The sequence below is a fragment of the Bradyrhizobium sp. Ses1 genome (assembly GCF_059512365.1).
This window is the reverse complement of record NZ_JCAMOQ010000063.1, coordinates 1-45,894: the sequence shown is the minus strand read 5'-3', so window position 1 is coordinate 45,894 and position 45,894 is coordinate 1. Positions and strand designations below refer to the sequence as shown.

At 58.8% G+C, this 45,894-nt stretch carries 43 protein-coding genes; 9 read left to right on the top strand and 34 right to left on the bottom strand.

Annotated elements, in window-relative coordinates:
• Positions 1 to 9 precede the first annotated feature (9 nt).
• The 16 genes from AC5ZG5_RS40390 to AC5ZG5_RS40315 all read right to left on the bottom strand — a co-directional run bounded on the left by AC5ZG5_RS40390 (position 10) and on the right by AC5ZG5_RS40315 (position 19,421).
• Positions 10 to 1,797, bottom strand: coding sequence for a hypothetical protein (locus AC5ZG5_RS40390; protein ID WP_456646260.1), 1,788 nt, complete (start codon positions 1,795 to 1,797; stop codon positions 10 to 12).
• A gap of 80 nt (positions 1,798 to 1,877) precedes the next feature.
• Positions 1,878 to 2,366, bottom strand: coding sequence for a hypothetical protein (locus AC5ZG5_RS40385; protein ID WP_456646259.1), 489 nt, complete (start codon positions 2,364 to 2,366; stop codon positions 1,878 to 1,880).
• Entirely contained in the window at positions 2,356 to 3,273 is a 918-nt protein-coding gene (locus AC5ZG5_RS40380; protein ID WP_456646258.1) for a hypothetical protein, read from the bottom strand. The genes AC5ZG5_RS40385 and AC5ZG5_RS40380 overlap by 11 nt, the downstream gene beginning before the upstream one ends.
• Before the next feature lie 376 nt (positions 3,274 to 3,649).
• Positions 3,650 to 6,331: an Ig-like domain repeat protein gene (locus tag AC5ZG5_RS40375; RefSeq protein WP_456646257.1), complete on the bottom strand. Its 2,682-nt coding sequence runs from the start codon at positions 6,329 to 6,331 to the stop codon at positions 3,650 to 3,652.
• Between the two features lie 262 nt (positions 6,332 to 6,593).
• Positions 6,594 to 8,084, bottom strand: coding sequence for a tripartite tricarboxylate transporter permease (locus tag AC5ZG5_RS40370; RefSeq protein WP_456646262.1), 1,491 nt, complete (start codon positions 8,082 to 8,084; stop codon positions 6,594 to 6,596).
• A gap of 20 nt (positions 8,085 to 8,104) precedes the next feature.
• Complete coding sequence (locus AC5ZG5_RS40365) at positions 8,105 to 8,623, bottom strand: tripartite tricarboxylate transporter TctB family protein (protein ID WP_456646256.1); 519 nt, start codon at positions 8,621 to 8,623, stop codon at positions 8,105 to 8,107.
• Between the two features lie 7 nt (positions 8,624 to 8,630).
• Positions 8,631 to 9,641 carry a Bug family tripartite tricarboxylate transporter substrate binding protein gene (locus AC5ZG5_RS40360; protein ID WP_456646255.1) on the bottom strand — a complete coding sequence of 337 codons (1,011 nt, stop codon included), beginning with the start codon at positions 9,639 to 9,641 and terminating at the stop codon, positions 8,631 to 8,633.
• Positions 9,642 to 9,906: 265 nt separating this feature from the next.
• Positions 9,907 to 11,256, bottom strand: coding sequence for an MFS transporter (locus AC5ZG5_RS40355; protein WP_130223006.1), 1,350 nt, complete (start codon positions 11,254 to 11,256; stop codon positions 9,907 to 9,909).
• 170 nt (positions 11,257 to 11,426) lie between these two features.
• Positions 11,427 to 12,479: a 2,5-dihydroxypyridine 5,6-dioxygenase NicX family protein gene (locus tag AC5ZG5_RS40350; protein ID WP_028161655.1), complete on the bottom strand. Its 1,053-nt coding sequence runs from the start codon at positions 12,477 to 12,479 to the stop codon at positions 11,427 to 11,429.
• Positions 12,460 to 13,350, bottom strand: a complete 891-nt coding sequence (locus tag AC5ZG5_RS40345) for an alpha/beta fold hydrolase (protein WP_456646254.1) — start codon at positions 13,348 to 13,350, stop codon at positions 12,460 to 12,462. The genes AC5ZG5_RS40350 and AC5ZG5_RS40345 overlap by 20 nt, the downstream gene beginning before the upstream one ends.
• On the bottom strand, positions 13,347 to 14,063 hold the full coding sequence (locus AC5ZG5_RS40340; protein WP_456646253.1) for an isochorismatase family protein: 717 nt from the start codon (positions 14,061 to 14,063) through the stop codon (positions 13,347 to 13,349). Before AC5ZG5_RS40340 ends, AC5ZG5_RS40345 begins: the two co-directional genes overlap by 4 nt.
• Positions 14,064 to 14,096: 33 nt before the next feature.
• Complete coding sequence (locus tag AC5ZG5_RS40335; protein WP_456646252.1) at positions 14,097 to 15,308, bottom strand: FAD-dependent monooxygenase; 1,212 nt, start codon at positions 15,306 to 15,308, stop codon at positions 14,097 to 14,099.
• Between the two features lie 38 nt (positions 15,309 to 15,346).
• Positions 15,347 to 15,835, bottom strand: a complete 489-nt coding sequence (locus AC5ZG5_RS40330) for a (2Fe-2S)-binding protein (RefSeq protein ID WP_028161651.1) — start codon at positions 15,833 to 15,835, stop codon at positions 15,347 to 15,349.
• A gap of 1 nt (position 15,836) precedes the next feature.
• On the bottom strand, positions 15,837 to 16,706 hold the full coding sequence (locus tag AC5ZG5_RS40325; protein WP_456646251.1) for an FAD binding domain-containing protein: 870 nt from the start codon (positions 16,704 to 16,706) through the stop codon (positions 15,837 to 15,839).
• A gap of 2 nt (positions 16,707 to 16,708) precedes the next feature.
• Entirely contained in the window at positions 16,709 to 17,146 is a 438-nt protein-coding gene (locus AC5ZG5_RS40320; protein WP_456646250.1) for an SRPBCC family protein, read from the bottom strand.
• A 16-nt stretch (positions 17,147 to 17,162) separates the two neighbouring features.
• Positions 17,163 to 19,421: a xanthine dehydrogenase family protein molybdopterin-binding subunit gene (locus AC5ZG5_RS40315; protein WP_456646249.1), complete on the bottom strand. Its 2,259-nt coding sequence runs from the start codon at positions 19,419 to 19,421 to the stop codon at positions 17,163 to 17,165.
• A gap of 448 nt (positions 19,422 to 19,869) precedes the next feature.
• Here AC5ZG5_RS40315 and AC5ZG5_RS40310 point away from each other — a divergent pair, with 448 nt between their 5' ends.
• Positions 19,870 to 20,337 (top strand): MarR family winged helix-turn-helix transcriptional regulator, encoded by a 468-nt coding sequence (locus AC5ZG5_RS40310; RefSeq protein WP_130223022.1) that lies wholly within the window; start codon positions 19,870 to 19,872, stop codon positions 20,335 to 20,337.
• A gap of 930 nt (positions 20,338 to 21,267) precedes the next feature.
• On the opposite strand, the gene AC5ZG5_RS40305 is transcribed toward AC5ZG5_RS40310, so the two are convergent.
• Together AC5ZG5_RS40305 and AC5ZG5_RS40300 are read right to left on the bottom strand one after the other, a co-directional pair.
• A complete protein-coding gene (locus AC5ZG5_RS40305; RefSeq protein ID WP_456646248.1) occupies positions 21,268 to 21,417 on the bottom strand; it encodes a hypothetical protein in 150 nt (49 codons plus the stop codon).
• Between the two features lie 19 nt (positions 21,418 to 21,436).
• Positions 21,437 to 21,568 (bottom strand): hypothetical protein, encoded by a 132-nt coding sequence (locus tag AC5ZG5_RS40300; RefSeq protein WP_456646247.1) that lies wholly within the window; start codon positions 21,566 to 21,568, stop codon positions 21,437 to 21,439.
• A 284-nt stretch (positions 21,569 to 21,852) separates the two neighbouring features.
• On the opposite strand from AC5ZG5_RS40300, the gene AC5ZG5_RS40295 reads away from it, so the two are divergent.
• Positions 21,853 to 22,923 (top strand): AraC family transcriptional regulator, encoded by a 1,071-nt coding sequence (locus AC5ZG5_RS40295; protein ID WP_245287145.1) that lies wholly within the window; start codon positions 21,853 to 21,855, stop codon positions 22,921 to 22,923.
• Positions 22,924 to 23,007: 84 nt separating this feature from the next.
• Here AC5ZG5_RS40295 and AC5ZG5_RS40290 read toward each other — a convergent pair whose 3' ends face one another.
• The 13 genes from AC5ZG5_RS40290 to AC5ZG5_RS40230 form a co-directional block, all read right to left on the bottom strand.
• Entirely contained in the window at positions 23,008 to 24,240 is a 1,233-nt protein-coding gene (locus AC5ZG5_RS40290; RefSeq protein WP_456646246.1) for an ABC transporter substrate-binding protein, read from the bottom strand.
• A gap of 142 nt (positions 24,241 to 24,382) precedes the next feature.
• Positions 24,383 to 26,254 (bottom strand): AMP-dependent synthetase/ligase, encoded by a 1,872-nt coding sequence (locus AC5ZG5_RS40285; RefSeq protein ID WP_456646245.1) that lies wholly within the window; start codon positions 26,252 to 26,254, stop codon positions 24,383 to 24,385.
• A gap of 1 nt (position 26,255) precedes the next feature.
• Positions 26,256 to 27,035, bottom strand: a complete 780-nt coding sequence (locus AC5ZG5_RS40280; RefSeq protein WP_456646244.1) for an enoyl-CoA hydratase/isomerase family protein — start codon at positions 27,033 to 27,035, stop codon at positions 26,256 to 26,258.
• Between the two features lie 29 nt (positions 27,036 to 27,064).
• A complete protein-coding gene (locus AC5ZG5_RS40275) occupies positions 27,065 to 28,195 on the bottom strand; it encodes an LLM class flavin-dependent oxidoreductase (RefSeq protein WP_456646243.1) in 1,131 nt (376 codons plus the stop codon).
• A 227-nt stretch (positions 28,196 to 28,422) separates the two neighbouring features.
• Positions 28,423 to 29,190 carry a creatininase family protein gene (locus tag AC5ZG5_RS40270; protein ID WP_456646242.1) on the bottom strand — a complete coding sequence of 256 codons (768 nt, stop codon included), beginning with the start codon at positions 29,188 to 29,190 and terminating at the stop codon, positions 28,423 to 28,425.
• Positions 29,191 to 29,958 carry an enoyl-CoA hydratase/isomerase family protein gene (locus tag AC5ZG5_RS40265; protein ID WP_456646241.1) on the bottom strand — a complete coding sequence of 256 codons (768 nt, stop codon included), beginning with the start codon at positions 29,956 to 29,958 and terminating at the stop codon, positions 29,191 to 29,193.
• A gap of 210 nt (positions 29,959 to 30,168) precedes the next feature.
• Positions 30,169 to 30,888 carry an ABC transporter ATP-binding protein gene (locus tag AC5ZG5_RS40260; RefSeq protein ID WP_130223033.1) on the bottom strand — a complete coding sequence of 240 codons (720 nt, stop codon included), beginning with the start codon at positions 30,886 to 30,888 and terminating at the stop codon, positions 30,169 to 30,171.
• Positions 30,881 to 31,606 (bottom strand): ABC transporter ATP-binding protein, encoded by a 726-nt coding sequence (locus tag AC5ZG5_RS40255; protein ID WP_456646240.1) that lies wholly within the window; start codon positions 31,604 to 31,606, stop codon positions 30,881 to 30,883. The genes AC5ZG5_RS40260 and AC5ZG5_RS40255 overlap by 8 nt, the downstream gene beginning before the upstream one ends.
• Positions 31,603 to 32,634, bottom strand: a complete 1,032-nt coding sequence (locus AC5ZG5_RS40250) for a branched-chain amino acid ABC transporter permease (protein WP_456646239.1) — start codon at positions 32,632 to 32,634, stop codon at positions 31,603 to 31,605. Before AC5ZG5_RS40250 ends, AC5ZG5_RS40255 begins: the two co-directional genes overlap by 4 nt.
• On the bottom strand, positions 32,618 to 33,487 hold the full coding sequence (locus tag AC5ZG5_RS40245; RefSeq protein ID WP_028161635.1) for a branched-chain amino acid ABC transporter permease: 870 nt from the start codon (positions 33,485 to 33,487) through the stop codon (positions 32,618 to 32,620). The genes AC5ZG5_RS40250 and AC5ZG5_RS40245 overlap by 17 nt, the downstream gene beginning before the upstream one ends.
• Positions 33,488 to 33,778: 291 nt before the next feature.
• Positions 33,779 to 34,264 (bottom strand): flavin reductase family protein, encoded by a 486-nt coding sequence (locus AC5ZG5_RS40240; RefSeq protein ID WP_130223075.1) that lies wholly within the window; start codon positions 34,262 to 34,264, stop codon positions 33,779 to 33,781.
• 75 nt (positions 34,265 to 34,339) lie between these two features.
• Positions 34,340 to 34,711, bottom strand: coding sequence for a VOC family protein (locus tag AC5ZG5_RS40235; RefSeq protein WP_456646238.1), 372 nt, complete (start codon positions 34,709 to 34,711; stop codon positions 34,340 to 34,342).
• A 445-nt stretch (positions 34,712 to 35,156) separates the two neighbouring features.
• Positions 35,157 to 36,116, bottom strand: a complete 960-nt coding sequence (locus AC5ZG5_RS40230; RefSeq protein WP_456646237.1) for a LysR family transcriptional regulator — start codon at positions 36,114 to 36,116, stop codon at positions 35,157 to 35,159.
• Positions 36,117 to 36,358: 242 nt separating this feature from the next.
• On the opposite strand from AC5ZG5_RS40230, the gene AC5ZG5_RS40225 reads away from it, so the two are divergent.
• Together AC5ZG5_RS40225 and AC5ZG5_RS40220 are read left to right on the top strand one after the other, a co-directional pair.
• Positions 36,359 to 37,162, top strand: coding sequence for an AraC family transcriptional regulator (locus AC5ZG5_RS40225; RefSeq protein WP_456646261.1), 804 nt, complete (start codon positions 36,359 to 36,361; stop codon positions 37,160 to 37,162).
• A gap of 307 nt (positions 37,163 to 37,469) precedes the next feature.
• The gene (locus AC5ZG5_RS40220) at positions 37,470 to 38,096 is read left to right on the top strand and encodes an Lrp/AsnC family transcriptional regulator (RefSeq protein ID WP_130223043.1); all 627 of its coding nucleotides are present in this window, start codon (positions 37,470 to 37,472) and stop codon (positions 38,094 to 38,096) included.
• A gap of 8 nt (positions 38,097 to 38,104) precedes the next feature.
• On the opposite strand, the gene AC5ZG5_RS40215 is transcribed toward AC5ZG5_RS40220, so the two are convergent.
• On the bottom strand, positions 38,105 to 38,368 hold the full coding sequence (locus tag AC5ZG5_RS40215) for a hypothetical protein (protein ID WP_456646236.1): 264 nt from the start codon (positions 38,366 to 38,368) through the stop codon (positions 38,105 to 38,107).
• A 32-nt stretch (positions 38,369 to 38,400) separates the two neighbouring features.
• Complete coding sequence (locus AC5ZG5_RS40210; RefSeq protein ID WP_456646235.1) at positions 38,401 to 39,219, bottom strand: AraC family transcriptional regulator; 819 nt, start codon at positions 39,217 to 39,219, stop codon at positions 38,401 to 38,403.
• Positions 39,220 to 39,313: 94 nt separating this feature from the next.
• Here AC5ZG5_RS40210 and AC5ZG5_RS40205 point away from each other — a divergent pair, with 94 nt between their 5' ends.
• The 5 genes from AC5ZG5_RS40205 (at position 39,314) to AC5ZG5_RS40185 (ending at position 44,034) form a co-directional block, all read left to right on the top strand.
• Complete coding sequence (locus AC5ZG5_RS40205; protein WP_456646234.1) at positions 39,314 to 41,398, top strand: FUSC family protein; 2,085 nt, start codon at positions 39,314 to 39,316, stop codon at positions 41,396 to 41,398.
• Positions 41,395 to 41,613, top strand: coding sequence for a DUF1656 domain-containing protein (locus tag AC5ZG5_RS40200; protein ID WP_456646233.1), 219 nt, complete (start codon positions 41,395 to 41,397; stop codon positions 41,611 to 41,613). Before AC5ZG5_RS40205 ends, AC5ZG5_RS40200 begins: the two co-directional genes overlap by 4 nt.
• Positions 41,610 to 42,584, top strand: a complete 975-nt coding sequence (locus AC5ZG5_RS40195) for an HlyD family secretion protein (protein ID WP_456646232.1) — start codon at positions 41,610 to 41,612, stop codon at positions 42,582 to 42,584. Before AC5ZG5_RS40200 ends, AC5ZG5_RS40195 begins: the two co-directional genes overlap by 4 nt.
• Positions 42,585 to 43,108: 524 nt before the next feature.
• Positions 43,109 to 43,771, top strand: a complete 663-nt coding sequence (locus AC5ZG5_RS40190) for a hypothetical protein (protein WP_456646231.1) — start codon at positions 43,109 to 43,111, stop codon at positions 43,769 to 43,771.
• The gene (locus AC5ZG5_RS40185) at positions 43,768 to 44,034 is read left to right on the top strand and encodes an HGGxSTG domain-containing protein (protein WP_456646230.1); all 267 of its coding nucleotides are present in this window, start codon (positions 43,768 to 43,770) and stop codon (positions 44,032 to 44,034) included. Before AC5ZG5_RS40190 ends, AC5ZG5_RS40185 begins: the two co-directional genes overlap by 4 nt.
• 110 nt (positions 44,035 to 44,144) lie before the next feature.
• Here AC5ZG5_RS40185 and AC5ZG5_RS40180 read toward each other — a convergent pair whose 3' ends face one another.
• On the bottom strand, positions 44,145 to 45,314 hold the full coding sequence (locus AC5ZG5_RS40180; protein ID WP_456646229.1) for a T6SS phospholipase effector Tle1-like catalytic domain-containing protein: 1,170 nt from the start codon (positions 45,312 to 45,314) through the stop codon (positions 44,145 to 44,147).
• Positions 45,315 to 45,894 lie beyond the last annotated feature (580 nt).

Sequence of the window (45,894 nt, the reverse complement as noted above, 5' to 3'; positions counted from 1 at the left end):
CACGGCTCCTCATCGCCTTCGCCAGATCATCCTATCCCCGTCGCAGAGCAATTGGTCGTGTGAGAAATACGGGTTAGTCTGCTTAACGTCTGCAACTTCGAGAAGGCTGAGTTGATAGGCCCACTTCAGTCGGATCGCATCACTTGCCGACGTCTCGAAGCCGATTTCAAATCCCTCTTTCTCGGGACGGTAGCTGTCTTCCGAGATGGAGAGTTCTCCTGGTGGGAAGGTGCTAAATCCGAATTCGGTCGCTTGATGCTGCAGAAGCTGCGTCAGGATGGCGAGCTTACCTTTGTCGTTCGCCGAGAGCTTATCGGCTGATATTCGTTCGCGCTCCTCAAGAAGACCCCTGTATGCATTCTGCAAGGACCGCAATCGGTCAACCGTTTCGTCAAACACCGATTGAAGTCCCTCTAACTCACGAACTTTCGCCTCGGTGCGAATGCGTTCCTCGATCACAGCGGCAGAGGGATTCGATCCGGGCGCAACCAGCTCGGCTCTCAGCAGACGAATCTGGGCGTAATACTCTGCAAGCTCTTTGCTTATCGCGGCGATATGACTGCTGCGGGCTGTATTCTCTCCTTTCTCACGGGCGAGGATATCCTCGAACATCCTCTTCTGCGATCTTATGTACTCTATGTTATCCGCTATCGGCATAACCGCAGACAGTGCCTCTTGCGACAGTAAGGTGTCAGCGAGGGCTTGCTCGCAGGTCGGGCACCTGTCAGGAGCTAAGGTTTCAACTATTCCAGAATAACGCTGGAGCTTCTGAACATCCAAGTTTTTGGCCAAATCATCTTCAAGCGTTTCGATGCGCCTTTGTAGGGACTGCACATCGGCCATTTTGAGCTGCTGAAGATTATGGAGACCGATCCTCTGAGCGTTTAGTTCATCCGCTCGTTGGCCGAGTTGTTGGAGTTTTTCCGAAACTTCGCCAGATTGGCCCTCGACGTCTGGTATCGCGGCAGATGCAAGCGCTGCGGCTGACGCGCGACATTTAGACAGCATGGCCGAAAGCGCCGTCCACTCACCGCCGTCTGCAATTTGAATATGCGCTCGGGCTAACGCGTCAGGGTCTGCGACCGGCTTTTCAAGCAAAGCAGCGGTTCTCCCGCCACTTCGTAGAACGAAGCGTTCCAGTTCCTCGCATGTCGCGGACCAATCCTTCGCATTAGAAGCGATTCGTTCCATTAAGCGTTCGCGCTGCATCTCGAGTTTATACACGTCTAGATCCAAGAGGAATTCGACAGCGCGCTTGTGAACTTCTCTAATCCTCATGTAGGTAGGAATGGCCGCGGGGATTGCGGACCACCCAAACTTTTGCTCCACCCAGAAAAGTGGAAAGACGGTCTCCATGTACAGTTTCGTTTCCGGCGCGTCATATCGCCGAACCTGCGGAAGCTGCCAGCCGAGGAAGCCTTCGAGAAAATGGTGAAAGCCGTCTTCGCGCTGCGCCGCGCCGGGATCGAGTACAAAGAAATTTTGTCTCCGTAAGGCCATTGACCCATCTGTCAGAGCGGGCCCGTAATCTACCGTCACGAGACGAGTGTCGGTGGTCGCTTTCACAGCACGGCTCACCGTGATGATCTGCCCTTCACGATTTTCCAGTTCGAGCGCGACGCTCGATTCTAAAATGTCGACCCGTTCGTTATCGTCAGTGTTAAGGTAGCTGGTCATCGCATGTGGCAATGGAATCTCTCTACGAGGGCTTAGCATCCTCTCCAAGCCGAGAGCGTAAAGCATCCCCTGCATGCACGTGGACTTGCCCTTGGTGTTATCTGCCCAGAGTACGGTCAAGCCAGCCTCGAACGGCACATCGGCTCCATACACACCGTTCGCCGCTATTGCACGGAGCCTTAGGCTTCGGAAACGTATTGTCAAAGCAAGTCCTCCAGGCGCCACACCCGTTTCATCAGGGCGTCCGTCATTCGAGGCGCAACTTCACTCAAGAAACGGCGCTCTTCGCTGAAGATGTCACCCTCGCTCAAGATTGCTTCCGCCACATTTTTTCCTCGATCGGTAAGCGAAATAGACGTTCCCCGTTCAACCTTCACGAATCTAAGCGCGTGCGCGAGAGCAACGGCCCGATTAAGTGAGGGCTCAACTCTCACAGAAACGTCTGCTGGCTTGTACTCTCCGGACAACAGGCCACGGACCTCTTCGCGGCCTTCGGGAATTCGTACCGCATGCGCCAGGAACTGAAGCTTTTGGAAATTTGATTTCCTTGCTCGACTATAAAAAAGCGCAAGGATCAGCATCGCCATGCCCCAGGACATCCGAAGGTCGCCCGGAATAGGATCGGGCCGCGCGGTGTAAGTGAAGGAACCGTTGAGGATCGCCTTGCGAAAGATCGACTCATTTGGCATCGGGAAAATCCAACGGACAAAGCATGATCCACTCAGAGATCGATCCATAGGCGATCTGCTCGGCATTCTCCTCAGAGAGATTGGGGGCGGCCGCCTTCATTGCCGAAATAAGCGCGTCTAGTTCCGTATGAAGGATTTCACCGGCCGTGGGGCCACCTTGCGGACCAGCAAACTGAAGGCGTCGGGCTCGGCTTTTGATTGCTAACATAACCTTCTCGTGAAGATCGGGGGATCCTGTCCGAAGCGCGTCGAGCATCGCGTTCCCTTGGAGAAAAGCTGCAACGGCTTCCGCTACTGCTGCTCCAACCTGATCAGCACCAACGCGCTTTTTCAGCTTATGCGTTGCGTTTGCCAGCAGATCAGAAGAACCTGCAGCCCATGCATCAAGTTCCTGCTGCGATGGACCGGGAATCGCTAGCTTTACAGTAGACAGCGAGGACATTCCGGCCACCACAGCTTCGGCAGGAAATGAGCTGGGGTCTTGGATTGCGACTTCAAATAAGACGTCGAGGACTGGACACGTCGCTTTTCGTAAATCGCCGGTCTTCTTGGCGCAGTGGAGATTGACGTCTTTGCTATCATGAAGGGGAGCGAGAAGTACCCAGTGTTTAATCGGGGTTCCTAAGAATAGCTTTCCGATTTCAGTGCGATTGGCCAACAGTTTGCCAAGGTCGGTTGTGATTTTCTTTTTTTGCCGTTCGGCTCGCGTGGTTATGTCGACCGGCTCTTCTACTGCATAACATTGATATGCGACCGCTTCTTTTGTGCAGTAGTAGTCAATCCCGTAATCACCTTTGTGGGCGGCGGGGATTTTCTGTACGTTTAACGGCCCGTGACGATTTTGTAGAAGGCTGAGCGAAAAGGACTCCCAGTCATCTGGATTCCAAATTTGAACTGCATTTATCATCGGTTGCGCGCCCCCCGGCGTGCCACCATCTTTGCATTTGCCGGCCCGTGCATCAACGGGGGCCGACCGGGCGATTTAATCTGAGCGGCTCTCAGAGATCACCTCGGCGGAGGTGAATTTTGGCCTTGGCCTCCTGCAATGTCGCGCGGTCTTCGGAATTCACACCAATGAGCCGCGGTTGAGCCGCCTTGGACAGCGCACTGGCTCGCCAACTGCAGTTGCCCGTCCGGGTACTAGCGCGAATTCAAAACGAAACTTTGGAAATGTCGCGAAAACGAAAGGAAGATCAAAGTAGTGAATGACAGGTTGGCACGCCACCAAGAACAAAACTGCGAACTCTTATGCAATTGAAATTAATATACAAATCTTCGTCGCCTCAAAACGGCACCGATGCTCGTCCACGGAACGTCCAGATTTGCACGTTGCTGCCGATGCCGCCGAGTTCGGCGCCAAGAGCGACGGTGGCCTCGTTGCCGAGGCGCGCCGCCAACCCTCCCGTTACACGCGCGGACCAGCCATCGAGCAGCGGGACGGAAGCGAGCGGCACGGCCCCGGCCAGCGCCAAGGCAGCGGCATCATCGCCGGTAAAGTAGTAATCCGCGTACAAACCGGCATAAGGTGCCAGCGTCACGGCGGCTCCGGTGAGCCAGGGATAACTGAGCTTGATGCCGGCCGAGGCGCGCCCGGTGAAGAAAGTGCGGTCCGCCTGCAGAGTGCCGAGCGAGTCCGTATAGGCGTTCTCCCGCTCCCACAGCGCATAGAGCTTCGCCGAAGGTTCGATATCGAAACCATGGGTCTGGTAGTTGCCGGTCAGCCCGCTCGATACCAGCCAGCGATGGCCGCTGAAGTTGCCCGTGGCGGTGCCTGCGGTGCCGTCATAGCCGATGGCGGAATACGCCGCGGCTGCGTCGAAGCGCAGTCCCGGCGCGAACCTCCAGCCGAGGTATGAACCGAGCGTCCAGCCATCGCCCTTGAGGTGCCCGCTCAAGGTATCGGACCGGTAGTCGAAGGTCTCGTAGCCGCCGAGCGCACCGACCAGAAGATTCGGTGTGACCCTGCGCGTAAGGCCCAGCAGCGCATTGATCTGGCTGCCGTAGAGAATCGGTGCCGATGTCGACGACCCCCAGCGATCGATGCCGCTGCCTCTGACATCCGCCCACAACAGCCAGTCCTTCGGCGCGACATAGCCAGACGCGGGCGCCTTGGCGGGCATCGCATTGCGATTGATTGCCGCAAAGGCGTTGTCGACCCGGGATGCGCCCTGCGGCAATTGCGACTGCGCATAGCCGTTGGCGCCGCCCGGCAGGCCGCCGCCGCTGCGCCCGTACGATCCATTCCATCGATCCGACACGTCGGCGCCTGCGGTTGCGGCCTGCGGCTGATCGGGATCGGCGGAGAAGTTGAAACGGATGCTGCCTCCCCCCGGCGAGACCAGGCTGCCACCATCGCTGAAGCCTTCGGAGATCGCGGTGTCGATCGCGCCGGCAATGGCTGCGCCGGAGTTTTGCGCCACGGTCTTGGTTGCGATGATCTGCAAGGCCCGCAGCTTCAGACTGTCCTGCGGCGTGTTCACCGCCTGCAGCAGCGCCGCCGACGTGCTGGCCTTGAACGTGCCATTGCCGGCATAGGTTGCGGTGATGGTATGGGTGCCGGCCGTCAGCGCCGAGGTCGTCAGGCTGGCGACCCCGCCGGCCAAGGTGGCGCTGCCGATCGCAGCGCCGCCATCGTCGAATCTCACCGTGCCGGTCGGCGTATCGCCCCCGCTTGTCACGGTTGCCGTGAACGTCACCGCCTGTCCCGGCGTGCTGGGATTGGCAGATGAGACGAGGACCGTCGACGTCGTCCCCTGGGTCACGGCCTGGCTCAGCACCGATGATGTGCTGGACGAGTTGTTGGCATCGCCGCCGTAGACTGCCGTGATCGCATGGGTTCCGGATGTCAGCGCCGATGTGGTCAACGTCGCCAGTCCGCCACTGAGGGGGCCGGTGCCCAGCGTCGTCGTACCGTCCATGAATGTGACCGTGCCGGTGGGCGTGCCGCTGGTGCCAGTCACGGTTGCGGTGAAGGTGACAGCCTGTCCCGGCGTACTTGGATTGACCGACGCAACGAGGACTGTCGCCGTCGCCGCCTGGTTGACAGCCTGGTTCAGCACCGATGACGTACTCGACATATTGTTGGTATCGCCGCCATAGACTGCCGTGATCGCATGCGTTCCGGGCGTCAGCGCCGATGTGGTGAACGTTGCCAGTCCGCCACTGAGGGTGCCGGTGCCCAGCGTCGTCGTGCCGTCCTGGAACGTCACCGTGCCCGTGGGCGATGAGCCCGACACTGTCGCGGTGAAGGTGACGGCCTGTCCCGGAAGACTCGGGCTGGGTGACGCAACCAACGTAACGCTGCTGATCGCCCTGGCGATGATGATGTCCTGGGTCACCTGGCTCGCGGCCGCGACGGTGGTTCCATTGCCGGCCTGATCGGCGGCCACCGTGCACGTGCCTGCGCTGATCATGGTCACGATACCGCCGAAAACCGTGCAGACGCCCGGGGTCAGCGAGGAATAGGTTACCGCCAAGCCGCTGCTTGCCGAGGCCAGCGGACTGACCACAAACGTGCCGCCGCTGACAAAGGTCCGTCCCGTCTGGGCGCCGAAGGTGATGGTCTGGCTGATCGGTCCGACGGTATAGTTATTTGAAACGGCGGTGCCGATGCCGGCTTCCAAGCCTAAGTTCACCACCCCGGACAGGTCCACAACGACCTGATTGGTTGCGGCCGGCGCACCCGAATTTGCAGTGAGGTCGACGGTGTAGGTGATGTTGTCCAAGGTTGTGAGATTGGACGCGGTCGCATTGGTGAGTGTCAAGGCATGGAGAGTAAAGCCGGTCACGGCTTCAGAGAACGAGATTGTCACCTTCGCCGGCTGACCATACGCCAGTTGATTCGGGGTAACGGTGACAGTCGCTGTCGGGGGCGCCGCATGGGCTGACGTCGAAACGGCAAAAAATGCGAAAACAATCAGTGCGGCCAGCTTGATGCTGCCGACAATGCGACCAAACCCAGACACCTAGCCCCCAGCACGTCTTCTTGCGATATTCCCAGTCAGTCGCAATTGATCGCATACATATCGGGACGCGTCGAGCGCAATAAATGCGCGCCGTCCCGCGGGCGCATGGCGGTGACGGCCGTTGCGGCGTTATGGCGCTCGATTTCTCACAGGACACTGTTCGAGGTCACAATCGAACGACCGCTCTGCGGTCCCTCCCGCGTCCCTCCATGCAGCACCGCTTGGCGGCTTGCGCCGCATTCGAGCGGTGCCGAATTATCCCTTACGATTGCTGCGAAAGGCGGTTCCCGCGCGTGATCCACACGGCAATGGTGGGACCGACGACCGCCACTACGCAAAGGGCCGAAAGCACGGCGCTGATCGGCCGCGTGACAAAGATCGTGAGATCCCCGCCGCTCAGGAACAGCGTTTCGCGCAACGCCTTCTCGAAGATCGGGCCGATCACCAAGCCGAGAATCATCGGCGCGAGATCAAAACCGATCTGGCGCAAAACCGACCCGACGGCTCCGAAGCCGACCAGAACGCAAAGGTCCCAGTAGCTGTTTCGCATCGTGTAGACGCCGATGAAGCTGACGGCGAAAATGAAGGCGATCAATGTGTATTGCGGAACGCGCAGCAGCCGGACCCACATCCCGACCAGCGGCAAATTCAGGGCGAGCAACGCCACATTTCCGATATACATGGACGCGAGGAGGCCCCACACGACGTTTGGATGTTGGGACAGCAGCAGCGGCCCGGGCTGTATGCCTTGAACGATAAGCGCCCCGAGCATCAACGCCACGTTCGGCGTGAAAGGAATCCCGAGACTCAGAACAGGCACCAGTGCCGAGGTTGCGACCGCGTTGTTCGCCGCTTCCGGCCCGGCAAAGCCCTCGATCGCTCCCTTGCCGAACTCGTCCCGGTGCTTTCGGGCGATGGCCTTTTCGACGCCGTAGGAGGCGAAGGTCGATGTGAGAGAGCCCGGGCCGGGCAACAGTCCGATAAGAAAGCCGATGCCCGACCCTCGCACGATGGCTGGCCACGCACGCGACCACTCGCGGCGCGTCGGGATCATTTGCCGCAAACGCACGGTGGTGGCACGCGGAAATCCTTCGTTCGAGGCGAGGACGTGGAACAGCTCGCTCAGTCCGTACAGGCCCAGCGCGACCGGCACGAGATCAAAGCCCAATGCCAACGTACTCGTGTTGAATGTAAAGCGCGTGTCGCCACTGACGGCATCGACGCCGATCGTCGCCAGAGCCATGCCGATCAAAAGCATGACCATGTTCTGGGCTGGATCGTTTCCAGTGATGCGCACCAGCGTCAAACCGCCCAAAAGCGCCAGAAGGCAGAACTCTGGAGACGAGAAGCGCAGCGCAACGTCGGCTAGCAGCGTGGTGAACAGGCTGAGCCCGACAATGCTGATCGTTCCGGCGATGAACGATCCCACGGCGCAAATCATCAAGGCAGCGCCGGCTCGTCCCTTTCTCGCGAATTCGTAACCGTCGATCGTCGTGACGATAGATCCGCTTTCGCCGGGGATTCTGAGGAGGATCGCCGTGGTCGATCCGCCGTACATGGCACCGTAGTAAATCCCGGCCAACATGATCAGACCGGTCACTGCGGAAAAATGGATCGTGATCGGCATCAGGATTGCCATCGCGCCCAGCACGCCGAGACCTGGCAGAACGCCGGTGGCGGTGCCCACAAGCGCCCCGAGCAGTGCGGCCGCAATGTTCACGGGCTGGAGAGCCACGGCGAACCCGCCAAGCATGTTACCGAGCAGATCCATGATCAGCCCCTGAAAATGACAGTGAGAAGGGAGCCGAACGGCAGCGATACCTTCAAGCCCAATGAGAAGACAATCCAGAACGCAACAGGTGTTGCCGCGCTGAGAACGACGGCACTCGTCCATGGTGCGCCGGCAAGACGTCCCATCAACAGGAGGAAGATCCCGGTCGTCAGGAAAATCCCAAAGAAGGGCAGCCCGACGATGAACATCACGCAAAGGAAAAAGGCGACCCCGACGCGCAGCGCCGCGCTGCCCCGGGGCCAGGGACCGAGATCAGCAGATACGCCGCGGTTACGAACCGTCACCAATGCGCCGAATAGCACCCAGCAGACCGCCACCAGGATGGGTACGGCGCCGACGCCCGTTCCCGGTGGGTCGCCCATCGGCAGTTCGATCGCCTGATAGAGATAGAACAGTCCCGCGACCGTCAGAATGAGCGATGTGAGCCTGATTCCGGTGGTCGATGCCGGAGCATTGGCCGCTGTCGAAGCCTCGGTCTTGATGACTATCGCCTGGTCCATCTGCGGCCTACTTTCCGCCCGGGGTCGATGGAGCCGTGGCGTTGAAGATCTCCGTGAACTGACGGGTCATCTTCTCGCCATCGGTGAATTGCACCTGAATGTTCTGAGCGGAGAGCACCCGCATAAAGTCGGGATCGGACACGGCCTGCTTCACGGCCTCGACGAGAACGCGACGTTTGGCCTCAGGAATTCCCTTCGGAGCATAGACCACGTAGTCGCTGGTGGTGATGACGTCGTAGCCCAGTTCCTTGAACGTCGGGACATCCGGGTTCGAGCTCATCCGCTCGGGACCGAACACCGCCAGCGGACGCGCTTTTCCGACTTCGACCTGGGCCTTCAGCCCCGGCCAGGTGAGCGCCGCAAGTTCGGTGTTCTTTCCGAGGAAGGAGGCAACGCCGTCCGCATCGCCGCTATAGGGGACGAACCTCACGTTGATGTTCGCCTTCTTGGCGAAAGCGTCCCAAGTGTACTGATTGATTCCGCCCGCAATGCTGGCGACCTTCAGCTTCCCGGGGTTCTCCTTCGCGTACGTCACCACGTCATCCAGCGTCTTCAACGGCGAGTCCGCCTGAATGCAGATGGTGTTGTAGACGATGCCAATGCCGCCCAGAATATCGTACGTGCTGGGGTTTCCCCAGGACAATCCCTTGACCGTATGCACGGCGATCGTCATCGGACTGTTCGTTGCGACACCGATCTGGTATCCGTCCGGCTCGGCCGTGACGACGGCGGTGACACCGCGCGTTCCGGCTCCCCCGGCAATGTTCTCAATCGCAACCGGTTGCTTGAGCGGCTTTTCAAGTGCTCGTCCGAGCGCGCGGGCAATCGCGTCCGATCCGCCGCCCGCGCCGTAATTGACAGTCAGGGTGACCGGCTTCGTAGGAAACGGGTCGTCGGCAGCTTGCGCGAGAGACCCGGCAGGGGAAAGATTAGCAGCGATGGTCATTACAACTAACATGCGCATCTTGAGTGATCCTCGAATTGTCCGACGAATGATCTGAGGCCGGCTATCGACCAAGCGCGCGCTCAACTCCGGACGCGCAAGTTCGCCCCTTATCCAGGAGCCGTTGACCCAAGATCAGCGAGCGTAACGATATTTTGATCATCACTTGTGTACAAGCACAAAACTTGTTCGCAAGCGCAAAACTTGCAAGCAGTGCCTGGCGATTTTGAAAGCGCTGTGCCGTCCCGTCAGCGGGTGTGTATGAGTTCCGCCGCATGCATCGACGAGACAAGCGGGTCGACAACGCCTATCTCGCCGGTCAAGCGTCCCTCCACCAGGGTCAAACACCCGACACCGAAGCGGCCTTCATTGTGGGTTCCGTTTCCATGTCGACCTTAAAGCCCTTCGCGGACAAATCGCGACCGAGGGTCTCTGGAAGCAGAAGAGAGGCGATAATGAACACAGTCGCAGCAGGAAGGGCCACCGCAACCATGCCGTTGAGCAAGCTTCCACCGAAGTGAGCGGCCGCAAGAGGCACAATCACAGGCGCTATGCTGCCGAGCCCGCGACCGCCCATATAGAACGTGGACACCGCCGTCGCGCGCAGGTTGACCGGATAGAGCTCGGATATCCAGACACCGGTCACGCCCAGCGCCACATTGCCCATGCCGAAGCCGATGTAGAGCCAGAACATCGGCCATTCAGTCTTCGATCCGGCGTAGAGCTGGCTGCCCCAGACGGCCATACCGACCAGAGACCCGACCCAAAACAGCGCGGGCACAAGCGCTCCGAAGCGGCGGCCAGCCCTGTCGTTGAAAAAGCCGTTCGCGAGATAGCAAATGCCGCTGACCACGGAGAGCAGAACTGCCGTCGTGCGAACAACATCACCCGGCGTATGCATATCCCGCAGCAGCAGCGTCGGAATAAAGGAGACGACGCTATAGTAGCAGAGCATGTAGCTCATCAGCCATACGAAGGCGATGACGGTCTGCCGTGCCAGCCCGTTGCGGAATAGATCCGCAAGAGGAAGTGTACGAGCTTCTGCAGTAGCCCGGCCGGCCTTGCGTTGCGCCTCATACTCCAGCCAGATCTTGGATTCAGGCATGAAGAAGCGAATGAAGATAATCAGCAGGATGGGTACGCCGCCACTCAGCAGGCCGATGCGCCAGCTCCACTCGTCGCTAAACGTCGCAATCAGCCAGATGCCAACGATTGAAGCTGTGGATGACGCGATCACAGCACAGCCTTGAAGGGCAGCCGCACCAAAACCGCGGCTGTTCTTCTTCCAGGCCTCGTTGAAGAGCACCATGCCGACGCCGTACTCGCCGCCAAGACCAATGCCGGTGATGAACCGTAGCACGGCAAGCGACCAGTAATTCCATGCGAACGCCGAAACGATCGCGGCAACCGAAAACAATGCGATTGTGAGTTGAAGCGAGGTCTTTCGGCCAAGTCGATCACCGATGACGCCGAATAGCGCTCCGCCGATGGCCGATCCGAACAATGTGAGAGCTTGCAGCGAGCCGACCTCGGTCAACGATAACGACATCGATCGCTGGATCGCAGGCAAGAGGAACGGAAATATCAGAACGTCGTAGAAATCGAGTATGTAGCCCAGCATCGCTGAGATCATAATCGAATACCGTTGCCCCGGCGTGTAGTCTTCCGAACTCGAGATGGTTGCCGACATGTGACGCGTTTCCTGTTGGAGGATTGAAGTCGATGGACGTGCCCGAGACGCTTGCCGCGTCTTTGAGAGTCGAAATGCGACTTCGGCATCGTTGGGAGTCGCGAACGCGGCTCCGGTATCATTCGGAGTCGCATTCGCGACTCCGGGGTTGCGTGCTTGATGTGCAGGGCCTAGCGGCCCGGCGCCCTCAGCTCCGGATAAGCAAACTCGCCCTTGTCGAGGATGTGGATATCGTCGAGCCACAGGCTGCAGCCGCGAAGCGGGATGTCCAAATGACACGGCGTGTCATTCGTACCGCCGAGCTCCGTGTTCGGACCCGTCGAGAACAGGACGTTTCCGTAGAAGGAGAGCGCATTCATGATGTGCTCCGACGACAGCTCCTGGGAAGCCGCGATGTGGTGCCAGGCGGCACGCTCGTTCGACCCCCAGCCGATATGCGAGATCGCCCAGCCGCGCGGATCGCCGAAGCTGTCGATATAATTCTTGATGAGCAGCGCGTCGGTGCCTTCGCCCTTGAGGTCGACGATATAGCCGTCCTTGATGGTCAGCGTGACCGGCGACTGGATGTAACGCTTGAACGCGCAGAGGATGTCGCCGGGCATCAGCACCACCGTGCCGTTGACTTCACCGTCGGTCGCCTGAGTGAAGGCAAAGCCTGACGGGAAGTGATCCCAGCGCCCAGGCTCATCCGTGTATCCGTATTCGGAAATGACCGGGTATTGCTTCAGTCCATAAGTTACGTCCGTTCCGCCCGGCGACGTGATCCGCATTTTGCGGGCCGACTGCAGGAGGGTTCGAGAGAGCTCCGTTCGCCGGCGCAGATCTTCAGTCGGAAACATCTTCTTGAGGATGTGGAATGGCTCCATCACGCGCAAGATGCGCGTGCCCGCTTCCTGAATTTCGAGCTGCTCACGAGAGAACAGCAACCCGAGGAGATCGATCACCATATCGACGCGCTTGAGCGTATCGATCGCCGGCTGGTTGCCCGTGAGCGCATGCCGGCCCTGCAAGCCCGCGACCTTGCCCTGGCCGTATTTGGGCACGTTGAGATGAAAGGTCGTTGCGCCCAGGCTCTGCGCGGCCAGCATGAAGGCCTGGGCGTATTCCTGCTGATCCTCGCCGCCGCTCAGGACCGCAACGACTTCGCCCTTCTTCACCTTGCAGAGTGCCAGCTCGGCCTTGAAGAGCTCGAGCATTTCAACATCAACGATTTGTCGGGACATCTTCACTGATCTCCTGTTTGCCGAACCTAGACAAGCGGCCGTCGAACCGATCGCGCGGTCGCGCTAGAAGCTCTTCAACGATCGAAAGGAAGCCCTCGGTATCGTCGATCTGCATTTGGTGACCGGCGCTTTGCAGCGTCCTGATCGCGATTGACGGCAGCAATCCGCGAATTTCTTCTTCGTCTTCGGGCAGAATGACCCCGCCCCGCCCCGCGACGATCAACGCGGTCGGAACGCTGAGATGGGCGAGGTCGCGATGAATGTCATCGTGATGAAAGCCCTTGTGGCTCTCGATGAGCGCACGCTCGTCGCAGGTATGCATCCACTCGGCCCGGGTGCGGATGTGCTGCTCGGGCCACCGCGGAGCAGAGGGGCTTCGCAGCGCCGCGTCGGCTTCTCCGCGCTTCGCGCTTTCAAGCAATTTGAGAAGCGGTTCGACCGGAATCGGATAGGCGCGACGTCCAGGACCTGAGACCGGCGGGTCGACCAGTATCAGTTGCTCCATGGACGATGGCCGCCAACGCCCGGCGCGGATTCCGATGCGGCCACCCATCGAGTGGCCCAGCAGCGCGTAAGGGCCCATTCCGAGCGCTTCAGCAAACCCGATGAGGTCGGATGCGCATGCGTCGAGCGAATAGTCGAGATGCGGGCCGCTTTCGGAAAGGCCGCGACCGCGGACATCGAGCACGAAAACGTCGTGTCCGGAGCACAGACGCTCTGCGATGAAGGCCCATTGCGCCGCAGTCGTCGAGATGCCGGGGACAATGATGACCGCCGGCCCGGACCCGCCGAACCGCAGATAATGCTGCCGAATGCCGTTGGCACGCACATGCGCGCCGTAAAGCAATCCGGATGCCGCGGCGCCGCTCACGTTCTCTGATCCTCTGTGGGGTCATCCGACAGCGCGTGAAGCCGCTCGATAGCGGCCTGCGTCGGCATGACGTCCGCGTATTTGCTGGCGATATCGAACAGGTTGACGGCGTGGGACGTGGGCGAGCGGTCGTAGACGGCGTCGCTCGGCACAATTGATTTGAAGTTCAGCGCGCACGCATCCACGACCGAGGCCCGCACGCAGCCGCTGGTCGTGCAGCCGGTCACCACCAGCGAGTCGACGCCGGCACCGATCAGATAGGTCGCAAGCGGAGTGCCGAAGAACGCGCTTGCCTGCGTCTTCGGCAGGAGCAACTCGCCGGGCTCCGGAGCCACCTCGCGGACAAAGTCATAGCCCTCAGGCGGGATCCGCATGATACCCGGAATCTTCGAGGAGAACGCGCCCTGGTCCTGGCCCACCTTCCGTGCGACATGCGGGAAAATCACCGGCCACTTCTTCTCGCGAAACAGCCGCACCAATTCGGCGATGTGTGCGATGGCGTGCCAACCGGCTTCGCCGCAGCTAGTCGGATATTGCTTGATCGCTTCGCGGATCGGCATCGGCCGGTTGCCGACCGAGCGATACTGCACGTCGATGACCAGCAATGCCGGTCGTTTGCCGAATCCCGCCGCGCCACCCAGCCCGGCGAGGGCATAGATCTCGCGCTCGTCCAGCGGTATCACATCGTCCCAGGGCTGCTTGGTGCCAATCACGGCTGCGCTCCAGCGGTCACACTCGCGGGCATGTCAGTGAAGCGGTACGGTGGTCGCATCGTACTGGTAGATCCAATCGTACCGCGCAGCCGTCGCTTCCGGCGCCCACTGGGTCTTGATGTAGTCACCTGCCGTTTCCGGCTTGCACAGCGCCTGGTTGTGGAAGATCGGCAGCATGCCGGCCGCGGACTTCGTGACCATGGTGGTGCGATCGAGCCGCAGGCCCTGATACGTCTTGAATGCCAACGCGATGTCATCGGGATTCTCCTCGAAGCAGCGGGCGAGGACGGATGCATCCTCCAGGGCCATGTTCACACCCTGCCCGAGGTACGGCAGCATCGAATGGCAGGCGTCGCCGAGCAGGGTGATGCGTCCCTTCGACCACGTACCCAGCGACGGCCGCACGAACAGGCCCCACTTGTTCAGGGTATCCACGTTCCTGACCAGCTCGACGATGTCCGGATGCCACCCCTCGAAGTCCTTCAGGCAGTCCTCGACCGAGCCCTTCTCCGACCAGGATTCGAGCAGCCAGGCGTTATGGTCGACCTGGCCCGAAAAGGTCATCATGACCGTGTTCTGCCAGCGCACCGGATAGGCCGTGACGTGAGCGGTGGGCCCGATCCAGGTTGCCACCTCGGGTTCGCGCTGATGCGGCGCAAGGCGGTCGACCGGCACGAGACCACGCCAGGCGATGGCCTTCGTGTACTGGCTCTCGATGTTGCCGATCAGGCCAAGACGGACCTTCGAATGAGCACCGTCAGCACCGATCAGGGCGCGCCCTTCGACTTCGGAGCCGTCAGCGAGCTTGGCCCGAACCCCTTCATCGTTTTGACTGAACCCGACAACGTTGGCGTTCAGATGAATGGCGCCCGGCTTCAACTGGCGCACGCCGTCAACGAGGATCTTCAGCAGGTGAGCACGCAGCAGCAAATAGGGCTGGTTGCGCGCCGCGTCGGAGCTGCGGTTGTAGAGGGGCCACCTATCACCGGTGTTCCAGAGCCGGATCGAGCGTCGCTCGGCCGCGATGCAGTTCTGCTCGACCTGTTCGGTGAGGCCGAGATCCCGAAGAACGCGCACGCCGTTCATGGAGATCCAAAGACCCGCTCCCACCTCGCGCAACTCGGACGCTTGCTCAAATACATCACAATCGATGCCGCGACGAAGCAGCGATAGCGCCATCGCCAAGCCGCCAATGCCGGCGCCGGCAATGAGGACGCTTGATTTATTGACCTGTTCAATGCTCATGACATCTCCAAACGATAATTGCGCTGTCTCGCAACGGGTTAGGCGGCATCTTCGGAGACTTGCTCGGCGGCAAGGCTCCTTACGGCCTCGAAAATCTTGGTGTAGCCGGTGCAACGGCAGAGGTTGCCGTGCAGGTAGTGACGGATTTGTTCGTCAGTCGGGTGCGGCGTCGCCTTTAGCAACGCCGTGACCGCCATGATGAAGCCTGGCGTGCAGAAGCCGCACTGAAGGCCGCCGTGAAGCACGAACGCCTTCTGAATCCGTGACAGGCCATCGGGCGGCGTCACGCCCTCGATGGTCGTGACCTCGCGCTGATCGACATCGACGGCGAGTGTGGTGCAACTCGAAATCGGCTCACCGTCGAGCAGAACGGTGCACGCGCCGCACACCTCCATGTCACAGGAACGCTTGGTTCCCTTCAAGCCAAGGCGATCCCGGATAAGGTCGATCAATAGCGTATGGGTTGGAACGTCGATCGCGATCGCCTGACCGTTCAACGAGAATGAGATTGGCAACACATCTGTCATTTCACACGCTCCCGGCTGCGGCGATCGCCTCTTCCGCGTTTCGCAGAAGCAAGACACCCGCAAGGTGGCGCTTATAGTCGGCGCCGCCATGCCGATCCTCGTTGACTTCCAGCTCACCCAGCGCCGTCGGGAGCACCGCCTCGATAGCCGGGCGGACTTCGGCGACGGATATGCCCTGGAGGACATCTTCGATGGCCTTCAAAGGCTGAGGTCGAGAACCGAGCGCTCCGACCCGCACGCGGGCGCTTCTGATCGTCCTTCCGCCGGCGCCCAGCGACCAAGCCATCGCGACATTTACCGAGGGCCTCTCACCATGCTTGAAGCGCCGATAGGTCACAGGTCCGGTCGGGCGCGGAAACACAATGACCGTCAGTAATTCATCCGGCTCTCGCACCGTTTCCAGCTCACTCCGGATGAAATCGTCAGCGTGAACGACACGCGTGCCGCGGGGGCCATTAAGCACCAGCCGTGCGTCCAGAGCCGCGAGCATCGTCGGCGGATCGGCGTGGGGCTCACCGAAGCACAGATTGCCTCCGATCGTTCCGACGCTGCGGACCCTGACGTTCGCGACGTTGGCACAGAGCGAGGACAGCGCCGGCACATGCTCGCGAATAACAGGATCACTGGCGATCTTATTGTGCGTACAGCGCGCACCGATTTCGATGTCATTCGCATCGCTGAGAACAATGCGATCAAGTCCAAGGATTCCCTTGATGTCGATAAGCCGGTCCGTATGGATGACGCGCATCTTCATCGCCAGCAGCAGTTCGGTTCCGCCGGAGTAGAACATGCCGTCGCCGGACTCTCCGACCGCACGCACGGCGTCGGCGATCGTCGAAGGCCTCTCGAATGCGAAGGGTGAAGGCAGCATGATCAGGCCGCGCCCAACATTTCTTTGAGCCGCTTCTCGAACTCCTCGAAGTTCTGATCGACGCGACGCTTGATGACGCCGAACCCCATAGTCGCGAGGCGACCTTGCACGTCGACCTTCGCGTCCACTGCGAATGTGGACCCCGCCCCTTCCGGCGTCACGGTCACGTCGAGAACAACCGCCAGCCTCGTCCCGGTGATCTTGTCGCGACCCGTGGCGCGCGTGCGGACGTGAGACGGCTCCGTTATCGATTCAACGATGATGTCGGCCGGGACCTCGAGCTTGAAGGGGCCGATCTTCTGTTTGACGGTCGCTTTGTAAGTTGCAAGCCGCTCGATTTCCTCGACGTTTTCGCAGCCGGGGATGCAACCCGATATGCGAGGGACGTCGAGCAGCGTGCTCCAAAGCTCCGCCGGTGTCGCTGGCACCACCATCGACATATTGAATTCCATGAATTCAGCTCCTCTTCTGCAGGGCGCGCCATACCTTTTCGGGCGTCATTGGTAGGTCGGTGATCCGAATGCCGTAGGTGGAGAACAGCGCGTTGGCGATCGCTGGCGCGACCGGAAGGATCGCCCCCTCGCCCATTCCCTTGGCGCCGCCTGGACCAGGACCGTCGCCGTTTTCGACAAGGATGGTGTCAAACACGGCAGGAACGTCGGAGATGCGCGGTATCGAATAATCGATCGGCGTCGCATTGATCGGCTGGCCATCCTCGAACTCCAGCACTTCATAAAGCGCGTGTCCGAGGCCCATGATGGCAGCCCCCTCGTCCTGCCCTTCCGCCGCGACGCGATTGATCACGCGGCCGACGTCAGCGGCGCTGGCATATCGGGGGACATGGATCTCGCCGGTGTCTTCATCGACAACGATTTCAGCGAGGCCCGCGGAAGTCTCCCAGAACAGAGGGGACTCGACCAGAGCGCCCTTCTTCGAGCGCGGCGTAATCGCACCGCGGCCGATGACCTCTCCCGAATCGACACCCAACGTGCGGTGAAAAATTTGATGGAAAGTGAGAACCTCTGATCCGGTCGAGACACCGCCCTCAACAAGCGACAGGTTCTCCCGGGGAAGCTCCCAGACGTCAGCAACCATTTCGAGGATCTGATCAGCCGCGTCGAGTGCGGCATTTTCGACGGAAAGGCCGACGACAACGGTCGATCGGCTTGCGCCTGTGCCCCAATCGTAAGGGGCCACGGAGGTATCGGTGCGCAAGACGGTTACCGCCGAGATCGGCTGCTTCAAGGTCTGCGCCGCGATCCGTCCCATGGTCGCGTGCGCCCCCTGCCCGACTTCGATGCTGGAAACCGAAACGAGGATCGACCCGTCGATCTTGAGACGTACGATCGCGTTACTGATCGGCGTATTGGCGGGATCGGTTGCTGCGACTGCCAGTCCGCGCGCCTGCCGGTTGGACGCCTTCACCTCCGATGCGAACGACTGGGTCACCCGGCCCATCAGATCGCTCATATCCATATCGAGCGCCCGCAAATCGGGTCGGATGCGTTCTCCGCGGGACGCGAGGTTCAGCAACCGAAACTCGGCCGGATCCATGCCGATTGCCGCCGCGACATTATCCATGTGCGATTCTTTGGCCCAAACAGCTTGCGGCCCCCCGATCGAGCGGAAGGCCGCACCTGGAACGGTGTTCGTGTAGACCGCACACGCCTCGAGGCGCAGATTGGGCACCACGTAAGGGCCGATGATGCGATTTGCCGATTTCGTGGCGACGGCTGAGCCCGTGTCGGAATATGCCCCGCCATCAAGCAGCAGCTTGGCGCTCTTGGCGAGGATCCGCCCCTTGGCGTCCACCGCCGTTCGAATCGTGATGTCGGCACCCAGCCTTCGGCAGGTGAGCATCGATTCGGCCATGGATTGGGCAACGCGAACCGGGCGCTGCACCTTCCACGAAGCGGCCGCAACCAACGGCTCGATCTTCACCGAGGCCTTGCCGCCAAACCCTCCGCCGACAAACGGAACGATCACCCGGACCTTGGCCAACGGCAGTCCGTAGAGCCGCGACAGCACTTTCTGAACAGCGGTCGGCGTCTGTGCACCTGCCCAGACCGTCAGGGAGTCCCGCTGGAAATCCGCAATGACCGCATGCGGCTCCATTGCAAAGTGCGAAATCGCCGGGAAGGTGAAACGGTCTTCGTGGATGTAGGCCGCGGCCGCCTCCGCGCCGTCAACGTCTCCGACGTTGTTCCGGTAAGTGTGGAATATATTGCTGTTCTGGGTCGGCCGGGCCCCGCCCTTGAAGTAAAAGTCTTCGAGATTTTCGTGGCGCTCATGAATGAGCGGCGCATCTTCCGCAATGGCTTCCTGGATGGTCGTTGCGCGCGGAAGCTCCTCGTATTCGACATCGACCAGTTCTGCGGCATTTTCCGCGATCTCGATCGTCTCCGCGATCACTACGGCGACGGGTTCGCCCACATATCGCACACGGTCGGTCGCGATGATCGGCCGGTCTTTGAGCACAACGCCCCAGCAACCGAACGAAGCGACATCTTCGCCGATGAGCACGTCCACGACGCCGTCCATCGATCGTGCAGCGCTCGTATCGATCGAAACGATGCGGGCATGAATGGCCGGCGAGCGAACCACAAACCCATGCAGCATTCCCGGAACCGTCAGGTCGGTCACGTACTCGGCGCGCCCCGTGACCTTCTCAATCAGGTCGGGTCGAACGGAACTCATGTTGTCAGTTGCCGACATCCGCAAATCCGATGGTATCTGGATGCCTCCGCCGAAGATTGCAGGGCCTGCTTGGCTCCTCACGAAGGCAATCCGCGGACGCTAAGCCATTTATCACTCGTATGCAAGTGCTACGCTTGTACACAACTAATGAGATCGTGTGCATCGGCCCCAGAATGGAGACAGGGCGCGACAAGTCGCTTGCACCCAATGTTCACCGCCGCGCGGTTTCAATCCTTCGATGTCCTAGATTTCAGCGCCCGGAAGCCGATGCGCCGGAAAAGGGGCCGGCCATCGCCGAAGCGCCTCGACGCGGCAGAGCGCGATAAAGCAGACTGAGGTCGAACAAAGATGGATTCCTGAGTTCAACGAATGTAGACAATCGACCAGCGCCGAAGACTTTCGGAGCTGAACAGTCACACTCTTCTAAAAATGAGCTCAGGCAACGTACCGCGAGGGGACGAAAGTCGTGCAATCGAAAACAAAGGCGCGCTCGGCGGAGAAGCTGAAGCAAGCTGTACAGTCCTATAGGCTGGATGACGCACCGGGCTTCTTATTGCGCGTCGCGCTCCGTACTCACACGTCCATCTTTGCCGCGAAGATGATTGAAGAACTAACTGCACCCCAATTCTCAACGCTGGCGAAATTGAGAGAGGTCGGACCTTGTTCTCAAAACCACCTAGGACGGCTGATTCACTACGACTCAGCCACAATCACCGGCGTTATCAATCGTCTCAAATCACGCGGCCTGATCAAGAGCTCCAAGGATCCCTTGGATCCACGACGGCGGGAAATCGATTTGACTGAAAAGGGCAGGCGCGTAGCGGATGCCGCGATCGAGACTGTTGGTGAGATTTCAAGCGAGACATTCGCTCCCTTGACCCGGGAAGAATTTCGAACGCTGACCGAACTTCTCAAGAAAATCATACGCCGCTGAACCGGCAGTGGTCCACATTGACGATCATCGATGAGCCGAATCGTTGGCCAATCGTTTCAGCCGGCTGCGGTGAGACAAGATGGCCCGGCGATGGAGCCGGGCCAAGTAAAGGGAGGAAGCGAAAGATGGTGATCTCTCGCGAAACGCCGAATGCGGATTTCGATCGAAGACAGCTCAACGAACGATCTCAGCAGCAGAACTATCAGACATTCCGCACAGCATTTTGTGCTGAAGACGATGCCACTGCATAACTTTTCCGGCATCTTAATCGCACAGATCTCAGTCACATACCGACTCCGACACTGCCCCGCGAAGAACACGACGGCGCGAGTGAGCGGCGAACGCCTCTTCCACAACGTTGTCTAAGGCCAAGAACTCCACGTCCTCCTCGCCAAGCCGGCCGCCGGCCGCCTCCCGCTCCGCACGAGGTGATGCACTTCCCTCCTACACTTGGCAGGCAGCAGCGCGGGCGACTTCCGCAACGCGTGCAGGGCAGGTCAGGTGCGATCAATGTCGCCATAGTGAAGATATTCTCTGAGTGGCTATCCTCAATTGTTTCTGCGTAGCGTGCGGATAATCTTTGTTCTGAAGCGCGCCAGGTCGAAGAAAAGTTTTGGCACTCTCTTAACCGCAACCGCCTTGCCATCGATTGCGAGATGTAGAACTCGGACCAATCTAGCGAGACCGATTTCCATAAATGCCTCCCGAACATGTAGGTCATTGGCTATCGTGAGCTGGTTGTTCACTACGACGATGGACGACGCTAGATTAGGCTCCCTCTCCAGAACGAAGTCGCGGCATGCTGCCGCAAACTCCTCCTCTTGAGCGCTCAAAGGTATGCTGAAGACACTCCGAGCATCTTCCGCCATATTCCGGGTCCTTTATGCCAGCCGGCGGCGGGACAGCCGCATGCCGCCTTCTTTTCGATTTCTAATGGCTCACGCGCTTCGGCGCTTTCTTCCCGCTCGGCAACACGTCCATGCAAACACCTTCATAGATTTCCGCAGCCATGCCTATCGTCTCTCCAAACGCGGGATGCGGATAAATGGTGTTGCCGATATCAATCGCATCGGCGCCCATCCCAGCTATATCTCTCCGATCATGTCGCCAGCGTGCGGACCAACGATACGCCGCCGACAATGCAATGCGTCTCCTGGTCGAAGATCAGCACTCCGTCATTCCACGATTGCGCATCGGCCACCTTGATCAGCGGATCGATGTGAACGGTCATTCTCGTTGGTTCCAGCGAACTCCTTCCTTGGTAGCATTGAGTTGCCCGGCATGTTTTGCCGAAGATCCAACCCATCTGACAGAATGCGCAGCTAAAGGGGGCGCGCTATCGCCTATACCTGGCATTCTCTGCCGCATCGCGCATAGGAGCAGAGCCGATAAGAACTCTTCTGCACGGAGACGGGTGAAACGCGCCATGCTGCCGCGGCCGGATTCGCACGCATGAATTGCAGTCGCTTTCGTCGCGCAACTGGGTGGAGGCTCTCTCAACGATCCGCAGGCAGGATGCCAAGCGGCGACCGCGACCACCAGGGACCGATCGCCTCGCGGCCGCGCGCCGGACGGGCCGCATTCAGTGTTCTGCCGCGAAATTTTTCCTCCGCCGCCCTACTTTTCCGTGACGATCATGTTTCAGCGAGCTATCCTTTGAGGGGATCCTTCGCCTTATCGCCGCCCGACAGATTGGAACTGCAGTTTCAACGAGTGAATTCGATGCGCAAGTCACCCGCTTTTGAAACGGATGACGGCTTTGCCCGAATGAATTTGCCGGACCTTCGGATCAATTACGATCCGATCGATCCAGACCAGTTCGACCGACCAGTCGTCTCCTTCTGCCTCGAGACAGGTCAGGACAACGACGAGCTACCACTTCATTCGCACAAGAAGGGGCAGCTGGTGGTCGCCTCTCATGGATCGGTCATGTGCCGTGTACCGGGCGGATTATGGATCGTTCCGCCGCAGGGTGCCGTATGGATACCCGCCGGCGTTCTGCACAGCAACTGCGTGTCAGACAACGGAAAAGTCTACGTCGTCTTCATCGATCCGCAGGCGAGTACGCTTCCAACCACCTGCTGCACATTCACGATATCGTCGCTCGTCCGCGAGTTGATACATCGATTGTCCGTATTTCCGCCCTTGTATCCGATCGAGGGACCGACAAGTCGACTTGGGCGCGTATTGCTCGACGAACTGGTGCAGATGTCCACCGAACATATGTACCTTCCTATCTCCTCCGATAGTCGACTTCAGCATCTGGCCGCCTCGCTTCTCAATGATCCTGCCGATCGCAGCACGGTCGAGGAGTTGGCTGCTCGATATGCGATGAGCGAGCGCACATTCGCCCGTCTGGTATTCAAGGAAACCGGGCTGACGTTCGGGCGCTGGAGACAGCGGCTCCACATCTTGGTCGCGTTGCAGCGACTATCGGACGGATCTTCCGTCCAGGCCGTGTCACTCGATCTGGGCTATGAAACGCCTAGCGCCTTCATAACCATGTTCAAGAAGACAATGGGTAAGAGCCCCCGTCGCTTCCTCGCTGAGCGGTCCAGCTTCGCCAGCCGGGAGCCGTTCGTATAACGCGATAATCGGAGAGTCAGAGAGCTCAACCATCGAAGAGCCGCGGCCCCGGCGCGATTGTCGGGGCCGCATCGCTTCTCTCGTTTACCGCGCGTTGAACGGAACCAGCGGATACTGCAGTTCCGCCTCCGCAACGGCCCGCGGCGAGACCACACGGGGCCTTCCATTCTGCGCCTGCAGCATGGTTATGTCGCTGCCCATATTCTGGCCGGTAGCATCAAATTTGATCTTGCCGCTCGACATCAGGAACGGCGTCATGTCAGTCGTCTTGAGCGCAGCATGGATTGCTGCAGACTCCGGGGAAGCTGCGCGGATCACCGCATCTCCGACAATCTGCACGGCTTCGAACGCGCATCCCGCGTTTCCATCGAACCAGTCGTTTGGATAGTCGGCGGCGAACCGCTTGAGAATGGCTTCGGTGTCCGGTGCCTTCGGGTTGCACCACAAGCCTGTCGCGATTCCGCCGTCGCCATATTTGCCCAGCGCGTCGTAATACGCTTTATCCTGCACGCCGTTGGAGTTCGGCGAGAAGATCATCTTGGGATTCCACCCCTGCTTGATGCATTCCCGAATGATCATGATGGCGTCATTGACGCGCGTCACCGAGACGAGCGCATCGGCCCCCGACGCCTTGGCCTTCGCGACCTCAACCGAGAGGTCCTTGGCCCGCTCGTCATACGGAACGTACTGAGCGACCTTCACCGGAACGTTCTCTTCCTTCCAGGCCTGATCGATGCTTGCCGCGGTCGATTGGCCCATCGTGTTGTTGAGATGTAGAACGGCAACGCTCGCTGGCGGATCCTTCAGCGTCGACAGGACCGACTTCAAGTCGGCGAGAGACTTCCTGACGATCGTCAGCGACGTGGGGTAGTAGCGAAAGACCTGGGTGAACCCTTGCGATGTCACCTGGGTCGCGCTTGCGATATGCACCACCATCGGAACGGCTGCGGCCTCCGCGGCCTGAAGCGCCGAGATGGTTGCTCCTGAGTCCCAGGCTCCAATGAGTACCGTGCAACCTTGCCTGATGAGGCCTTCGGCGGCGATTCGCCCGTTCTCCGGTCTGCTCTGCGTATCCGCATGGATGATTTCGATGTCGATTCCGAACTTCTCTTTGGCGAACTTCGCACCGACGTTGATACCGCGCACGCAAGCCTGTCCGGGGAACGCCAACACACCGCTGCTGGGCATGATCGCGCCGACTCGCACCTTGGCGGGGGTCGCCGCCTTGACCGGCCACGATACAAGCCCGGCAGCGATGCCAACGCCAGTGCCGAGTACGGTGCGGCGCGTTATCCCGTTTCCGATGCGATTCTTCATGTGATGTCCCCTTCTGTTGACTGCAATGAATGTTGAGACGGTTCGGTAGGAAACTTCATGGATGACGGTGCGCGCTGAAGCTCGAAATCTGCAGCGACACGCGCCCTGCACGTATGATTTGCGTAAGCGGCAATGGTTCAGATCACATTCCCATCTCGGTCTTGATCAGGTTCTCTTCGGTGTCGTCGTAAAGCGTATCGATCAGCGACCGGTATCGTTCCATCAGTTGCTTTCGGCGCTTTTTTCGTGTCGGCGTCATCACGCCATTCTCCGGAGACAGCTCCTCCGGCAGTATTCGAAAGGCCTTGATTTGCTCGGCTCTCGCCAGCCGGCTGTTTGCTTTGGCAATCTCGCCTTCAATCATTCGGACGACCACCTCGGAATTCGCCAGGTCCGAATACTGCGCGATCTTGAGATCGCGCGATTTCGCCCAATCCATCGTCGCGGTCGCGTCGACTTCGATCAACGCGGTGAGATACTTCTTTCCTTCTCCAATCACCGCCGCTTCGGAGATGAACGGACTATGCCGGATCTCGTTTTCGATCTGGGTCGGGCTAATTGACTTCCCGTTGGAGGTATTGATGATTTCCTTCTTGCGATCGATCAGCTTGAAAAGCCCGGTCGGCCCGACTTCGACGATATCTCCGGTATAGAGCCAACCGTCCCGCAGAGCCGACTTGGTTTCCTCGGGCTTATTCCAGTATCCAACAAAGAGTCCCGGTCCGCGGGTGATCATTTCCCCGTCTTCAAGAACCGCTGTCTCCCACGCCGGATCCTGCAAAGGCACTCCGACAGTGCCAGCCTCGGGCCATTCTGCCATCTGGACCAGGTTGGCTCCGACCAGTTCTGTCTGGCCGTAGCACTCCTTGAGCTGAAGTCCCCACAATTGCCACAGAGACATCAGTTCGGAAGGCATCGCCGCCGAGGACGTGAAGGCAACCGTGAGCTCTTCGAATCCGACTTCGGCAAGCAATGGACGGAATATCTGTTTCCGGCAGACCTCGAAGAGCCCGGAGATGAAAGGGTCTGGCTCACCACCAGCCTGACGATCATCAAGCGCCTTGCGGGCGATCTTCATCGCGAATTGATAGTCCTGCTTCTGCCTCGCAGATCCGGAATGGACCTTGCTGAGGATCTGCGTGGCAAACCGCTGAAAGAATCGCGGCGGCGCCATGAAGTAGGTCGGCCTGACTTCCTTGATCGTTTGGGCGAAATCCGCGCTCGTCTCGCCAAAATACGGAACTATTTTTGCGATCAATGGCATTGTCGTGGCTTGCGCGCGCGCGACGGTATGCGACATCGGCAGATGGACGACAACGCGATGCGTGTCGGTGCGCATGCGCGTGGTAAACGTCGTCACGCAGTGCGCGCCGGCGAGCAACGAGAGATGGGTCAGCATCGCACCTTTCGGGAAGCCTGTAGTACCGGAGGTATACCCGATGCTCGCCAGGTCACTGGCCTTGGCTTTCGCCGCCTGCTCCCGCAAAAATGCGTCGGTGTCGACTGGAGCCGTCCCACAAAATTCCTTCAGGGAGACGACATTTGCCGCTCCGCCGGCCCCGTTCCATGCACCATCCAGCATGATGATCTTTTTCAGCTTTTCAGCCTGGCCGGATCCAAGGACGATGCCCAGCTGAAGCTCGCTGCCGACGAAGGCAAAGGACGCTCCGGAATCGCTCAGATAGTAGCCGACTTCTTCCGGCGATGAGGTAAAGTAGACACCGACCATTACTGCGCCGGCGCAGATCGTCGCCATGTCCGCAAGCAGCCACTCCTGGGACACGTCCCCCATGATGGCGATGCGGTCGCCGCGCTCGAGCCCGGCTTTCTGCAGGGCGACCGCCAGGCTCGCGACCCGATCCGAATACTGCTTCCACGTCACGGCGATCCACTCGCCGTGACGCTTCTGATGATACGCGACCGTATCCGGACGTTCCGCTCTTCGCGCGCCCAGAAGCTGCGGAATGGTCACGTCGACGAGTTGAGCTCCCGACGTAAGGGATTCGACGTTCATCTTATCGCTCCGCGAAGCGCTTCCGCTTCTCCGCAAATGCGGCTACAGCCTCACGACGCTCTGGCGAGGCGAAGGTAAGCATCTCAAGCGCGGCCGAAGTATCGAGAAGCAGGTGTGCGTACTGCTTGATGATCTTGTTGACGCTGTATTTCGTCCAAATGATCGATTCCTGCGGGCCCCCCGCAAGCATCTCGGCGTATTCGATCGCAGCGTCTTTGACGTCCCGGTTCGAAATGACTTCGTTGATCATCCCCATCGACGCCGCCTTCTCTGCGGAAATGAAATCGCCCGTCATGAGATAGTGTTTCGCGCGCACAGGCCCCATCAAGAGAGGCCAGATCACCGCACCACCGTCGCCCGCGACGACGCCAGCGGTTACGTGCGTATCAGCAAATCGCGCGGTCGGGCTTGCGAAGATGACGTCGCAAAACAGGGCGAGCGTTGCGCCAAGCCCGACGGCAACGCCGTTGACCGCCGCGATGAGCGGCACCTCGACTTCGAGCATGTTGCGGATAAGGTGACGTCCGCTCCTTGTCGGCGACGGAAGCTTGCCCTTGTCGAGCGACTTCTGATCGCCGCCCGAACAGAAGCCGCGCCCCGCGCCGGTCAGCACGATCGCACGGACCGACTTGTCCTTATCGAGATCCACGAAGACCTGCTCCAGTTCCTCGTGCATGTCCCAATTGATCGCGTTCAGAATTTCCGGCCGGTTCATCGTCACGACGGCAACGCCGCTGGCGCGCTTCTCGATGATCAGATACTTGTAGCCATGCTGTTGCATTGGTCTTTCCCTTTTATTTCTTTACGAATTTACTTCTGAGGCCGCATCGCTCGAATTTGCCCCAGGATGTCTTCCGTGGGCCGCACGACGTTGTTTCTGTCGTTGAAATGGGGAATCACATAGCGCCCGACCATCTCGATCGCTTCCATGATCTTCTCGTGGTTCACCGAATCGAGATGAAGAAGCACCTCATCGATCCCGAGCGCCTGGAACTTTTCGATCTGGCGAATGACGGTGTCGGGGCTTCCGCAGACCGTCGTCGCGGAGTGGTTAAGCAGATAGTCCCAGTCCTTTGCGGCACGTTCCATCGCTGGGACGCTTTCGCTCATGTACGCATAGTCATCAGCAAGTTTCGCCAAGCGGGGATACGCGTCGGTGGAGATCCTCGCATAGTGCATCAGAGGCTCAGCGTAGTCGTCCTTCGCCTTCTGGTCCGTGGGGCCGATGCCGAAGAAGAGCGGAATGCCGATGCGAGGACGCTCGAGCGGGCCGAGTTCGTCCCGTCTCCAAGCACTGCGATACGCGTTGATCAGCCTTTCCTGGATTTCCCACCCTTGGTAGATGTTGCTGCTCATCACGGCCAGCCCTTCGGAGCCGGCCCAGCTGTGACTGCGTTCGCTGGTCGCGGCAATGCCGATGACCGGATGCGGCTTCTGAACCGGCTTCGGGACGAGCATTCGCGGTGGAATCTGGTAATATTTGCCCTCGAAAGTGAAGATATCCTCGCGCATCGACTTCTTCAGAAGCGCGAGACCTTCCTCCATCTGCGCAAGCGTTTCACTTGGATCGACATTGAACGCGCGCATTGCGATGGTCGTATTGGCACGGCCGCCGTAAAATTCCATGCGGCCATGGGATAGGATATCGGTGACCGCCAATCGCTCTGCCGACCGCAAAGCGTGATTGATCCTGTGCGGCATCAGGGTAACCGCGGACCGCAGCTTCACGCGCGACGTCACGGCGGCGAGGTAGCCATATACGACTTCAGGCGCTGAGCTCGAGATGCCACCGAGCGCTACGTGCTGCTCGGAAAGCGCGACGCAGTCGAACCCGACCTTTTCCGCGAGGCGCACCTCGTCCACCAATTCATGAAGTCGGCGAGCATAGCTCTGCCCGACCTGGGTTTCTTGCTCCGACCAAAACCCGAACGTAAGTGCCATCTTTTAAAATCCTCTGGGAGATTCGAGATCGGCACAGCGTTTCATAGGCGGAGCAACATTTTCGTTCGAATGCTGGTCGTCGTTACATAACTTTCCAAATTTTGTGCTGTAAGCAGCCAGACTACGCTCCCGTCCCCGACCAACACTTGTTGCGGGCCGCAACGTCGTTTTCCTGCGCTGGCAGCTTCCTGTGTTGGCGGCACGCATGAGGTGCAACCGGCGTCAACTTATTTACCGAACGAGGCGGCCAGAAGATCCGTTATCGCCTCAAGGCATCGCTCGCCGATTTCGACGGTCGAACCATGCGGATCGCCAATGACGCCGTTGTCCGTGATCGACTTGATCCCATTCTTCCACATGGAGTGAAGCTGCTCTTCAGATAGCCCGCCTAGGTGTCCCACTTCGAACCGATCCAGCCGCACGCTATCGGGGCGGAGACACATCATGAGAGATGTCTCCGCTATATCGGCATGCCCACCGACTGCATTCGGGTCACCTCCGGCATCTTCAACGGCGCTTCGCCAGCTGTCGATCCAAGCGATAGAGTCACAGAATGCGTCGATCTCAACATCTTTCGGAACCGCGCGCCTCAACCGAGGAAGAATGTCGCGCAGGACGGGAAAGTTTCCGATATGTCCGGAGAAGAGCAGAATCCGCCTGAAACCATGCAGCGCGAGACTTGTGCAGTAGTCCAGGCAGATTGCTTCAAACGTTTCCGGTCGAAGGGAGATGGTGCCAGGAAAGACAAGATGGTGAGCTGAACAGCCGACCTTGATCGTAGGGGCTATCAGGGCATTGCCAAGACGCCGCGCCACTTTCGCCGCGAGCGCGTCAGCGTGATCGGCATCCATGCAAAGCGGAAGATGCGGTCCATGCTGCTCGACAGCGCCGCATGGGATTAGGACCGTCGAACCTCCTTGCGCCAGGGTAGCCGATACCTCCTCGAAGCTCATGAACTCCAGGCGGATTTCTTCAGGAGATGCCAATGCGGTCATTCATTCCTTCTTTGAATTCTTCGATAGAAAGCGGGCACGCGCGTCCGCTGAACTATTCTCGGTCAGATAAGCGTTGAGATCTTCAATCGTCATCACCTCGAGCGAGGCGTCATCCATTTGTCCTGTCAAGTTCAACGAGCGTTTGATCGCGGCAAACAGCTTTTTCTCCTTTCCGCGAAGATGCTTGCATACCTCCACGGCACGGCCCAGCACTTTCGCGGTGGTTGTGATCTCGTTGATCGCGCCAATTTCGAGCGCTTTCTGCGCGTCGACTAACTCGCCCCAATAGAGCAATGCTTGTGCTTCACGAAGCCCCAGCTTCTGGACTGCTTGCCGCATTCCTTTGGCTGCGGGCAAGAGGCCGTGGTTGATTTCCGGAAACGCGATCTTGCACTCGCGATTTGCGACGACGTAGTCGGCATGAAGAAGAAATTCGAGCGCCCCTCCGACCGCATACCCTCGCACGGCACATACGACGGGGCCTGGATATCTCTCCATCTCGCAAAGAAGCGCATGGAAGACCCTCATGCGGGGTCTAGATATTTCGAGGCCGGCCACTTCCTTTATGTCGCCGCCCGCACTGAAGAAGCGATCACCTTGACCCGTCAATACAATGCCTGGCGGCGACACTTGAGTAGACAATGCACGAATAGTGTTCAGCAAGCGATTGATTAGTCCGTTATTCACGGCATTTGCTGGTGGCCTATTCATGGTCAGCGTGACTATGTCGAGGTCGCGCTCGATTATGAGGTCGTCATCGTTTTCCATAGGGAAAGCTTAAGCGACATGCCTCCGAATTGATTGCTGTACACCGTTTCCGTGTCAGCGCATATCGACACAAACAGTCGCTGGAGCGCCGTATCGCGGCATTTTATGCTCCGGCTTCCCAGCGCTTCCGCCGACCTGCAAAGCCGGTTAGCCATGAAGGACAGAGCCGGTCTCGTTGAGCGGCCTGACACCGGGAGGGCGAAGCGCTCACTACATTCCGAGATATGCGCGCTGAATCTCGGAGTTGTTCAGCAGTTCGTGGCTCGATCCGTGGAGTACGATAGAGCCGTTTTCCAAGACATAGCCGCGATTGCTCAACGCGAGAGATTTCGCGACGTTTTGTTCGACCAACAACACCGTTATCCCTTGCTCGTGCAAGGACTTCACTACTCCAAACATCACGTCCGTCAAAGCGGGCGACAGCCCAATAGACGGCTCGTCGAACATGACTACTTCCGGCTTCGACATGATTGCGCGTCCAATAGCCAACATCTGCTGTTCGCCGCCGGATAACGTCCCGGCAAATTGTCGCCTACGCTCTCGAAGCCTCTCGAACAATTGATAGACGAACTCGAGCGTTTCGAGGTGGTTGGCCTTCGCGCGCTTAAGCGATCCGCCCAGGAGCAGATTTTCTTCGACGGAAAGGCTTCCAAAAATCTGTCGACCTTCGGCGACCTGCGCAATGCCGAGTTCGCAGATGTCCCACGGCGGCATCCCGGTAATATCAACGCCCTTCATCTTCACGACACCACTCGAGGATGGAACGATGCCTGAGATTGATCTGATCAGCGAAGTCTTTCCCGCACCATTCGCACCCACGACACAGATCAACTCGCCCTTGTGGATCTGCAAGGATACGCCGTTCAAGGCATTCGATCCGTCGTATGCGACACAAAGCCCGTCGATCGATAAAAGCGCCTCGTCAAGCATGGAAGCCCGTCCCCAGATAGCTTTCAAGGACCCTCGGATCCGCGACCACCTCTCTAGGACTTCCTTCCGCGATTTTGGCGCCATGATGAAGCACTACGACGCTCGACGCGATTTCCATCACGATCCGCATAACGTGCTCGACGAGCAGGATCGTTAGTCCACTGTCGGCAAGTTTCTGCAGTACGCGGACCACTCCCGCAGCTTCGGTGGGTCGGAGGCCCGCCATTACCTCGTCCAGCAGCAGTAGTTTGGGTCGCGTCGATAGCGCTTTGGCCATCTCCAGCATTTTCCGGTCCGGCAGCGTCAGCTGGTCCGTCCTCGCATCCGCTTTGCCGGCGAGTCCAACGCTTTCGAGAGAATCGTATGCCTTCGATCTCGCCTCGTTTACGTTCTTGGTCCAGCTGAAGGCTCCGACCATTGCGTTCTCGAGTACTGACATATCGCGCATCGGTCGCACGATTTGGAATGTTCGCGCGATACCTATCCTGCAGACTACTTCAGGCGGTGTATTCTCGATCGAACGCCCCTCGAAGAACACCTGTCCACTGGTCGGCCTCATGGCGCCGGCAACGAGATTGAAACATGTCGTCTTTCCTGCCCCGTTCGGCCCGATCAGCGCGGTGATACTTCGGGCTTCCAGTGCGAAGCTCACGTCGTTCACCGCGACCAGTCCCCCGAACGATCGGGAGAGGTTCTTTACCTCGAGCAGACTTGTCATTTTTCGGCCCTCCTCGGTTGCGGGAGCCACACTCGGGACGGCACCCGGATTGCCTTGCAGAGCCGGACGATCGCCGGCCAAATGCCGTCGGGTAGGAACCAGATCACCAAAATCAGAACGATACCGTACGTAATATTGTTCAGCCCCGGGATCCGAAGACTGTCGCCGAGGGCGCTCATCAAATGGTTCAGAGGAATAGCCGTGAGCGATCCGACCAGCGGACCGAACGTCGTGCCTAACCCGCCGACCACGGGCCCTATCAGGACGTCAACGGAGAGCCCCATGCCCATAATCGAATCTGGAAATATCGATCCTTGCACGAGTGCTAGAATTCCACCACCCACCGCCGCCGTCGCCGCCGATATCGAGATCACGAGGATTTTGTGCCGGAATGTGCGGACGCCGAGCGCGCGTGCAGCCCCGTCATCATCCCTCATTGCGCGCCAGACATATCCGAAATACGATCGCGAGATAAGTTCAGTTCCCACGATCCCCAGTGCCGCCAGAGCAAGAGCGATAAAGTAGTAGAAACGCGCATCCCCTCGAAGCATCGAGATTTCGATTGCGCCGGTTGGCGCAGGAAAGAACAGCCCCTGCATTGCGCCAACAAACTCCCAGCCACTGAACATAATCCTGGCGAACTCCGCGGCAGCAACCGTCAGCAGCGCGAAATAGATTCCGCGCACTTCGAACCGGAAACTCAACCACGCCAGCACCGCGCCGACGGATCCGGCAATGAACATTCCGACCAGAAGGCCTATCCATGGAGAAATGCCGTACTTTACATCGAGGACGCCCACTGAATAAGCTCCTAAGCCGACAAATAGGGCGTGACCGATCGATAGTTGCCCACCGATCCCGAGCATCAAATTCCAAGATTGCCCCAAGAAAGTGAAGAGCAATACAATCGTCATCAGCGAGATGACGTACGGGTTTGCCAGAGCACCGACTAAAGCGAGGACAACCAAGAGCATTGCTCCGGCGAGCCACGGCCCCATTTCAGTCGCACCATCAAATCTCTTTTGCACCAAAAAGCCCTCTCGGACGGAAAATCAGGATGATGATCAGGAGCGCATAAGGAAGCGCCGTCTTCATCGACGGAGCGAACATCAACGCCGCGATTGCCTCGGCGACGCCGATCACCAATCCACCCAAGAGTGCTCCACTGAAGCTGCCGAGGCCGCCGACGATAACCGTCACAAAAGCCAGCAGAGTAAAGTCGACAGCTAGATATGGTTGGGCGTCGAACAAAGGAGATATCAATGCGCCGGCTACGCCCGCGCAGGCCGCTCCGACACCAAAGGTCACCGCATAGACCCGAGGAATGTTTAACCCCACGATCAGGCCGCCCAACCGATTGTCTGCGGACGCTCGCAAAGACCGACCGAACGATGAAAACTTCAGATACGCTCCTAACAAGGCAATGAGCAGGCCCGCAGTCGCCGCCGCTTGAAGTCTCGCCAGGTCCAATGTCACGAAACCGAGCGATACGGTTTGAAACGACAGCTGAGAAGGAGTCGGGCGCGGATCCGGTCCGAACGCCACCAGCAGCGCGCCGCTGAAGAGCAGCGACAGACCGATGAAAACAATGAACTGATAGTGATGGGGCCGGTTGACGAACCGCTTTACGATCAGGGTTTCCAAAAAGTATCCGAAGACGAACATCACGACCGCCGCGATTGCCGCCGCGACAATGATTGGAACGTCCCAAAGGCGGACTGCCCAATAGCCGATGTAGACGCCGAAGACGACCATCTCCCCGTGCGCGAAGTTGACGACCCGCATGACGCCAAAAATGATCGTCAGGCCGAGCGCCACGAGGCCGTAGACGAGACCGAGCAGAATGCCACTCGCGAGAACATTGAGCCAAAGCGACAACATTAGCGGACACTGAATGGTACGAGTGGATACCGCGGCTTGAATACGGCGATGCTCAAACCCGCGACGACTTGCGGCTGGCTTCCCTTTGCTTGAATCGAACCGACTCTGGCGTTGTTGCTGCGGCCGCCTTCGTCGACGTCTATCGTCCCCCCGTACATCAGAATTGGCTCCATGTTGGTCGACTTAATGGATGATCTCCCGCGGATAACCGCGTTCGCGACGATCTGCATGCTTCGAACGCAGATCCCGGGCTCGGGCCCCGACATAAGAGGGGTACGCGCCGGCGGTCGCTTAGCGCTTAGGTACAGTGAATTCGCCATTCACATAGACAAGAGGTTCGAGATCAGCGTTTGTCGCCTGTGCAACCACCTCGCCGATGAAGATCGTATGACTTCCAGCGTCGTACGAATCGGAAACCCGACAATCAAAGCTACAAATTGCCTGGATGAGACTCGGCGCTCCCGTAGCGAGTTCGCGCCACACACCTTCGCTGAAACGTATATCGCCTTTGCTCCCGTCCTGCCCCGCGAATTTCTGCGCCAGCGCAACGTGATCTGCCGCGAGGATATTCCAACAGAATGATCTGCTCTGCTTTATCGTATCGTGGGCGCCAGCCGACTTATTGACGCAGACGAGCACGCTCGATGGCTCGGTCGACAACGAACAGCCCGCTGTCAGCGTCAAGCCGTGCCTGCCCGGCTGCGTACCCGTAGTTACGATAGACACGGCGCCCGGCACGTTGCGCATTGCGCTGCGGAATTCTGTGCTGCTGAACACCGGGGTTTCTTGACTAGGCATAGGCGACACTCGGAAGTTCATGATGATAAGTTGCCCCGACACATAGAACTGAAGTCATTCAGAGGGTTGATCTGCCGCCCTACTCGCAACTTGAATGAGCTGGATCGTATTATGTTGCGGGTCCCTGAAATGGGCCACCCGGCCATGCGCTCCCATATCCCGGATTTCACCAAGCACCTCAGCCCCCTCCGCCCGCGCGCGTTCGACAGCCATCTCCAAATCATCCACCTCGAATACGAGGACCGCATTGTGAGACTGCTCGGACACGGATTCAGCCGGGCTTGCGATACAAAAGGCAGCTTTCTCTCCTACGAATTGGATCCACTTGCCACGGTCAGCGAAGCGGATCGTCAATCCGAGAGCCTCGTAGAACTTGGCTAACCCTTCGGGTTCGACGGCAGTAAGATAGACTTGCTTAAGCTTCACTTTCTCACTCCCGATTCCGAACGGGCCGTCGATCTGCGATCTCTGAAAACTTCAATTGTCCTGCAATTGTGACGCCGCTTTCTCAGCATTAATGCTCAAACAGTTTGTCGCCCACCTAGCTGATCAGCATTTTATGCTGCAGCACACAGACTTTAGCATCATTACACACCGGCGCGCGCGGCGAGCGGAGGCGATTTATCTCTGCTGGGTTTCGACCTGTTTCGATCGCAAATGCGCTTGCCATACTTGATGTCATCGCATCGCCGGCCATCTCGATGCTGTTCCCTGGACACTTATCGATGCTTTCTGCTCTTGGACTGAGCAAATCGTCATTGCTTTGTGCAGTACGCGCCTATTTTTTCGACTTCTCACGCACCAACGCGAACAAAGCGGAACATGCCAGCGACCCCAACCACATCCTGTCGAACCAGAACGTCGTGCAACTTCATACGCTGAAAGCCGGAGTGCTTCGGTCGCTTCCTTGGTCTCGACCTTCGCCTGGATCCGCGGAAAGCAAAGCGCGAATTTCTCGTAGCTCCTGCAGGATGAAATTCAGGACCGCGCGCGTACGTGGCGCAAGATGCCGGCGCGAGGAGTAGACCAGGCTGAACGGAATGTTCGGAGACGGGAAGTTGTTCAGCACACGGACGAGCTGGCCGCTGCGCAAATCGTCGAACACGTCGACCAGCGCGAGATGGGCAATCCCGTATCCGCTTCGTGCAGCCAGATGCACGGCGCTCGCGTCATTGGCGAGAAATCCGCCCGACACGCGAAATTGCTGGGCACCCTTATTGGTCACGAACGTCCACATGTCGGAGTTCTGGTTGCTGGCGTGGACGATGCAGGTGTGCTGCGCTAGTTCCGCGGGCAAGGAAGGCTCGCCGTGCTTTTCGATATAGCTGGGCGCGGCCACGGCGACGCGTGAAAATGTGCCGGCGTGACGAACAATCAATGATGCATCTGATATCTCGCCAATACGCATCGCAAGATCGAGACGATCTTCGATCATGTCGCCGATTCGATCGCTCACCACCAATTCGACCTTCAGCCCCGGGTGATCCGCCAGTAACTCGGGCAGACGTTGCGCCAGAAAGCGACCAGCGGTACCCGTCACGCCAACCCGGACCAATCCGATCGGAGAGGTACTCTGTCGTCCCACAGCCGTCAGCATATCCTCGACGCCGTCCAATATCGGTCGTGCAAGGACGACAAGCATCTGCCCGTCATCGGTGAGGCTGATCTTTCGCGTAGTGCGATGGAATAAGCGAACGCCAAAACGCTCTTCGAGCTGCGAAATCTGGCGGGCGACGGCGGCCTGGCTTACGTCGCGCTCGCGCGCCACGGCCGAGAACGAAAGAACTTCCGCTACGCGTACGAAAATGCCGAGGCTACCGAGAAGGTCCATCGCTCGTATACCTGTTCTAGGGCCCCGATACCTTCCGACGCGCTTTCTCGAGCCCTTCCTCAAGAGAGAACAGTTTTCCACTGAGCTCACTTTGCAATTGAAGATTCGAATTGACCATTCGGGAAATAAGAACGCGCATTTGCATCTTGCCTCAATAGATGGCGCTATTCCCTACACTTCCGCAGCGGCGAAAGGACTAAGTTACCTTGCCAAATCATCTCCAAATATCGACAATTGCGGACATGACCGTGCAGTTGGGTTTTTCTGACTTCGATCCGGACGATTGTCCCGTCGCGGCCACTGCCGTTCGAATGGACGTCTTGGATAACGAGAACGAGACGCCGATCCACACTCACAGAAAAGGTCAGCTCGTTTTGGCACTCCGTGGTGGAATCACCTGCGACGTTCCAGGCGCTCGCTGGATAGTACCTCCGCAGTCCGGCGTGTGGATCCCGGGCGGCCTTGAGCACAGCAACAAGGCAACAGCAAACGCGATGATTTGCCTTCTGTTCGTCGAGCCGGATTCAGCGGCCCTTCCGGAAAGATGCTGCACATTGTCGATCAGCCCGATGGTCCGCGAGATGATTCTCCGGCTCGCGGTCATGCCGCGACATTATGATCCTGACAGTCATTGTGGTCGGCTTGCCAGAGTTCTGCTTGATGAATTGACCGTCCAGCCGGTCGAGGATCTTTCGCTGCCCATTTCCGGTAACCCAAAACTTCAGCTCATAGCCGACGCTCTGACCAGAACTCCAGCCGATAGATCTTCATTGGCTGGATGGGCCGATCGTGTAGCGATGAGCGAACGATCGCTTTCTCGGCTGGTCGAGCGGGAGACAGGTCTGACCTTCGGACGCTGGCGACAGCAAATACACCTAATGGTCGCGTTGCGGGAACTCTGCGGTGGCGCGATGGTCCATCAGGTTGCAGCCACGTTGGGCTACGGCTCTACCACTGCATTCATTACGATGTTCAAGAAGGCTCTGGGGAAATCTCCTGCCAAATACTTTCAAGAACGCTCCGAGCAGGCGTCAGTGGCAGATTAAGACGATTGCTTTTTATTTCTTCTATCGGTCGCAGGATTCGCCTTTTGTGTTCGGACTCTAGCCGTTCGGTCGCAGGCGTTTGAGCACGCACACTTGTTTTCGAGTGGACGGCATCCCGCCACGGGTTGCCTCACGCCTGCACGGCCAGCCCTGAGAAATTGACGGTTTTTCGATATAAGTCGTCATTTTGTCGAAATTTCGCAGTCGCAACTGCGGTTAGCATCTCTGTCATCGAGATGTCACCACGCGAGATAACGCGCGGGGCCGGGCCTCGATAAAGCTACCGCTTGCCCTGGGAGAAGACGATATGACAACCACGGCTCTCGACAGGATCGACATAAAGATTCTGAATGAACTGCAGCAGAACGCCGACTTAACCAACGTCGAGCTTGCGTCCCGCGTCAATCTTTCACCGTCGCCCTGCCTCGCCCGAGTTCGTACGCTTGAAAAGCTCGGGGTGATAGATCGACGAATTGCCGTACTGGATCCGGCGGTCCTCGGCATCTGCGTTACCGCCTTCATCCAAGTCAAGCTTGAAAAGCAAGTCCAGCTATCACTTGAGAACTTCACGCGCACAATTGATCGCTTGAGCCAGGTGATGGAGTGTTACCTGATGACGGGAGACAGCGACTATCTTCTCCGCGTGATGGTGTCCGACATCGAGGCTCTTGAAGACCTCATCGTCAACAAGCTCTCGCGCATACCGGGTGTTTCGAGCATTCGTTCAAACTTGGCTTTGAAGCGGATTTCTCACAAGACGGTACTTCCTATCGACTCAAACCAGCCAGTTCAGATCAAGTCATGCAACCTGGCTTCCAAGCGCATCGAGAGGCCGGCTAAGCCACAATACGATGCAGCCCCTCAGACGAGGATCGACGCCGGCATGAGCATCGAGACTTCGCGCACCCTTGATCATAATGCAGCCAGCTTTTAGCGACATCGTCAATCCATCGCTTCAAAGGTCTGTCCGGATTCGGGATCGAGATCGTCGAAACGAAGAGCTTTGATTTCAATCCTCAGGGGAAGTGATCTTAAAAGACGGCTGGTCGCCTCATCGGTAATCTTTGACGCTGCTCGATCGACCGAGCAACCTAGTGACGGAGTGCGACCAGGAACATTCCTCGTTCGTGCGATTGGCTGGCGGCCGTCGTTGAAGATATATCGATGCCGGAAAGAGCGCTCGATCTCGTGCTTCGCGCTCGCCACCGGAGCTCTCGCTGCTGCAGGATCTAGTTGAACTACGGTTCCGCCGCCCCTTCGCCCCGCTTGTTGACGCGATCGGAAAAATACCGCGCCGGCGATTTGCCGAGCGCCTTCTTGAACATTGTTATAAATGCGCTAACGGAATCGTAGCCGAGAACTTCAGATACCGATTGCACAGACTCTCCCGCGGATAACCGCTGAAGAGCGATTATGATGTGGAGTTGTTGACGCCAGCGACTGAACGTCATGCCGGTCTCGGCGACGACGAGGCGCATGAGCGTCCGTTCGCCGAGCGCAATGGCCTCGCCCCATTCTGCTACGGTGCGGCGATCCGCAGGATTTTCCATCAAGGCATCGGCGATCGCGCGTAGTTTTGAGTGGCGCGTAACTGGAAGATGCAATTGCTCGGTCGGCATCTCGATAAGCTCGTTCAGCAGAACCGCGACGATATGAGCCGTTGGTCCTTCCGGATTATAGAGGGGCGGCAGCGTCGCCAAGCGATGGATTAGTTCGTGCAGAAGAGGGGTGATCGACAGCGTGCAGCACTCCTTCGGAACGGATGCCGCATTCATGTCGACGTATAGGAAATAGATGCTGGCATTGGCGGTCGCTCGATTGCTGTGCAGCATGCCGCCGGGGATCCAGACGCCGCATCGCGGAGGCACCATCCAAAGTCCACTGGGGGCCTCGCACGTCACGCCACCGCGGTGCGCCAAAACCAACTGTCCTTTCCGATGTGTGTGGATCGGAACTTCGTCTTCCTTCTCCTGAGTATTGACCATGAGCGCAGCGACCGGGCGGTCCAGCGCGTCGGGATCCAATTCACGGTAGTACTGGAGGAGAGAGCCACGCATTGTCATAACTTAGCAATTATTTGGCAAAGTGGCGAAATTCCTGGCGCGCTGCAAGTTCTATCGTTCGGGTGCTTCACGGACCCGGCGTAGAACCATGACACGAATCACTCTGGCCCGAATTTTCGGACACATCGCATTTCCAGGTACCCTCGACCCCAAGTGGGCGCTGCTATCGGCCAATTCGTTCATTGCGGCGATGCTCGCAATTTATCTGGCGTTTCGTCTCGGCCTACAGAGACCCTACTGGGCAATGCTCACCGTCTATCTTACTGCCCAACCACTCGCCGGCGCGGTCCGTTCACGGGCCGTTTACCGTCTGCTCGGCACACTGCTCGGCGCCTGCGCCGCCGTGGCGCTTGTTCCGATCTTGGTCGATCAGCCGACCTTGATGACCGTTGCCATCACGGGCTGGGCAGCGTTCTGTCTGTACGTCTCCCTTCAAGACCGGACTCCCCGCAGTTACGCCTTCATGCTGGCGGGATACACGGCGACGACCGTCGCGTTCTCAAGCGTAGCTGCTCCTGATTTGGTTTTCGACGTCGCCTTGGCACGCGTCGAGGAAATCGCGCTCGGGATCTGCTGTGCAACAGTCGTCCATACGCTGCTGTTTCCGAGCGATGTCACAGGCGCCCTGACCAAGGCAATCGATGCTGCGGTTCGTGATGCATTCGCTTGGACGGCGGATGTCTTGCTGGATCACACTCCAACGCAAGGAAACTCCGCACGCTGGCGGTTGGCCGCTGACATCACCCACTTCGAAGTGCTATCAACCCACCTCAGCTACGACACAGCCGCGACAAAGCCGGAGCTATGGGCGATTCGTGCCTTGCAGGACAAGCTCGCGCTCGTGCTACCCATGCTAACGGCGATCGAAGATAGGCTCGCTGCGCTCGGCGAGCGACGTACGCCGGAATTGGATCAACTTCTCTCGCAACTCGGCGAATGGGCGCGCGATCCAATTGAATCGCGGCTGAGCGCGACCGAGTTGCTCCGCCGATGCGCGGAATTTGACGCTGCACTGCCCGCTGCGCAAGACGAATGGGACAGGCTTCTCGCATCCAGCATGATCGCCAAGTCGGCGGCATTAATCGAAGCACTGGCTGCAACCCACGAACTGCCCGCGATCATCCATGGATCGCAAGTTCCTTCCAACCCGACAACGGCATCTCGCCCGAAAGTCCACCGCGCCAAGAGAACTCTCCATCGTGACCAGGGGCTCGCTGCCTTGTCCGTCGTCGCTCTTTTCGCGGCCGTGCTTGGCTGCAGCGCCGTTTGGATCGCAACCGCCTGGCCGGAAGGTGGCATCGCCGCGCAGATAGCCACGATCGCCGCAGCGCTCTATAGCAGCCTCGACGATCCCGCTCCGACCTTGATGTCCTATACGATCTGGACAGTGGCGTCGCTGCCGATCGCGGCCATCTACCTGTTTCTGATCTTCCCAGCGATCGACGGATTTCCAATGTTAGCAGCCGCGCTGGCTCCGCCGTTCCTCATCATCGGTTATCTGCAGGCCAATCCGCGTCACATCCTCAAAGCGTTGGCCCTCGGCCTCGGTCTGATCGGGGCGCTTGATCTTCAAAACAGGTTCTCGGCCGACTTCGCTTCGTTCGCCAACACCAATGCCGCCTCACTCATCGGCCTCATTGCCGCCTTCCTGGCCGTCCGCACATTTCGCTCGGTGACCGCGAAGCACGCTGCGAGGCGCCTAATCCGGCACGGATGGGTCGACCTGGCGATCCTCGCCGGCGCCCGCCGACCGATGAACCGAGAGCGGTGGGTGGGCGTGATGCTCGACCGTCTCGGCCTGGTCATTCCAAGATTGGCGCTATCCGGCGCGGATGTAGAGGCAGAAGCCGGCCGCTCTCTGGCCGCGCTGCAGATGGGCCTGGACTTGCTCGACTTAAAGTCGAGCGTGGTGAGTGTTAACGGCCAGCGGAGCACGACTCTCGGGGATCTCCCCGCTAAGCTGTCGCACGCCTTCCGATGGTTTGCGTCGGGGGGCAGCGAGCTTCGTCCAACCGAGGCACAGGCGCTGCTTGCGGCGATCGATGTGGAGCTGCGCCAGCATTGCAAATCGGACGCCGCAATCCAACAAATACGGCTGCCCGCATTAGTCGGCCTACGTCGCGTGCTCTTCCCGAATGCGCCAGCTCCAACTTTTGACGAAGTTGCGCAATGAACGAAGAGATCAACATCGCAGGTGTGTTCGTGCCGACCTTTGTCGTCGCCTGCGTCTTCGCGCTCGGGCTCGGGATCACTTTGTCCACGGTGCTCAAGAGATTCGTTTCGTCAGGGATCAAGAGCTTCGCGTGGCACCCGGCGCTATTCGAATTCGCGATCTTCGCGATCCTCGTCGATATATCCTACACTTTCTTGGGGAAGTTGCTGCCATGACGGCGAGAGGCTCGATTCTGCCGCGCATCTTTGTCACCACGTTGGTTCTCACCATTGCGGCACCGGTCGCCATCGGCATGTGGGACCACTACGAAGAAGCTCCCTGGACGCGGGACGGCCACGTCAGGGCCGACGTTGTCGTGGTCGCTCCGGACGTTTCCGGCCTGGTCGAGGAAGTTCTGATCAAAGATAATCAGGCGGTTCGCAAAGGGGACGTCCTACTTCGATTGGATCCGGAGCGATTTCGTCTGGCGGTCCGACAGGCAGAGGCTGTGGTGGCAAACCGGGAAGCCGCCCTTGAGAGAGCCGCGAGCGATCGCACCCGCTATGAAAAGCTGAGCGATGGGGTCATCTCTCAACAGCAGCGCGAGACGGTCCGCGCCGCAGACCTTCAGGCCAAGGCTGCCTATAATCAGGCCCTAGCGGATTTGGATGTCGCACGTCTCAATCTGACTCGATCTGAGATCCGCGCCCCAGTGAATGGTCACGTGACGAACTTCGATCTGCGTCCAGGTTCCTACCTTCCGGCGGGTCGAGGCATCATGGCTTTGATCGAGACCGACACGGTGCGCGTCGAAGGCTACTTTGAGGAGACGAAACTCGCACGCATCCATGTAGGCGATGCTGCCGATGTCAGGTTGATGGGCGGTTCGATCCTGAGAGGAAAAGTTGATAGCATCGCCCGCGGAATCGAAGATCGTGAACGAAGTTCGGGTGCGAGCATGCTCGCCAATATCAATCCGACCTTCTCGTGGGTCAGGCTCGCTCAGCGCATTCCCGTCCGGATCAAGCTCGACGTGAATGACAATGCGGATGAATTGATCGTCGGGCGAACCGTCACCGTTCAGATCGACAGCGACACCGGTCTCAATCCAGTGGTCACGTCAATGCTCGGGTCGGGTATCTCGCGCCTTTTGCGGGTGTTCGATCGGGAAGACGGTCTCGGGCGATCAGCAGCGCGTAAGCTTTGAACGAACCTACTGGCGCAATCGTACAAAGTCGTACTCCAGCGTGGAAAGGCGCAGCATGGCGCGCCACTCAGAATAAAACTGCGAACTCTTATGTAATTGAGATGGGGTATAATGCTCTTAGGCGCCCCGCAGGAATATTCATATGCAGGCCGGCCATGCAACTCGATACCCGCTATCGTGCGTATCGCACCGTGCCTTTGCCTGCGGGTGACGTTGGGGGACTCCCCTTCGAAGGTGCGCGCTCTCAAATATCGAAAACAACCCCATGAAGGTGCAGGCGGCAGCTAGCGCTCGAATGGCAACTTGACACGTCGGGCAAATCAGGGGCATTCCTTGATCATTCCGCAATCTTGTAACGCCCGTCGGTCCGCGAGTAGCGGGCGCGTCGGTTGCGACCTGCGGTCCAGGAATCCTCACCCGCATCCTCACCCACAATTGAAATTGCACCGGCTCCGCGCGGTGAACCATGACTGCGCGTGGCCGAACCGCGCCCGCTTGCCGCGCGCCTGCCAGGGAGTCTCGACATGAACACCGCCCCAAGCCTCACCATGCCAACGGCGATCGCCGCAACCGACCCGGCCAAAGCTGCCGCAGCCCCGCGGATAAGGCTCTCGTCGCAGGGATTCTCCATCGACCATCCCGATCCGGAGCTCGGCGAACAGCTCATGGCGAACGCGCTGGGGGCAACCGATCGCGAAGCGATGGACGGCATCCTCCGGCAACTCGTCAGGGCCAGCGTGAGCGGCGGCAGCCCCGACGAGGTCAACCTGTCCTTCATGATTTCGATGATGAAGAGCATTCGCCCAAGGGATTCCGTCGAGGCCATGCTGGTCGCGCAGATGGTCTCGGTTCATGTGATGGCGATGCGATGCGCCCATCACCTCGCCAATGCCGACGACCTCGCCCAGCACGACAGCGCCGCGCGCGCATTGGGCCGGCTCGCCCGCACGTTTCCCGCCCAGATCGAGGCGCTGAACCGCTACCGGAGCCATGGCGAGCCCGCCATCACCGTGCAGAACGTGAAGGTGGAGGACGGCGGCAAGGCCATTGTCGGCAACGTCACGCAGCATGCGAACGTGATCGTTTCCGACAAGAACCTGATATCCGCCGCGCGGAAGGCGCCGAAAGCCGCCGGCTCCAAGCGAAGGCAAGCTTCCGCTGATGCCAAGCGGGACGCACAGGCATGAGCGCTCACATCAGAAATACCGGCCCGATGCTGACGAGCCCACGTTGCGGCGCCAAAACCCGTTCCGGCGGTTCGTGCCGCTCGCCGGCGGTGCACGGCAAAAAGCGCTGCCGCATGCACGGCGGCGCCCAGGGATCCGGCGCGCCAAGGGCAAACCAGAACGCGCGCAAGCACGGCCTGTTCACCAGGGATGCGATCGCCGAGCGAAGGCAGATCCGGGCGTTGCTGGGTGAAGCGCGGAAGCTGCTGGATGGAATGAAGTGAGTGGTTTGCGCAGCAACCTAGCTTTCGCAGGCTATACCGCCGTCAGGCGTGATCTGAGCCCAGTTGGAAGTGAGAAACGATGCTGCGAATTACTACCAACGACGAATGCCTTAGTCAGGAACTACAGTCTTTGGTTCGCTTGCTTTGATCGAACTTTTTAGTTCGCCAGGATCGACTTGATATCGTGTCGCCCATTCAGCCAAACTACGTGGACGATAATTTGAGTCAGCTCGGTAACGGTCAAATACTGAAACATCAATCGTTTCATTTACGTTGGTGTGCGTTCCATCATCATCTTCTCTCGGTGCCTCGCCAATCTTACGGTAGTAGCGCCAGGAAAATTTTGAATACACGCCATACATAAACTCACGATATGAGTCGCAGATATCTGCCTTCAAGGCATCGCCGTCCAGATCGATATCGTTCTTGAAGGCCAAGCCGTGGGATGAAGCCTTTTTCATCATCCACCGCAGAGGAATCTGTGCAAGCAAATCGCTGGGGTATCCTCCGCCAACGTTTGCATGTGCGCCGACGAACCACCTTTGCTCGACGCTTTCGAGCGCCCGAGGGACGGCAATGATTGCCTTTGGATCCTTCGGTTTCCGGACTGTCCAGAGTGTAGGAGCAAATGCGCGCCTGTGCTCGTCAATAGCTATAGCATGGTACGCATTTTCTATCGGCACTCGCAGTCCTGTATGAAGCCACCCAAAGCTAGACCTGCTTACACCCGGGATGTCGCCAAACGGCAGGCCTAGCGCGCCGACGGTGTCCCAAACAGCTACAACCCTAATGGGGACACACTGCGAGTACTTGATAAGAAGCCGTTCCTCGGTGTTCTTGCCGCCGTCACCGTTATCGCAAAGTTGCCAAACCGTGTCGGCGTCAGAGTGCTGGTATCTCGCATAGAGCTGTTTGATACCCATTGCTCCGCCTGATTTCAGGAGGCCGCACTTTGTAATGAGTCCTGCCAAGCTCCGGGCTGCATACGCTCCACGGCTGAAGCCGAAGATGAAAATGTCATCACCCGCTTCATACTTGTCGATCAGCCACTCGTAGCCACCCTTAATTAAGTCATCCAGTCCCTTCCCGACGGTTCCGCCCCAAAAGCCGTTTACACCCCTTGCGTAGTAAACGAATTGGTCGGAGCCATCTTCGCCTTTAGCTGCGCAAACGGATTTAAGCCGCCAAACGTTGGTGTTGTCGTCAACCGCATTGAATGTTCCGTCCAAGAACACCGCGAGCCTTTTCTTGGGCTGTTTCGCGACTGTTGGCTCGACCATCTCTCGCCCCCAAAGAATCAACTCATTGAGGATACACGCAATGCGCGAAATTGCACTAGCGGCACTTGTACCTACGGCGCTGGCTGCATTGGTTGCTACCGCACTTGGCCTGAATCGGGCACGGACGCCTGACGGCGCTTACAGGGCGGCCATTATGGGCGCGCTTGGAATTTGTGGGCTTCTAGCCTCGCTTGCGTTGTTTCTGTTCTAAGTCCCTGTCCGCCGAGCACGATAGGAGATATTCCCGCTGAGGATAAAGAGCATAGTCAAGCACCGCGTTACGGTGACAGTGCACTTAATTTCCATTCTCGGAATGGTCCGCGCGCGGGCGTTGCCGCGCTGGGCGACGCGGTGCGGCTAGTCGGGGATAACGGCACGGGCGAGGCGGGATGAGTATAATGCAAGCAATGGTGTCAGGCATCAATTGAGTGCACTGTCACCGTAATGTCAGAAAGCTCGATATATCAAAGTGCGCGCCCGCCCAACGCGTGTTTAGTCGCAGGGCTAGGTCGCGTGGACAGTTATCTTAGCCAGAGCAGAGTTGCGGCGATAGCGACGACAGCGAAGTAATTTCGTGCGG

Coding starts and splice junctions, on each gene's coding strand:
- AC5ZG5_RS40210 (WP_456646235.1), bottom strand. CDS start 39,219: ATGCGTGGCTCTCTCCTCCAGTACTACCGTGAATTGGATCCCGACGCG.
- AC5ZG5_RS40330 (WP_028161651.1), bottom strand. CDS start 15,835: ATGACAGATGTGTTGCCAATCTCATTCTCGTTGAACGGTCAGGCGATC.
- AC5ZG5_RS40295 (WP_245287145.1), top strand. CDS start 21,853: ATGCCAAGCGGCGACCGCGACCACCAGGGACCGATCGCCTCGCGGCCG.
- AC5ZG5_RS40280 (WP_456646244.1), bottom strand. CDS start 27,035: ATGCAACAGCATGGCTACAAGTATCTGATCATCGAGAAGCGCGCCAGC.
- AC5ZG5_RS40245 (WP_028161635.1), bottom strand. CDS start 33,487: ATGTTGTCGCTTTGGCTCAATGTTCTCGCGAGTGGCATTCTGCTCGGT.
- AC5ZG5_RS40285 (WP_456646245.1), bottom strand. CDS start 26,254: ATGAACGTCGAATCCCTTACGTCGGGAGCTCAACTCGTCGACGTGACC.
- AC5ZG5_RS40200 (WP_456646233.1), top strand. CDS start 41,395: ATGAACGAAGAGATCAACATCGCAGGTGTGTTCGTGCCGACCTTTGTC.
- AC5ZG5_RS40320 (WP_456646250.1), bottom strand. CDS start 17,146: ATGTCGATGGTGGTGCCAGCGACACCGGCGGAGCTTTGGAGCACGCTG.
- AC5ZG5_RS40305 (WP_456646248.1), bottom strand. CDS start 21,417: ATGGGCGCCGATGCGATTGATATCGGCAACACCATTTATCCGCATCCC.
- AC5ZG5_RS40255 (WP_456646240.1), bottom strand. CDS start 31,606: ATGACAAGTCTGCTCGAGGTAAAGAACCTCTCCCGATCGTTCGGGGGA.
- AC5ZG5_RS40195 (WP_456646232.1), top strand. CDS start 41,610: ATGACGGCGAGAGGCTCGATTCTGCCGCGCATCTTTGTCACCACGTTG.
- AC5ZG5_RS40300 (WP_456646247.1), bottom strand. CDS start 21,568: ATGACCGTTCACATCGATCCGCTGATCAAGGTGGCCGATGCGCAATCG.
- AC5ZG5_RS40335 (WP_456646252.1), bottom strand. CDS start 15,308: ATGAGCATTGAACAGGTCAATAAATCAAGCGTCCTCATTGCCGGCGCC.
- AC5ZG5_RS40355 (WP_130223006.1), bottom strand. CDS start 11,256: ATGTCGGCAACCATCTCGAGTTCGGAAGACTACACGCCGGGGCAACGG.
- AC5ZG5_RS40190 (WP_456646231.1), top strand. CDS start 43,109: ATGAACACCGCCCCAAGCCTCACCATGCCAACGGCGATCGCCGCAACC.
- AC5ZG5_RS40380 (WP_456646258.1), bottom strand. CDS start 3,273: ATGATAAATGCAGTTCAAATTTGGAATCCAGATGACTGGGAGTCCTTT.
- AC5ZG5_RS40315 (WP_456646249.1), bottom strand. CDS start 19,421: ATGTCGGCAACTGACAACATGAGTTCCGTTCGACCCGACCTGATTGAG.
- AC5ZG5_RS40220 (WP_130223043.1), top strand. CDS start 37,470: ATGACAACCACGGCTCTCGACAGGATCGACATAAAGATTCTGAATGAA.
- AC5ZG5_RS40365 (WP_456646256.1), bottom strand. CDS start 8,623: ATGGACCAGGCGATAGTCATCAAGACCGAGGCTTCGACAGCGGCCAAT.
- AC5ZG5_RS40230 (WP_456646237.1), bottom strand. CDS start 36,116: ATGGACCTTCTCGGTAGCCTCGGCATTTTCGTACGCGTAGCGGAAGTT.
- AC5ZG5_RS40385 (WP_456646259.1), bottom strand. CDS start 2,366: ATGCCAAATGAGTCGATCTTTCGCAAGGCGATCCTCAACGGTTCCTTC.
- AC5ZG5_RS40325 (WP_456646251.1), bottom strand. CDS start 16,706: ATGCTGCCTTCACCCTTCGCATTCGAGAGGCCTTCGACGATCGCCGAC.
- AC5ZG5_RS40275 (WP_456646243.1), bottom strand. CDS start 28,195: ATGGCACTTACGTTCGGGTTTTGGTCGGAGCAAGAAACCCAGGTCGGG.
- AC5ZG5_RS40260 (WP_130223033.1), bottom strand. CDS start 30,888: ATGCTTGACGAGGCGCTTTTATCGATCGACGGGCTTTGTGTCGCATAC.
- AC5ZG5_RS40290 (WP_456646246.1), bottom strand. CDS start 24,240: ATGAAGAATCGCATCGGAAACGGGATAACGCGCCGCACCGTACTCGGC.
- AC5ZG5_RS40225 (WP_456646261.1), top strand. CDS start 36,359: ATGACCGTGCAGTTGGGTTTTTCTGACTTCGATCCGGACGATTGTCCC.
- AC5ZG5_RS40185 (WP_456646230.1), top strand. CDS start 43,768: ATGAGCGCTCACATCAGAAATACCGGCCCGATGCTGACGAGCCCACGT.
- AC5ZG5_RS40265 (WP_456646241.1), bottom strand. CDS start 29,958: ATGGAAAACGATGACGACCTCATAATCGAGCGCGACCTCGACATAGTC.
- AC5ZG5_RS40370 (WP_456646262.1), bottom strand. CDS start 8,084: ATGCTTGGCGGGTTCGCCGTGGCTCTCCAGCCCGTGAACATTGCGGCC.
- AC5ZG5_RS40270 (WP_456646242.1), bottom strand. CDS start 29,190: ATGACCGCATTGGCATCTCCTGAAGAAATCCGCCTGGAGTTCATGAGC.
- AC5ZG5_RS40350 (WP_028161655.1), bottom strand. CDS start 12,479: ATGTCCCGACAAATCGTTGATGTTGAAATGCTCGAGCTCTTCAAGGCC.
- AC5ZG5_RS40205 (WP_456646234.1), top strand. CDS start 39,314: ATGACACGAATCACTCTGGCCCGAATTTTCGGACACATCGCATTTCCA.
- AC5ZG5_RS40180 (WP_456646229.1), bottom strand. CDS start 45,314: ATGGTCGAGCCAACAGTCGCGAAACAGCCCAAGAAAAGGCTCGCGGTG.